Origin of the sequence: Nonomuraea sp. NPDC049624 (genome assembly GCF_040675255.1) — a bacterium.
Taxonomy (GTDB): domain Bacteria; phylum Actinomycetota; class Actinomycetes; order Streptosporangiales; family Streptosporangiaceae; genus Nonomuraea.
Genome location: NZ_JBFAOR010000022.1, coordinates 1 through 54,754, shown reverse-complemented (window position 1 = coordinate 54,754; position 54,754 = coordinate 1). Strand labels below are relative to the sequence as shown.

The following is a 54,754-nucleotide window of genomic DNA, read 5'->3' as shown; positions in this document are numbered from 1 at the left end:
CCTGGACGGCGGCGCCGTCGTTGCTGACGCGTAACGTCAGCGTGGCCGGGCCGTAGCCGATGTGGATCTCGACCCGGCCGGGGTCGGCGTGCTTGAGCACGTTCGTCAGCGACTCCTGGACGATGCGGTAGGCGCACAGGTCGAGGCCGGACGGCAGCGGCCGGGCCCGGCCCTCGACGACGAGCTCGGTGGCGACGCCCGCCCCGCGCATGCGCTCGACCAGGGGGTCGAGGGCCAGCAGGCCCGGCGCGGTGGCGTAGAGGCCCTCGTCGTCGTCGTGGGCCTCGATGCGCAGGATCGACAGCAGCCGGCGCATCTCGGCCAGCGCCTCGTGGCTGGTGTCGGCGATGACGCCCAGCGTGGCGTGGGCGGTGGCCGGGTCGCTCAGCGCCACGTAGCGCCCCAGCCCGGCCTGTACGGAGATGACCGACATGTGGTGGGCGACGACGTCGTGCAACTCGCGGGCGATGCGCACCCGTTCGCGAGTGACCGCCCGCCGGGCGGCGGCGTCCTGCTCGGCGCGCAGCTGCGCGGCGAGGTCGGCGAGCTGCGCGGTGCGCTCCGACAGCAGCCGCACGCTGGTGCCCGCGCCCACCCCGCAGGCCGCCACGATGCACGACTGCGCGGCGGCCGACCACAGCGCGACGCCGGGCTGCTGCGCCGAGGCGTAGGTCCACTCGACGACGATCAGCACCGAACCGGCCGCGCACCACGCCCACGACCGGTGCGCGGCGACGGAGTAGAGCGCCACCAGCGGCCCGATGCTGTTCAGCCCGAGGTGGTAGCCCAGCACGTGGTAGACCAGCGAGGCGCCCACCGACACCAGCAGCACCGCCACCGGGGTCACCCTGCGCAGCGCCAGCGGCGCGTTGACCAGCACGGTCAGGGCCACCGACAGGGCGTCGCCCGGCCGCCCCCGGCCCGGCTCGAACATCTCCCACAGCCAGGTGCCGACGACGAGCGTCAGGGCCACGGCGCCGTCGAGCAGCAGCGGGTGGACCGCGAACACCCGCCGGACGATGGACGGGGCGGTGAAGGGCACCCGTCACGCTAACCCCGGCGCCACCTCCGGCGCATCAAACCGGGGGTGGACATCGACTGCCGCGGAAGTTGCAGAGCGCCCGCGTCCCGCCCGGGACGGATTTCCGCATCACCCTCACGAGTGACGAGACCGGGCCGGGCGGCGGCCACGATGGAACGATGTCGCGAACCTCTCGTCACGAGGAGACAGCCGATGGGGAACGGTGCGGAGGGCTCGGACAGCACCACGGCCCGGACGGCGGGACCGGTGAGGCGGGCAGCCGGGAGGACAGCAGTCGGGTGGACGGCGGCCGGGAGGAGGGCGGCCGGGAGGAGGGCGGCCGGGTGGAGGGCGTGCGGTTCCGGGTGCTCGGGCCGTTCGAGATCCTCGGCGCCCGCGGCCCGATCAGCCTCGGAGGGCCGCGGCAGCGCGCCCTGCTCGCCCGGCTGGTGGCCGCCGCCGGGACGGTCGTCTCCACCGACACGCTGATCGAGGACCTGTACCGGGGCAGGCCGCCGGCGTCCGCGGTGGGCTCCGTCCACGTCTACGTGTCGAACCTGCGCCGGGTGCTGGAGCCGTCCCGCGCGCCGCGCACGCCGCCCCGGCTGCTGATGGCCCGCCGGCCCGGCTATCTCCTGGCCACCACGGACGTCGACGCGCTGCGCTTCGGCAAGCTGGTCACCGACGCCGAGCTGCGCCCGCCCGCAGAGGCGCTGCCCCTGCTGGAGGAGGCGCTCGGGCTCTGGCGCGGCGTCCCCTACGGCGAGTTCGCCGACGAGTTGTGGGCCGCCGCGGAGGTGAACCGCCTGGGCGAGCTGCGCATGAACGCCATCGAGTCCCGCGCCCAGGCGCTGCTGGACGCCGGCCGCCCGCAGCCGGTCATCCACGAGCTGGAGTCCGAGACGGCCGAGCACCCGCTGCGCGAGCGGCTGTGGTGGTTGCGCGCCCTGGCCCTCTACCGGTCCGGGCGGCAGGCCGACGCGCTGGCCACGTTACGCAGGGCGCGGCAGGTCATCGCCGATCAGCTCGGCCTCGATCCCGGGCCCGAGCTGCGGGAACTGGAGAAGGACATCCTCCGGCAGGCGCGGTCGATCACCCCGCCGCCCGAGCCGGGCCCCGTGCGGCTGTCCCTCGTCCGTCCGGAGGCCGTCACGGAGGCCGTTCCGGAGGCCGTTCCGGACGTCGTTCCGGACGCCGTGGCGAGCGGCGGTGCGGCCGCGTCCGGGCGGGCCGGTCAGGCCCGGCGCGGGGCGCGGGGACGGCTGATCGGCCGCGAGCGGGGGCTGGCGGAGCTGACGGCGCTGCCCGGCGCGACGCACCACAACGGCGTCGTGGTCGCCGCGGTCAGCGGCGAGCCCGGCATCGGCAAGACCCGGCTGCTGCAGGCGTTCCGCGACGAGTGCGTGGACCTGGGACATCTGGTGCTGTGGGGCCGCTGCCGCGGAGGGGAGGGCGTGCCGCCGCTGTGGCCGTGGCTCCAGGTGCTGCGCGCGCTGGCCGGGACCGTGCCGCCCGCGGAGCGCCAGGCGCTGAGCGGGCTGCTGGACGACGACTGGCCCACCGGCGCGCCGGCGTCGCCGCACCGCAACAGGGCCGTCGCCCGGTGGCTCGCCGAGGCCGCGCGCGCCCACCCCCTGGTGATCATCCTGGACGACCTGCACTGGGCGGACTCCGCCACGCTCGAACTGCTCAGGGACGTCGCCGTGCTGTCCGAGGCGTACCCGGGCGAGCGCCCGCTGCTGCTGGTCACCGCCTTCCGCGACGCGGTGCACCACGACCGGACGCTCACCCCCGCCGCGTCCTTCAACCTCTCGGTGGACGAGGTCCTGTACCAGCTCGCCCGCTACGACCTCGTACGCGTCCGGCTGAGCGGCCTCGACGCCGCCGACGTCGGGACGCTCGCCCGGGAGATGGGCGTCCCGGTGGACGGCTCCACGGCCGACCTGCTGACCCGGCGTACCGGCGGCAACCCGTTCTTCGTCCGCGAGAGCGTCCGGCTGATGGCCCAGGGCCAGGGCCTGGAGGTGGTGCCCGACGCGGTGTCCGACCTGATCCGCCGGCGGCTGGCCCTGCTCGGGCCGCGGGCGACGGAGATACTCCAGCCGGCCGCCCTGATCGGCCGCAGCTTCGATCCCGGCCTGGTCGTCGAGGTGTTCCGGGCCTGCGCGTCGTGGCCGGAGCAGACCTACGAGCTGCTCGACCGGGCCGCCCAGGCCGGGCTGGTCACCAGCGGCGACGGGGTCATGACGTTCGTCCACGACCTGGTCAGGGAGACGCTGATCGCCGGCGTCCCGCCGCTGCGCAGAGGCGTGCTGCACCGGGAGGTGATGCGGGCCCTGTCGGCCAGGCCCAGCACCGACGTGACCGTCATCGCCCACCACGCCGTGCAGGCCGGGCCGCTGGCCTACCGGGAGACGGCGCACTGGGCCCGCGCGGCGGCCGGGCAGGCGAGCCGGCGCATGGCGCACGAGGAGGCCGCCGCCTGGTGGGGACGGGCCGTCGCCGCTCACGGCGCCTGCGACGGCGACCCCGCCCAGCACGTGGAACTCCTGCTGCACCAGGTGCGCGCCCTGCTGGACGCCGGAGACGCGATGGGCGCGCGCGACCTGCGGGCCCGGGCCCTGCGCGTGGCCCAGCGCGCCGAAGCGGACCCCGCCCTGATCACCCGCGCGCTCACCGCACTCGACGCGCCGGCCATCTGGACGCTGCGCAACCCGTACGAACCGGTGGAACTGCGGCTGGTCGAGCAGTTCGAGGCCACGCTGAGCGCGCTGCCCGAGGCCGACGGCGTCGAGCGCACGTTGCTGCTCGGCGGCCTGGCGCAGGAACTGTACAACGGCAGCGACGACGACCTGCGATGCCTGTCCCTGTCGGCCGAGGCCGTCGCGATGGCCCGCCGGATCGGGGACCCGCACCTGCTCATGCGGGCGCTGAACGCCCGCGCGTTGTCCGTGCCGCAGGCGACCCACATCGCCGAGCTCATGGAGATCGCCGAGGAGCTGCACGACCTGGCCGCGCGGACCAGGACGCCGGGCTTCGAGCTGCTCGCCCACATGATGGACACCCACTACCGGCTGGAGATGCACGACCTGGCCGGCGCCGACCTGGCGGCCGCCCGCTGCGAGGCGCTGCTCGACGACCTGCAGCTGCCGTGGCCGCGGTTCCAGCACACCATGTGGCGGGCCAACCGGCTCACCCTGGCCGGCCGGTTCGCCGCGGCCGACGCGCTGTACGGCGAGGCCGAACGGCAGGCCAAGCGGATCGGCATGTGGTACGCGGGCGCCGTCGCGGTGAACGGCCGCCTCATGCTGTCCTACCAGCGCGGCGCCATGGCCGAGGCCGGCCCGCTCATCGACCTGATCAGCGGCATCCACCCCACCGTGGAACACGACGCCCGGGTGCTGGAGCTGTGCGCCCAGGGGCGCCGGAGCCAGGCCGTGGCCCTGGCCGGGCAGGGGTGGCCCGCCCCGCCGATGGACTGGTCGTGGCTGACCATGACCTGCCTGCAGGGCGCGGCCCAGGCCGCCGCCGGCGACGTCGCGGCCTGCCGGACGACGTACGAGAAGCTGCTGCCCTACGCCGGGCGGATCTCCGGGGGGTCGGCGGTGGCCTGCATCGGGCCGGTCGACCACTTCCTGGCCGTGCTGGAGTCCGCGCTGGAATCCGGGCTGGAGTCCGGCGCCGACGCCGCCGGGGCCTGACCGGCCACCGGCCTACCGGGTCCGCCGTGCCAGCGGCCGACCAGGTCGGCGTACAGGGGCGACCGGTCGATCAGCTCCCGGTGGGTGCCGGTGAGCACGGTGGTCCCGTCCATCAGGAGGACCTGGCGCGCCCTGGCGGCCGAGCTGATGCGGTGGGCGATCACGACCAGGGTGCCGGGACGGGCCGCCAGCGCCGACTCCGCGCGCAGCTCGGCGGCCGGATCGAGGTGGCAGCCCGCCTCGTCCAGGATCAGGACGTCGGCGGGGGAGGCGTGCACGCGGGCCAGCGCGACGAGCTGCCGCTCCCCGGCCGACAGCGCGGACGGCTCGTCGATCTCCCCGCCGATGCCGCCCAGCCGCTCGACGAGCGGTCCGGCGCCGACGGCGGCGACGGACGCGCGCAGACGCTCGTCGTCCGGGCTCTGGCCGAGCGGCCACAGGTACGCCAGGTTCTCCCGGACCGTCCCGGCGAAGACGTACGCCTCCTGCGGCACCAGCGCGATCCGGCTCCGCACCGACGCGCCGGGGATCGAGGCCAGCGGCCGCCCGCCGAGCCGCACCCGGCCGCCCGTGGGCCGCAGCAGCCCGGTCATCAGCAGGGCCAGCGTGGACTTGCCGACGCCGCTGGGCCCGACCACCGCGAGATGCCCGCCTTCGCCGATCGTCAGGTCCAGGTCCCGCACGACCGGCGTGGCCCGCGCGGCATAGGCGAACGTCAGGCGTTCGGCCCGCAGCTCGTGACCGGCCGGGCCGGCGGCCACCGGGGTGCCCGCCTCCTCCGGGGCCGCCTCGTCCGGGCCGGGGGCGGCGATCGTCTCGGCGATCCTCCGGGTGGTTGCCGCGAGCCCGACCCCCCACCCGCCGAGGGTGTCGAGGATCGTGCGCAGCGCCGGCTCCAGCCCGGTGAACAGGTACGTCACCGCCCCCACCACCTCTCCCGCGCTCAGCCGGCCGCTCTCGATCAGGGGGCGGGACAGCAGGAGCAGGCCGACCAGCGGCGCGTGCGCGCCGAGCAGGACGGCGACCCGCCGGCCCGTGCCCGCCCAGGCGAGCGCGCGGGCCGCCGCGGCCTGCGCGGACACCAGGGCCCGCAACGTGTCCGCGGCCTGGACCCGCGCCCCGCAGGCGGCGACGTCGCGCAGCCCCGCCACGATGGGCGTGGCCTGCGCGGTCAGCCGCTCCTCGGCGAGCACGAGCGCACGCTGCCGGGCCGTCAGCGCCGGCATCAGCCTGGCGAACGCGGCCAGCGTCAGCACCAGCGGCCCGGCGGCGACGGCGGCGGCCACCGGCGACAGCACGAGCAGCCCCACCAGCGCGGCGATCACCGACATCCCCAGCTCACGGCTGGTGCGCAGCATCGTGGACACCAGCTTGCGCATGGTCTCGACCTGCCCGGTGAGGCGGTTGAGCGCGGCGGCGTCCGGCGCCTGGCCGCCGTCGGCCGCGCGGCGGACGGTCGCCCCGGCCACGGCGCGGACCAGCTCGTCGCGCATGGGCTCGACCACCGCGGCGAGATGCGGGAACATCAGCCGGGTCGCGACCGACCTGACGACCATCGTCGCCCCGAGCAGGCCCAGCCAGGCCATGCCGACGCCCGGCCGGCCGGCCAGGAACCCGCGGTCCACCGCCGTGGCGACGAGCAGCCCGGCCAGCAGCGCGGGCGCGGCCTCGACCAGCGACCACGCCAGGGCCAGCACCAGCGGGCGCCGCCGGGCGCGCAGCAGGCCCGCCAGGAACCGCCACGGCCGGACGGCCTGCCGCCGGTCCGCGGCGGCCCCGGTCACCGTGCGGACGTCCATGTGTCCTCCTCGTCCCGCTGCGGGGTGCCGGCCTGCTCGGCGGACGCGAACAGGGCGCGGTACGCCGCGTCCCGCCACAGCTCCTGGTGGGTGCCGCGCCCGCGCACCCGGCCGGCGTCCAGCCAGACGACCAGGTCGGCCAGGGCGGCGGTGGCCGGGCGGTGCGCGACGACCAGGCGGGTGCGCCCCCGCATGCCCTCGGCCAGGGCGCGGCTCACCCGGGCCTCGGTCGCCGTGTCCAGGCTGGAGGTGGCGTCGTCGAGGACGGTCACCCGGGCCTGCCGCAGGAACGCCCGCGCCAGCCCCAGGCGCTGCACCTCGCCGCCGGACAGCGGCGCGTCCGCCGCCGGGGTGGCGTACCCGGAGGGGAGGCGGCGGATCACGTCGTCCACGGCCGCCGCTGTCGCGGCGGCGCGCACCGCCTCGGGGGTGCACGCCGGAGCGCCGTAGGAGATCATCCCGGCGATGTCGCCGCCGAGCAGCATCGGGCGTTCGAACGCGTACGCCACGGCATCGCGCAGCGCCCCGGGATCGACGTCGCGCAGGGGCACGCCGTCGAGGAGGACCTGGCCGCCGTCCGGGTCCGCCAACCGGCCGGCCAGCAGCGCGAGGGTCGACTTGCCCGCGCCCGAGCCGCCGACGACGGCGGTCATCGCCCCGGCCGGTATCTCCAGGTCGACGTCGTCGAGCAGCGAAGTCCCCCCGCGCCGCACCGTCACGCCCCGGAACGAGAGCGTCCCCGGGCCGGGAGGCAGTGGCCGCGTGCCGGCGGCCGGGACGGGCAGGGCCAGCACGTCGTGCACGCGGACCGCCGCCGACCGGCCGAAGGCCATGCCCAGCAGCGGGTCGATCTGCTCGACGAACACCAGGCCCAGGGCGGTGTAGCCGGCCGTGGCCAGGAGCGCGCCCGCCGGCAGCCGTCCCTGCGCGACGCCGAGCCCGGCCACGGCCAGTACGAGGACCTCCACGAGCGGCAGGATCAGGGTGATCCGCCACACGCTCTGCGCCTGCGCCCGCCACAGGGCGTGCCCGGCGGCGCTCAGCTCGGGCAGCGGCCGCAGCACGCGGGCGATCTCCCGGTCGGCGGTGCCCGCGGCCCGGACCGTCCTGATGCCGGCCAGGGTCTCGGTGAGGCGCGCGGCCAGGCGGCCCTGGGCCCGCTGGTAGTCGCCGTACAGGCCGGAGACCCGGGCGACGAACACCCGCATGACGACGAGCGCCACCGGGACGCCGCTCAGGAAGGCGACGCCCACCCGCCAGTCGATCACGAAGAGCGCGACGACGCCGCCCGCCGACAGGACGAGCCCGGACACGATCTGCAGCAGCGTCGCGGGCACGTAACCGGTGGTCGCGGTGTTGCCCACCAGGCGGTTGACGAGCTCCCCGGCGGGAAAGGCCGCCGCGCCCGCCGCGTCGGTCCGCAGCACGCGGTCGATCGCGCGCAGGCGCAGCATCCTGGTGGCGGAGGCGACGGACGTGATCCCCGCGACCCCCGAGACGACGTCGGCGAGCGCGGCGGCCAGGAGGAGCACCGCCAGCTCGGCGTAGACGGCGGTGGAGCCCGTTCCGGAGAGGACCGCGTTCACCGCCGCGCCCACCGCCGAGGGCAGGCCGAGGGAGACGGCGATCGAGGCCGCCGCGGCGGCGGCAGTCCCCGCCAGCGGCGCCCACGTCGCGCGGGCCGTCCAGGCGATGAGCCGGTCGCCGTGCCGGTGCCCGACGTTCAACATGAGAGGTCCCTTCACTCCATCGGCTCGATGGTGTGGGTCGTGTGTCGGCGCGGTGCCGGCCCCGGGAGCCGGCACCGCTGGGGGACGGGTCCTAACGCAAGGTCAGGAACCGGGAGGTCACCTGGTGACGTAGCAGCTGTTGCCCTCGTTCTCGCAGGTGAAGCTGGAGACCTGGCAGGCGGCCAGGCCGGCCTCCTCGCGGGCGGGGAGCATGTCCAGCGCGGTGATGTCGAGTTCCATCGGTTTCTCCTTCTTGTCGGTGCGGAGCCCGCGGGTGCGGGCCTTGCCACCGGTCCGGCGCCGGGTGAGGACGCCGGCCGGCGGGATCATGGGCGCCGCGGGCAGCGGCGGCGGAGGAAGGCGACCAGGCGGTCGAGCACGAGGGGGCCGTCCGGTCCGGTCAGCGGGTCGTGCCCGGCGCCGGGCACCTCGACGTAGGTGAGCTCGGGCCCGCCGGGACCGGCCCGCGCCAGCCGGTCCCGCAGCCGCCGGGAGTGGCCGACGGGGATGGTCGCGTCCCGCTCGCCGTGGACGACCAGCAGCGGGCCGCGCAGCCGGTCGGCCAGCCGGATCAGATCGCGCGGCCCGAGGTCGTCCTCGATCTCCGCGCAGCCGCCGAGCCGGTCGAGCATGTTGCGCACCAACGGCGGCCCGTCGGCGTGCAGCTCCCGCCCGGACAGGAACGGCGCGACGACGGCGGCGCCGGACCACAGGCCCGGTTCCGCGGCGGAGGCGAGCAGGGCGAGGTGGGCGCCGTAGCTCACGCCGTACAACAGGGGCGGGGCGGCGCCGGTCGCGCGGGCGGCCGTCAGGGTGCGGCCGAGGTGGAGGACGTCGGCCAGATCCGGTCCGCCCCAGGCGCCGCGGATCGCGTCGCGGTGGGCGGGCCCGTACCCGGTGCTGCCGCGCTGGTTGGGCGCGACCACGGCGACGCCTTCGTCGGCCAGCCGCTGGAACAGCGGGTCGTAGCCGAGCCGCCAGGCCGACTCGGGGCCTCCGTGCAGGGCCAGCACGACGCGCCCGGCGGCGACGGGGTCGCCGTAGACGACAGCTTCGACGGGTCCGGCCGGGCCGTCGAAGCAGCGCGCGGCGGCGTAGGTCCGCCCGGTCCCGCCGTCCGGTCCCGGGACCGTCACCACGTGCGGCGGCAGGCCGGGAGCGGAATGCACCAGCCGCAGCCTGCCCGCGCTCCAGGCGGCCATCGGCAGGATCGTGCCGCTCGCCGGCCCCGCCTCCAGGAAACCGTCCTCGGCCAGGTCGTACAGCACGGCGCGGCAGCGCACGCCCGCCGCGACCGCCAGTGCCAGGCGCCGGCCGGCCGGGTCGAGGGCGAGCGGGGTGACCACGCCCTCGACGGCGTTCAGCTGCTCGGGGAAGACGGTGGGCGCGTCCGCGTCGCGCGGGCGGATCCCCAGGCGGTGGCCGTCCGGGGTCTCGCGGGCGGTCAGCAGGACGCCTGCCTCAGGGGCGGCGAGCAGCAGGCGCTCGCGCCGGTCCAGGCCGGGGAGCGGGGACACGGCGCCGTCGGACAGGTCCAGCACCACCGTGCGCGTCCGGGAGCCGGCCGGCACGGCCAGGGCCAGCAGGCTCCCGGACGGGTCGAGCCAGACGCCCCCGGCCAGCGGCCCCGGCACATGGGCCACGAGCTCGGGCGGCTCGGGCCGGCCGGACAGCCGCCACACGGCCGTGCCGCCCGCCGGGGTCGTGCGGAAGGCCAGCGCCGCGGTTCCCGCGCCGCGGCCCGCCACCAGCCGCAGCCCGCCACCCGTGACGGCGGCCAGGTCGTGCGCCGACCAGCCCGTGCCGTCCCGGTCCGGGACGACGAGGAGCAGCCGGTGCGTCCCCCCGCTTCCGGCCCGGCTCAGCAGGACGGCGCCGTCGTCCGTCGGGACCGCGGTGCTCGCGGGACTCTCGCCGTCCCAGGAACGCAGGACGCGGGACCGGGGACGCGCGCCGGTCAGGTCCCACAACTCCGGGGCCAGGGGACGGCGGCCCTCGGCGGTCAGGCACACGGCGTACCGCCCCAGGCCGGAGAACCGGAAGCCCAGCCGGAGCATCGTCCCGCTCACGATCCCGCCGATGCCGATGCCGATGCCGATGCCGATGCCGGTGCCGGTGCCGGTGCCGGGACGCGCGCCGGGACGTCGGCCGTCCACGGACGCGGGCCGCCGTGACGCAGCCGCAGCAGGAAGTCCAGGACGCCCGCCAGCCCGGTGTTCCAGCCGAAGCTCACCGTGTCGCCGTTCTCGTCCGGCACCACCAGCAGCCCGTCCCGCAGCACCGCCCGCGCCTCCAGGCAGGCGGCCAGCTCCGCGGCCTGGGCGCGGTAGTCCGCCTCGCCCAGCAGGCCGGCCATGTCCAGCAGGAACTGCCCGTCACCGGCCAGCCCGTGGCAGGCGGCGGTCCCCGAGGACAGCCGCGAGCCGCGGACGGCGACGGCGGCGGCCTTCGCCGCGTCCAGGAAGTCCGGCTCGCCGGTGACGGAGTGGAGCCGGACGAGGAAGCTGCCGACCCCGGAGGAGCCGCTGCACCAGTGCGTCATCCGGACGCCGCCGCCGGGGAACTCCGGCCACCAGGCCGCCGCGCCGGTGCGCTGGGCGGCGGCCAGCAGCGTCCGCCCGGCGAGCAGGGCCGTCTCCAGGTACTCGTCGCCCCCCGGGGTGGCGGCTGAGAGCAGGAAGGTCCCGATCCCCGCCACGCCGTGGGCGAAGCCGTAGTGCACGGCGCCGGCCAGCGCCGACGGGAAACGTTCCGGGATGGGCCACAACACGGTGCCGGGGGTGCGCTCGGCGCCGGCCACCAGGGCGTCCGCGCACCGTGCCGCGCGCTCCCGGAGGCGTTCGTCGCCGGTGGCCCGCCAGAGGTGCAGCAACGCCAGGCCCGTGCCGGCCACGCCGTGGCAGACGTCCGGGTTCGGCCACGACGTCGGCAGGGTCAGCGCGAGGTCGATGCCCGCCGTGCGCAGCGCGTCGTCGCCGAGGGCGCGGCCGGCCTCGTGCAGCGCCCAGGCGATGCCGGCCCGGCCGAAGTGGAGTCCGGGCGAGGGCCTGGGCTCGCTGCCCAGCCGCCGGACCGTCCAGGCGGCGGCGTGGCGCAGCGCGGCGGCGATGCCGTCCCGCCCGGCCTCGCCGCTGCCCAGGACCGAGGAGTCCAGGCCCGTCGTGTCCAGGGCCGGAGAGTGCAGGACCGACGCGAGCAGGGTGAGCACCCCGGCCGAGCCGTACTGCACGGCACAGGGGTCGGCGGTCTCGCCGAACCCGGAGACGGGCCACAGGCGCCGGGCGCCGGGATCGCGCTCCATCCGCCGGAGCGTGTGCACGATCCCGTCGCGGAGCAGTCGGTCCTGCCCGGCGACAGACAGACGGCGGGCGGCGCCCGCGGCCGCCGTGCCCCGGCTCGCGGCCGTCGCGGGCGGGGGTGAGGCGTGCAGGTCGGAGCCGGGCAGCGGCTCCAGGTCGTCGAGGAAGGCGCCGACGCGCCGCAGGTCCCAGCGCCGGGCCGGGTCCTCGCGCATCAGGCCGAGGAGCATCGGCCACAGCGCCCGGGCCACGGCGTCGCCCTCGGTCGCCACCTCGACCAGCCCGCGCACCCGGGTGTCCCACGAGCGGCCCGCGGGCGGGTCGTCGGAGCCCAGCAGCGGCCGGCACCCCGTGGCCAGGTGCAGCACCGTCGCGCCCAGGGCGTACAGGTCCGCCTCGGGCCCCGCGGCCGGCCCGTACATCGGCCCGCGCACCTGCTCGGGCGGCGCGTAACCGGCGGTGTAGGCCTTGGTGACGGGCGTGCCGGGGAGAGCGGCCATCTCCAGGTCGACCAGCCGGCAGGAGCCGTCCGGGCCGGCGATGACGTTGTTCGGCGTCAGGTCCCGCAGCACGAAGCCCCGCTCGTGCACGGCGGCGACCAGCCCGGTCAGCGCGCGCACCGCGGTCAGCGCCACGCGCGGCCAGCCGTCCGGGTCGGCGGCCCTGGCCTGCTCCGCCCAGGTGGTCAGTACGGTCCCGTCGAGGTGTTCCTGCGCGAGGAACAGGTTGTCCCCCTGCGTGAACAGGCCGACCTTGCGGCTCGTGACGCCGAGCGGCCCGAACACGTCCAGCATGTCGGCCTCGTGGCGGAGCCGGTCGCGTTCGTCCTGGCCCTGCAAGGTGGCGCTGATGTGCGGACGGGCCTGCTTGATCACGACCTGGGCGCCGGAGAGCCGGTCCTCCGCCAGGAACACCCCGCCCTTGGCGCCGTGGCGGATGGCCTGACGCACCACGAACCGTCCGGCCAGCTCGACGGCCTCCGGCGCGCCGGTCCGCGCCGGGGCCCGACCGGACTCGAACGGGCAGTCGGCCCACTCTGGCGGCGAGTACCAGGCGTTGCGCCGGTCCACCAGGCAGGCGCCGTCGGGGGCGGTCAGCGGCGAGCTGTAGACGCCGTCGTTGTCGAGCACGCTGCGCGCGGAGAACACGCCGTAGCGGTAGTGGACCAGGCTGCCCGGCCGGTAGGCCCGGTCGGACAGGACGGGCGGGCCCGGCAGGCCGTACGTGGCCCGGTGCAGGTCCTCGGCGATGGCCGTCGCCGCCTCGTCGTCCGGGGGATAGACGGTGATGAACTTGCCGGCCGATCCCCGGTGGACGTTCCTGGACAGCAGGCCGGTCAGGTCGGCGAACGTGGCCGCGAACTTGAACGGGCACCGATGCCGTACCAGCACCTCGGCCGCCCGTGCCAGCACGACGGGGGCCGACAGCGGCGTCGCCGACACGTGCAGCTTCCATCCCTGGTCCCGCGTCCCGGCCTCCCGGGGAGCCACGTACGTCCATGGAGGGCGGTGGCGGACGTCCCACCCGTCCCCGGCGGACCGTCGCAGGGCGGCCCGCACGAGGTCCTCCAGCACGTGGAGATCCGCGCTCATTTGCTCGTCCGTGCCTGCGGTGCTCATGCTCACGCCACAACCTCACGCCTGATCGGATTCGGGACGTTCCCGTCGGCCGCCGGGGCCCGCCGGTGAACGGCGAACGGCTGCACGGCGGCGGCCGAGCGGGCCGCCGCCGTCGGGTCGATCAGTAGAAAAGGCTGAGCGCGAAGCGCGAACCGGACACCTCGCACCGGAAATCCTGGACGATGCCCCCGCTGGTGACGGCGCTGAAACCGGCTCGCACGCACTGGTCGCGGTACTGGTAGTAGCCCGCCAGGTGCCACGACCCGGACACGGCGGACGCGGACACAGTGGACGCGGACACGGCGGACGCAGGCATGGCCGAGCCGGTGACGGCGCCGAGAGCGAGCCCACCCGCGACGAGGGCGGCCGCGGTCAGACGTCGAGTGCTCATGTTTCCTCTTCTCCTCAGGGAACGGCGTTCTGCCGTCAAGATCTGCCAGGAGACTTGGGAAACACTTGTGGGCCGCCCTTAAGGCTGTGGCGGCGTCCTTAATGCGGCCTTCAGGGCGTGCTGCGTCCGGTGCGCAGGCCATCGAGGATGAGCGCGAGGTAGCGGCGCCACGGTTGCGCGGCGCCGGAGGACGGCAGGTCCATCACCGAGTCGATCATCGAGACGATGGGCGCGATGTCGTCCACCGTGATGTCGGCGCGCAGTGTGCCCTGTTCCCTGGCGCGGGTGATGAGGCGGCCGCAGGACTCGGCGATGCCCTCGCGGGCGCGCTCGATCGACTCGCTCTCGCCCGCGCCGCGCCGCATGAGCTCGCGCAGCCCGCGGTCGGTCGCGGCCTGTTCCAGGGCGTGTTCGATGAAGGCCCGCAGGGCCTGGTAGGCGTCTTGGGCCGCCTGCGCGGCCTGTGCGGCGGCGCGGATCTCGTCGAGCTTGCCGGCGTAGACGGCCTCGGCCAGGGCCTCCTTGTTGGGGAACCGGCGGTAGACGGTGCCGACGCCGAGCCCCGCGTGGTGGGCGACGTCGTTGAGCGTGGCCTGCAGCCCGCGCGCCGCGAACACCTCCCGCGCCGCCGCCAGGGTGCGCTGCCGGTTGTGCTCGGCGTCGCGGCGCAGCGCCGGTGTCTCTTCGCTCATGGCATCCCGTCCGTCGGCTAACTGGATACATCATATCCGCTTCGTGTTAGGGTCCATGACGTAAGCGGATATGCCATATCCACTTCGGTGGATGTGCCGACGAGAGCGGGTGAACATGCAGACCGTGATCATCACTGGCGGCACCGACGGGCTCGGCAAGGGGCTGGCCCTCCACTACCTCCGGCAGGGCGCTCACGTGGTCGCCATCGGCAGCACCGCCGGAAAGGGGGAGGCCCTGCTCGCGGAGGCGGAGGCGCTGGCCGGGGCGGGCCACGTTCGTGCGCGCCGACCTCACCTCGCTGGCCGCCTGCCGGGGCGTCGTCGATCGCCTCGCCGCGGACCACCCGGTCGTGGACAAGCTGATCCTCTGCGCCCAGCGCTACCGGCTCCTCGGCGGCCGCGCGACCACCGGCGAGGGCTTCGAGCACAGCTTCGCGCTGGCCTACCTCAGCCGTTTCGTGCTCAGCCACGGCCTGCACGACGTGCTGCGGGCCGCGCGGCGTCCGGTCGTCATGAACGTGGGCACGCCCGGCGTCCCGCTGGGCCGCATCCATTGGGACGACCTGCAGCTGACCAGGGGGGCCAGACCAAGTACGAGAGAAAGGGGCAGTGCCCCCTCCCACCTCGGAGAAGTTGCTGATCAGTGAGTACGGCGACGCGGTGCCAGGGCCTCGGTGACCTTGGCGATGGCTTCAGCGCCGGGTTTGACGTAGCGCATGGCGGTGCGGGGGTTCTTGTGCCGGGTCTTGCCCATGATGAGCTGCAGCGGGATCTCGGCGTCGCCGAGGTGGGTGGCGGCGGAGTGGCGCAGTTGGTGCAGGTCGAGGCCGGCGTACTTCTCTAGCAGGACGCGGGCGCGGTCGTAGCCGAGGCGGGCGCGGCCGGTGTGCGGGCAGATGTCGGCGGCTGCAGGGCGGCGGGCCGGGACGGGGCGACGTTCGGACAGGAACAGCGGGCCGTGGGTGCGAGTGCTGCCGTCCGGGAGCCGGAGCAGGCGGGGCAGCAGGTGGGCGGTGCCGCGCTCCCAGTACACCCACTCGATCGCGCCGCCCTTGGACCGGACCGGCGCCCGCCGATGCTCCACGTCGAGGTCCTCGACGTTCAGCGCCAGGATCTCCGCCGCTCTGGCAGCTGTTTCGTAGAGCATGCGCCACAGCGTTCGCTCCCGAAGCGGGATGTCCCGGCGGGACAGCAGCCGGTGGATGGTGGTCTTGGCGACGGCGCGGGTCTCATCCGCGGTTTCCTTGCGGCGTTCGGCGTCGGCCGGCACTGACGGGGCGGCCCAGTGCTTCTTGGCCTGACACCAGGTCAGCCAGGAGGTGACGGCGGCGCGGTTGCGGTTCCAGGTCGCCGGCGCGCGTCCGCCCCACAGCTCGACGAGCGCCTGGCCGACTTCGGCGTCGGTAACGTCGGCGAGCGGCCGGTCGCGGCCGAGCAGGGCGATGGTGCGGTCGATGGCCGAGGCGTAGGCGCGGTGGGTGTTGGGGTTGGCGGTACGCGCCGTGGCGAGGAAGGCGTCGGCGGCCGCGGCGAGGCTGACGCCCTCACCGCGCAGGGCGGTGACCTTCGTCGCCGCGCTCATGCCGACCGCCGTACAACCGCTGCGGCGATGTACCGGATAACGTGCCGGAGTCGCGCACCGCCCCGGCGGAGGGTTGTCCGGGTCACCGCGCCGCTGTGATCGCTCAGGTACGTGATAATAGACAATTATCACGTACATGAGCGATCTGGACTGGATAGCGACGTTCGGTGTGCCCGTGCTGCTGGCTACGTTCCTGCTCTGGCTGTGCCGGCTCGTTTGCTGTCTCGGATGACCGGGGCGCTTTCGATGTGCCGAACTCCCGGCAGGCTGCCGATGCCGCCCTCGAGGTAGCCGTAGAGCGCATCGGCGTCGCGGCAGGCGACGAACATCAGCAGGTTGGTCGGGCCGGTGGTGGCGGCGGCAAAAGCGACCTCAGGATGCGTGGCCACCGCCTGGGCCGTGCGGCGCAGGGCGGAGGGCTCGACGGTCAGCCAGAGGATGGCGACCATCTCGAAGCCCAGGAGCAGAGGGTCGATGTCCACGTCGAAGAACAGCACGCCGCAGTCGCGCAGGTGGCCCAGCCTGCGCTGAGCTGTTGCCGGAGACCATCCGGTGGCACGGGCGAGCTCCGGATATCCGGCGCGACCGTCCCGAGCCAGGACCCCCAGCAGATGCTCATCGCCTTCGTCCAAGACGACCCGCTCCTGCTGAGCCCCTGGTGCGTGCTGCGGGGCGAGCGTGGCGATCTGCTCGCACGTGAGCGAGTCGGCTCTGCCGTGCCAGCCGGTGGGGCCGCCAGCGAAGACCCGCAGCAGGCAGTGCGCCGTCACCCCGACCACCCGCGGTGTGCGGGGCAACTGGCCCAGCAGCAGCGCATCGCGCTCACGGAAGCTGCGTGCCCGCACCACGCAGACGATCTGGGTGCCGCCGGAGGTGAGGCTGACCCAGGAGGTGTCCGCTCGGCGGGCCAGCGCCTCGGCGATGGGGACGGCCGCGTCAGGTACGACCTGGATTCGGACGAACCACTCCGCCCAGCCCAGCCGTCGCGCCTGGACCTGACCGATCACCTTCAGCAGCCCTGCGGAGCGGAGCCTGTGGTAGCGGCGTGCCACTGTCTGGTCGGACACCTTCAACACCGACGCGATACGGCTGAAGGGGGCGCGGCCGTCCACGTGCAGGGCGTGGACGATGGCGCGATCGAGCTTGTCCAGGACAGGGGCGATCACCGTGGTCAGGTCAGCGTGATGTGCTCGACGTGAGGGAAGGCGGGCCAGCCGGGCGAGCCGTCGTGGACGAAAGCCGTCCAGGCGTCTTGCACCTGCGCCACGAGCTGCTCAAGCTGCGCAGGTTCAGCGCCGGCCAGGATCGGGGAGGCATGCCAGGCGGGCAGATTGCCGAAGACGAACGGCAGTTCGATGCAGTGGCAGGCACCGAACGGGCTGCCTGGCGGTGACCAGTCGAACTGGTAGAGGTGGGCCGAGCGGGCTCGCCCGGCCAGGCGCAGGCTGCCGTCGCGGAACAGCCGCGCGGTGAGCTCGGCCTCAGCTTGAGGGAAGAAGGCCCGAGCCTCGTCCTGGGTGGTGCCGATCAGCATGGGCACCCCCTCCTGGGGACCGGCGAGCAGGTCGGCCGGCACGCCGTCGGCGGCGATCAGTTGGAAGGGCGGCGTCACCCCCGTGGGCTGCGCGATGCGGCGGGCGATCTGCTCCTGGCCGGCGAGCAGGTCGGCGAGCGGTAGGGTGCGCAACCGTTCGGCGTCACCCGGGCGCAGATTGAGGACGTCCAGGAAAATCTGCCCGATCTTGGCGGCCTCGCCGATGCTGTACGGCCGTACGCCGGCCGGTGTGCTTTGCAGGATGACTTGCCGGAACAGGTCACGGCCCGCGGAATGACCGGGCAGGGCCAGCGCGGACAGCGCTCCGGCGGACTGGCCGGCCAGCGTGATGCGAGCCGGGTCACCGCCGAACGCCGAAATGTTCTCCCTCACCCAGCGCAGGGCGGCGATCTGGTCGAGCAGCCCGAGGTTGGCCGGGGCGAACTGCGGCGTCAGGTACAGGTAGCCCAGGACTCCCAGCCGGTAGTTGACGGTGACGACCACCATCCGGCCGCGTTCGGCCAGCAGCGCGCCGTCGTACCAGGCTTGGGCGCCGGAACCGGTCAGGAAGCCGCCACCGTGCAGCCACACCAGGACCGGCAACCCTCTGCCGCCCGGTGCCCACGCATTGAGTGACAGGCAGTCCTCACCCTGGTGAAGATCGCTGCCGGGGCCGAGGGCGCCTTCGAGCCGGGATGTGCGCGGCTGCGGGGCCGCCAGGCCCGGTTGGACGGCATCCAGCACGCCGTTCCACCGCGTCGGCCGCGGCGCGGCGAACCGCTCGGCGCGAGCATAGGGAATGCCGAGGAAAGCGGTGACCGCGCCGCCCGCGGGGACGCCGCGCAGCGTCCCGGCGGGTGCGTGGATCAGGTCACTCACCGGTCACATCTCCAGGAAGGCAAGCGCGGCGCCGCGGGCCTGGGCGGCACCGACGAAGAACCCGCCGGGCATGTCCCTTGTGGTGAACCCGTTGCCCTCCACCAGGTCGCGGGCCGCCCGCACGTCACGTACCGACACGGCTTGCCCGGCCATGTACGGCAATGCGGGCACCGGCTCGCCGGGCATCATCGCGCGGAAGGCGGACACCGCGACGACCTCCACCCGGCCCAGCGGCAGCGGCAGCACGTGCACTGGTCCCTCGGTCACCGGTTCGGTGTCCAGGATGAGGGCGTAGCGGGCGACGGTGGACTCCAGGTCGGCCTCGTCCACCACGAGCAGCACGCTGTACAGGCCGGTGGCGCCGTTAGCGTGCTCCAGGTAGCGCGGCTGGTGGATCAGTTCAGGGGTCAGGTGGTACGCGGCGTGGATCAGCCCTTCGGGTGTGAGCGCCCGGTCGAGGTGGACCGCCTGAAAGCGGGCGCTCTCCACACCGTCAGGGGTGTCCACATCCCGCTGCAGCGGCAGCACACCGGAGGAGGACAAGCCGACCGCTCGCAGGCGCTTTTCGGCGGTTTCGATGTCCGTGCAGCCGAAGGAGTACCCGTGCAGGCCCTCGTACTGGGCGATGAGCGGGCGGATGTGCCAGGGGTCGACCGAGCCGTCCCCGTACAGGCCGAGCAATTCCAGGTAGGTGCGGCCGAACAGGGCGCACCGGTTGCCGGCACCCATCGGCCTTCGCTCGCCGCCGGGGCGGTCGGAGCCCATGTGCATGGACAGCGGGCTGAGCGTGAAGCCCAGCGCCTCGTAGGCCGCCGCGGTGGCGTCCATGTCGGTGGTGTAAAGGACGGAGTGGTCGATCCGGTCGATGTCACGAGCAATCATGGGCGACAGGCTGCCGCCCCGGCGGCCACCGACTCCAGCCAACGGGGTGGGATCGACGTCTTTCGACATTCAAGGTCCTATCGTGATGGAATCCCACGCGCCAGCGCCAACCGCCGCTTCACGGGAGCAGCCTCGGATTCAGCGACATCACTGCGGACGATCAGCAATCCGCCCAGTGGCATTTGAGTGTGGCCGACTCGGCCGGCACCTGTGGGACCGGTGAGCTGGCCGGGCGATCAGGCGGCCAGGTCGACGTTTGTGAAGTCGACCTCCTTCAGCAGTGGGTCGAACGGGTCGGGTCGGCGGTGCAGGTCATCGGTGGCGTAGGCGCCGAAGCGGCTGATGTGGGAGCGCAGGTAAGGCGCGATCTGGCCGAGCTGGTCGGCGGTGATCTGCCGGCCTTCGGCGACCGGCCGGTCCTTCTTGAAGAACCGGTACACCAGCAGCTCGTGCGCGTCGCCGTGGAAGGCGGCGACCTCCTCGATGTCCGCCAACTGGGCGGCGAACCCACCAGCCTGCTCCACTGCCGTCCGCGCTGCCTGCACGCTGTGGGTCTGGACCACGAGAGCCGACAGCATCTCGCCGAGCGCCTGGACCTGCCCAGCGTTACCGGCGCACGAGGTCACCGCCTCGACGGCCCGCGCCACCGCCTCGCGTGCGGCGGCCGAGGTCTCGCTGCCGGGGTCGAGACGTTCCAGCACCTGACGGTAGGTGCCAATCAGCCGCTCGCTGGTCGCGCGCTGCCGGGCGCGGATCTCCTCCAGCTCCGCCTTGGCCCGTTTGACATGGGAGGCCATCCGCTTGCACAACATCTCGGCCAGGTCGTCGCGGGCCCGCATCCGAGCGGTGTGCGTCAGGCACGCCAGCAACGCCACCTGCTTGACCGGGTCGTAGCGCGACAAGGTGTCGGCGTCCTGCGCGTCGGCCTCACCCGCGAAGTCGGCGATCTTCGACGGCGCGATGCCCTCCAGCCAGGCGTCGGTGTCGCCGAGCGCGTCCACCTGATCCAACCATCTCACCTGGTCACGAAATCGTGACCAGGTGGCCCGCTGGGCGGGCTTCTTGAGCCGGTTGAACGTCGATTTGCCGTCCGGTCCGACGACGAGCAGACCCTCCATCCGGGCCCGGCCGGCCTCGCCTATCCGCTGCAGGATCGTGGCGAAGATGGTGGCGTTCACCTCGGCGCGGATGCTGGTGGCCAGGTCCTCCAGCGTCGTGTACCCAAGCAGCTCCAGCCGGAGCCGGAGCAACTCCTCGATCGCCACGTTGATCAGGTCCGCCGGGTTGTTCTTGGCCTGGGCCGCCTTCCGGATCGCCATCGCGGCGATCGCCCGGGCCCGGCCCGCGTCGTACTTCACGCCCTGACGCTGGCGCACCAGCTTGCGATGCGCCTTCGCACTACGAGAGGAGCCGTGATCCGGCCAGACGTCCTCGGCCAGCTCCAGACAGCGCCGAACGTTGTCGATCACCACCTCGGGGATCTCGTCCGTGGACGGGAAACGCGCCATCTTCTGGAAGCACTTCAACGCCAGCACCAGCGCGAAGCACGACTCCGGGCTGCCGGTGCGTTTTTCGGCCCAGTCCATCTCTTCCGGCGAAGGCGTGAAGAACACGTGCAGCAACCGCGCCGACGTCAGCCGCTTGAACTGCGGATAGGCGGTCCGCTCGATCCACGTCATCCCAAGGCCGTCCCTCGCCTCGATCCCGGCGTCCAGACGCCGAAACCGTAGCGGCGATCAACCATGCCGAACGGTCTTGTTCACCAAACCGCAACCAAACCCACGCGGAGGGTCACATCAGCGGACGATTAAACCTTCTGGCCAGCGGCTCAGCGACTCACTGCCCCTTTCACTCGTACTTGGTCTGCCCCCCACCAGGGCCTACAGCGGCGTCAAGGCCACCCTGCAGTCCTTCCGGGCCAACGACCTCCTCGGGGTCGCCTTCGGCGTCGTGCACGCCGGCAGCGGCGTCTCCTACGTCGGCTACAACCCCGGCGTGGTCTCCACCGGCATGCCGGCGAGCCTGCCGCAACCGCTGCGTGCGGCGACCCGGGCGTTGTTCACCGTGCTCGCCACGTCGGTGCCGAAGGCGACCGGGCCCATGACCGCGCTCCTGGACGACCCGCCGGCCGAGCCCTTCACCGCCCACTGGGGCAAACGCCGGCTGCCGCTGGACGGCCGCGCCTTCGACCGGGACAACGCCCTGCGCCTCCATGAGCTCACGCAGGAACTGATCGCGCGCTGACCCCGGCGCCCCGACCCCAAGGAGACAGGCACAGATGACATTAAACAACCTGACCGGCAAAACCGCCCTGATCACCGGCAGCACCGGGGGCATCGGCATGGAGACCGCGCGCGGCCTGGCCGGAGGGCCTCACCGGCGCCTACTTCGACGACCGGTGCCGCCGTAAGCCGCTGCCGGCCGGCGCGCTCGACGAACGCAACCAGAACGCGATGCGGGAGCTCTGCGTCCGGCTGAGCGTCGGCATCCTCAACGAATCTACAATGTAAAGGCGGGCTTCGAGTTCATGAATTTGTCCCGTCCATCGACAACCAAGCACCGACGAACGCGGCCAGAAGGCCGGTAAGGCGTCCTTCCCAAGTCGGAGATCGCCGGTGGGGAATCAGGGTTTCCGTAGGGGATTTCTCCGACGCCGTACCGCCCTCTCGTGCCGGATCTTGATACGGCGGAGGCCGAGAGCCGGGCTCCGTTGATCAGGAGGGGCAACGTGAGAGGAAGACGGACCAGCGCGGCCGTCGTGGCGTGCTTGACCGTGTCGTTGACGGCGGCGCCTGCCGTGGCCGCACCCGCGCCGGCGGACGCGAGTCCGCGTGTGCAGGCGATGCTGGACAAGATCGTCGCAGGCGGTGCGGTCGCCGCGATTGCCGAGGTTCGCGACGGGGACAGGACCTGGCGGGCCGCCGCCGGCAGGGCGAGGCTGAAGAACGCCCGGCCGGCCCCGGTGGACGGGCGTTTCCGGGCCGGGAGCGTGACCAAGTCGTTCACGGCGACCGTGGTGCTCCAACTGGTGGGAGAGGGAAGGCTGCGCCTGTCCGACAGTGTGGAGCAGTGGCTGCCGGGGCTCGTGGACGGGGGCGCCGACATCACGATCAGGCACCTTCTCCAGCACACCAGCGGCCTTCCCGAGTACTCGACGGGCATGATGGACGAGGCGGGCATCCCCAAGGAGCGCTACCGCACCTGGTCGGCCCGCGAACTGGTGGAAAGGGCGGAGAAGCTCCCACGCGACTTCCCGCCGGGGTCCGGGTACGGGTACTCCAACACCAACTACATCGTGCTCGGCATGCTGATCGAGAGGGTCACCGGCAGGCCGTACGCGACGGAGGTCGGGGAGCGGATCCTGCGGCCGCTCGGCCTGCGGCACACCCGCCTGCCGGGAGCCTCGCCGGAGGTGCACGGCCCGCACGCCCACGCCTATGTGCCGGTCACCAGGGGTGGCCGGGTGGTCCCCGTTGACGTCACTCGGTTCAATCCCACGATGGCCGGTGCGGCGGGCGAGATCGTCTCCACCACCGCGGACGTCAACCGGTTCTACCGTGCCCTGTTCCAGGGCAGGCTGCTCCCCCCTGGTCTGCTGAAGGAGATGAAGGATCCCGGCACGACCGGGGGGTATGGGCTGGGGCTGGAGCTGGCGCCTCTTCCCTGTGGCGCCGCGTTCGGTCACGGCGGCGGTGCCCCGGGCTACCTGACGGTGGCGTTCAGCTCGGCCGACGGTTCGCGGCAGGTCACGTTGTCGATCACGCCGTTCTCCGGCGACCCTCATCAGGCGGCCATGACCGTGCTGACCTCTGCGTTGTGCCCTTAGGGCTCGGAGGTGCGGCGTTGTGCGCCGAGGACGGAGTCGAGCAGGCCGGGGAAGAGGGTGTCGAGGTCCTCGCGGCGCAGCCGGACGAGCCGGGATCGGCCCTGCACCGTCGTCCAGGTCACGCCGGCCTCGCGCAGCACCCGGTAGTGGTGCGAGAGCGTGGTCTGGTGCACGTCGATGTCGGCGCCGATGGCGTTGCAGTGGTCCTCGCCCATCCGGTCGAGCCGCTGGACGAGGTCGAGGCGCACGGGGTCGGCCAGGGCGCGCAGCACCTCCACCAGCCGGATGGCGTCGGTGGCCGGTTGTGACACCTCACGCATGGTCGCTCCCTGTGTTCCGCACGCCTGTCACGCTACCAATTGATGGATATATGGACAAGCATCCATGTATTGCCTAGGGTTCCCCCTCGATACGTCCGAGGCCCCTATGGAAAGGTGGCACCGTCCGGTGTTGCGACGGCTTCTCCCTCTGGCCCTGGCGACCTTCGCCGTGGGCACCGACAGCTACGTCATCGCGGGGCTGCTCCCGGCCATCGCCGCCGACCTGCGGGTCTCCACGCCCGCCGCCGGGCAGTTGGTGACGGTGTTCGCCCTGGTGATGGCCCTGTCGGCGCCGATCATGGGCGCGCTCACCGGTGGGCTGGACAGGCGGACGGCGCTGCTGGTCGCGTTGGGCGTCTTCGTGGCCGGCAACGCCGTCACCGCCCTGGGAACCGGTTACGAGGTGGTGATGATCGCCCGCGTCGTCACCGCGGTGGGCGCCGGGATGATCAACTCCGCGGCCTCCAGCGCCGCGGGGGCGATCGCGCCTGCGGAACGTCGGGGCAGGGCTCTGGCGTTCGTGCTGGGCGGGCTGACGGCGGCGACGGCGTTGGGTCTTCCGCTCGGCACGCTGATCGGCCGTGCCGACTGGCACGTCACCCTGTGGGCGGTCGCCGGGGTCGGCCTGGTCGCGGCCCTCGGGATCGCCGCCGGGCTGCCCAGGGTGCGGCTTCCCGCCGCCTCGCTGGGGGAGCGGCTGCGTCCGCTGAAGGAGGGCCGGGTGGTGGCGCTGCTGGCCGTCACCACGCTGGTCTTCCTCGGCGCCTACACCCTCTACACCTACGTCGGGCCGGCCCTGCGGGAGGCGACGGGCGGCTCCGGGCCGCTGTTCGCCGCCGTGCTGACGGCCTGGGGGGTCGGCGTCCTGACGGGGAACATCGTCGCCGGACGGCTGGTCGACCGGTACGACCCCGCGCACGTGCTGACCTGGCCCCTCGCCGTCGCCGTCGTCATGCTGGCCCTCACGCCGGTGGCGACCGCCGCGTTGGTGCCGACCCTGGCATGGGCGGCGGTCTGGGGTGTGGCCCTGGGCGTCGTCGTCGTGCCCCAGCAGCATCGGCTGATCGCGCTCGGCCCGGCCACGGCGCCGGTCCTGCTCGGCCTCAACTCCTCGGCCGTCTACCTCGGAATGGCTCTCGGCGGCGGTCTGGGCGGGCTGGCCCAGGAGTGGTTCGCCGTCGTGCCCGCCGTGTTGGGGCTGCCGGCCGCCGGCGTCACGGCTGTGGCGCTGCTCTGCCATCTGACGACCGCCCGCCGTCGTGCGCCCGCCGTGCCTCGGCCGTCCTGAGCACGGGGTCCCTCCCCTGAGAGCCGGACGGCGATCGTGGCAGACGGCCCGGCCTCACCCCTCGATGCGTCCCAGCCAGGCGTCCTGGGCGTCGGCCAGCTTCTCTGCCAGCGGTAGCGGGACGAAGCGGCAGGCGAACTCCATGCCGGCGTCCGCGCCGTCGCCATGGACCCGGTGGCGCCAGGCGTCGGCGCTGTCGGGGGCGGCGGTGAGGTGGAAGAACGTCGTGCGCCGGGGCCGGCCGTTGTCCTCACGGGGTGTGTGGTCGACCGCGACGGGCCCGACGAGGGTGACCTCGGTCAGGCCGGTCTCCTCCGCGAGCTCCCGCAGGACGGCCTGTTCCAGGCTCTCGTCCGGCAGCACTCCGCCCGCCGGCACCTGGGTGCCGGCTTCGGGCGCGTCGACGTGATCGAAGACGAGGAGTTCCGGGGTGGTGCGGTGGCGGATGACGTAGGCGGCGACGCGGATTCTCGGCTCGGGCATCCGTTCATGATCGCAGGCGCCGAGCCGAGAGACGCGTGCGGCTAGGAGACGTACAGCAGCCAGTAGGGGGGCTTGGCGTAGATGCTGCTCAGGCGGCAGGTGGCGGTTCTGCCAGCGGCGGTGTACGCAGCCGCCGCACGGGCGCAGGCGTCCGACGTCGGGTAGACGCCGTACAGGACGGGGGTGGCGGAGGTCTGCGCCGTGGCGGCCTGGGCCGCGGCCGGGAAGGCGAGGGTGGCCAGGACAAGTCCGACACCGGCCGCGGCGCGGCGGAATGTGTTCGTGTTGATAACCATGGGCGGAACGGTAGAAGTCGTCCGCTTCCGCGGTCGTCAAAGCGATCCTTGATTCCCCGTCCCCCTCGGGGATGATTTCCGCGGCCGGGACGTCGTCCTCCCGGAAGGCGGGAGTGTGGTCGAATCGCTCCCATGACGATCGAGTACCTCCCCGTCTCCGGTGACGGCCGCCTGTGGGCCGAGCAGGCCGGCGACGGACCTCCCGTGGTCCTGCTGCACGGCTCCGTGCACGACAGCCGCCTGTGGGACGGCGTCTTCCCCGAACTAGCCCGCCACCGCACCGTGATCCGGTACGACGCGCGGGGCCTGGGCCGTTCGACGCCGCCGACCGCGCCGTTCCGCTACGAGGACGACCTGCTCGCGGTCCTCGACCACTTCGGCGTCGAGCGTGCCGCGCTGGTGGGGCTGAGCATGGGCGGCGAGGTCGCGCTCGACTTCACCTTGGAGCACCCGGCGCGGGTGCGCTCCTTGACCCTGGTCGCGGCGTCGGCCGGTGGCCACGACTGGCCGCGCTCTGCCGAGCTGGACGCCTACGCGGCGGCCGACCGCGGGGACGACCCCGGCCGCCTGGCCGAGACGGAGCTCACGCTCTGGGCCTCGCTGGGCGAGCGGGCGCCGGGTTACGCGGCGATCCGGGACATGGTCACCGAGAACGCAAGGCTGCGGGTGGCCGCCGAGAAGGGCCATGCCCTGTTCGCGGAGGTGGGGGCCGTCGAACTCCTCGACCGGGTCGCGGTGCCCACGACCGTGGTGGTCGGCGACCACGACCAGCCGGAGATCGGCGTGATCGCCCGCCGGCTGGCCGCGGGCATCGCCGGCGCGCGCCTGGAGACCGTGGCCGCGGCCGACCACTACCTGCCGTTGCGCGCGCCGGAACGGCTCCTGGAGATCCTCCTCGCCGGCTGACCGGCGCCGAGACGGCGGTCCGGCCCGCAGAGGGCGGCCCGGTCGTCGGGCATAGGGTGATCGGCATGGCATTGCGGCTGGTTCAGGTGAACTTCAAGGCCCGGGACGACGCGGCGCTCGGCCGGTTCTGGGCGGACGCGCTCGGCTGGGGTGTCTCCAGCGAGGGCCCCGGCGTGACCAACGTCGAGCCCGTGGGATTTGCCTGGCCCGATCCCAGCGCCGTCTGCGTCGACGTCGTCACCGTTCCCGACCCCGAGACGGTGAGGTACCGCGTGCACCTCGAACTCGCCACCACCTCCGAGGCCCATCAGGCGGAGCTGGTCGCCCGGCTGGAGGGGCTCGGCGCGAAGCCCGCCGACGTGGGGCAGGGTGACGTCCCGTGGGTCGTGATGGCCGATCCGGAGGGCAACGAGTTCTGCGTCCTCGGCGCCCCGCGCTGACCCTCCGTGCTCAGCGGGTCACTGGGGTCTCCCGTCCCATCCGCGAGAGCTTGTCGGGATTGCGCACGTGGTAGGCGCCGGTGACGTAACCGTTCTCCACGCGCACCGCCACCACGCCGTCGATCTCGCCGTCGATCCGCACGAGCAGCCCCGGCCCGCCGTTGACCTGCACCAGCTCGACCGATCTGTCCGCGTCGTGCCTCCACCAGCCGGTGGCCAGCAGGCGGGCCACGTTGTCGATGCCCACCACGGGCCGCGGCAGGGCGTGCCGGAGGCCGCCGCCGTCGCTCAGGGCGACGACGTCCGGCGCGAGGACGTCGAGCAGGCTCTGCAGCTCGCCGGTCTCGACCGCCCGCTGGAAGGCCTGGAGCGCGGCCCGCGTCTCGGCCGGTGAGGTGTTGCCGCGCGGCCGGCGGGCGGCGACGTGCGCCCGCGCCCGGTAGGCGATCTGGCGGACCGCTGCCGGGCTCCTGCCGACGGCTTCGGCGATCTCGTCGTAGTCCAGCTCGAACACCTCGCGCAGCACGAACACCGCCCGCTCGGTCGGCTGCAGCGTCTCCAGCACCAGCAGCATCGCCAGGGAGACGCTCTCGGCGAGCTCGACGTCCTCGGCCACGTCGGGCGCGGTCAGCAGCGGCTCGGGCAGCCACGGCCCGACGTAGGACTCCTTGCGCCGGCCGAGTGCGCGCAGCCGGTCGAGCGCCTGCCGGGTGACGATCCGGACCAGGTAGGCGCGCTGCTCCCGCACGCCGGAGAGGTCGACGTCCGCCCAGCGCAGCCAGGTCTCCTGCAGGACGTCCTCGGCGTCGGCGGCCGAGCCGAGCATCTCGTAGGCGACGGTGAACAGCAGGTTGCGGTGGGCGACGAACACCTGGGTGGCGGAGCCGGGCGGCCCGGCGTGTTCGTCGTGATCGGTCATGTCCCGCTCCTGCCTGTCCGTTCTCCGCACTGCCACACGCACAGGACGCCGTCCGGCGCCGCCGCGTAACACCTGCGGTCAGTGGGCTACGTCACAGGACCGCCGGTGTTACGGGGGCCGGGGCGGCGGCGTCTGGTGGTCGTCAGGACGCCGCGCGGACGATCCGTGCGGCGCGAGGACGAGTCCAGAGTGAGAAGGGAAGTCTTCCTCATGTCCACCTCCACGACGACCGGCCGCCGGTCGCGTATGCCCAATCCCCTCCCTTTCCTCCCCGAGATGGCGGTGGTCGGCGAGGGGCTGCACAAGGCCCTGCGGAACGGGGTGATCCCCCCGGTGACCATCGGCCTGCTGCAGCTGCGCGCCGGGCAGCTGCTCGGCAGCACGTACTTCACCGTCAGGGAGACCGCCGGCCTGCGCGGGCTGGGCGAGCCGGAGGAGCGCATCACCGCCGTGGCCACCTGGCGGGACGCCACCTGTTTCACCGAGGCCGAGCGCGTCGCGCTGGAGCTGGTGGAGGCGGCCCTCATCGCCAAGCCGATCCCCGGCATGCCTCCCGGCCGGAACTCCAGCGAGTGAGAAAGGCGCCTGACATGAGCATCACCACGTTCGCGGTGGCCGGGGCGACCGGCCGGCTGGGCCGCCACGTCGTCGACGTGCTGACCGAGAGGGGGCACCGGGTCGTGCCGATGTCCCGCGCCACCGGCGTGGACGTCGTCACCGGTCAGGGCCTGGCCGAGGCGCTGACCGGGGCGCAGGTCGTCATCGACGTCGCCTCCTGGCACTCCTCCGACCAGGAGGCGGCGACGGAGTTCTTCCGTGCCTCGGCCCGCAACCTGCACGAGTACGGCCGCCGGGCCGGGGTCGCGCGGATCGCCGTGGCGTCCGTCATCGGGGCCGACAGGGCCACCGCCGGTTTCCTGGCCGCCAAGAAGGTGCACGAGGAGCTGCTGCCGGCCGGGCCGCTTCCCGTGCGCGTCCTGCGGGCGGCGCAGTTCCACGAGTTCGTGGGCCAGTTGCTGGACTGGCAGCCCGGTGACGTCGCCTACGTCCCGGAGCTGCCCACCCAGCTCGTGGCCTGCCGGGTCGTGGCCGAGGAGCTGGCCGACCTGGCCACCGCCGACGCCGTGGCGGGCACGCCGATCCCCGAGATCGCCGGCCCGCGCAGGGAGACGCTGGCGGAGGCGGCCCGGCTCCTGGGCGCCCGCCGGGGTGTCAAGGTCGTGGGCGTGGACGGCGCGGGCATGCCCGATGCCGCCCTGGCCGCCGCCGGTGCGTTCCTGCCCGGCCCGCACGCCAGGCTCGCCGGCCCGACCTTCCGGGAATGGCTCGACGCCCAGCCCTGATCCGGCTCCGCCCTTGTCCTCGGTGGGCCGCCGGGGACAAGGGTTTGCCCGTGCGGGCGTCCCCGGCGAAGGGCGGCCGCCCGCCGTCTGGACGATCTTCGAAAATTGTCCGTGCCCTGCGCCATGATGGCACCGCTCGTCTCCGCATGAGGGATCTTGAAGGAGCTGTCATGACCGCACAGGAAACGCCCGACTGGTCCGATCTGGGGTGGGACGGCTGGAGGAACCTGCCGCTGGTCCGCGCCAAGCTGGCCGCGGGCGCCGACCCCGACGAGGGCGCGTACTTCTTCGAGCGCCCCCTGCACGTCGCGGCCGAGCGCGGTTCGCCGGAGGTGGTCGCCGAGCTGGCCGGCCGGGTCGCCGACGTCGACGCCGAGTGCGAGGGCCGCACCGCGCTCTGGGAGGCGGTCTTCCGCGACCAGCCGGACAACGCCCGTGCGCTGGTCGCCGCCGGAGCCGACCCGTGGCGGCCGATGATGGGCGGCTGGTCGCCCGGCCGGCTGAGCCTGGCCGGGCCGACGCCCGGCCTGTTCTTCCCGTTCCCGCCCGGCCACGCCCGGCTCACCGAGGCCGAGACGGCGGCCGTGGCGGAGGCCGCGCGCCTGGTCGGCGTCTTGGACGGCCTCGACGGCGACGGCTTCAGCCTGACGTGCGTGCGCGGTGTCGGCGCGGCGGAGGCGGCGCGCCTGCTGGCCGCCGAACCCGCCACGGAGGAGGAGCTCGAAGAGGTCGAGGACGATCCGTCCGACGACGACGCGCTGCGGTTCGTCGGCGTCACCGACGTGCCCGGCGGGTGCGTCGTCTTCCAGGAGTGGGGGTACATGGCCGCCACGCCCGGCGTCATGAAGGCGCTGTCGGCGGGCACGGTCGCCTACGGCATGTACGCCAATCCCAAGAGCGGCAACCAGGGCAGCGTCTACCGCGACGGCGAGGTCGCGGAATGGGACACCCATCCGGGCGGCGGCGACGCCTCCCCGGAGGACTCGCCGGAGGAGATCCTGCGCAAGTACCTGTACGACGGGTGCGCCGAGGCGTACTGCTTCGCCGGCGCGGGGCTGCGCCCGGCCGACGCCCGCTCGCTCACGGAACCGGACATCTACCTGCGGCTGCCCGACGGCGACTACTGGGACTGAGCGTTCTCCTGCCGGGCGCCGGTGCCAGGGTTCTGCCAGCCGGGTGACAGCCCCGGCGGCCAGGCTGCTGTCTCCACCAACGTGAAGGCAGGGCTTGATGGGCGGCGAGAAGTCGATGCGGTGGCAGAGCGCGGACGTGACCTCGAAGGACGGCACGACGATCGCCGTGCTCAGTGCGGGCCGGGGGCCGGGGCTGCTGGTGATCCCCGGGAACAACCGGCGCGCCCACCACTACGGGGCGCTGGCACGGGCACTGTCCGGCGCGCACACCGTGCACGTGATCGAGCGGCGCGGACGCGGCGGCAGCGGCCCGCAGGGCCCGGCGTACGGCGTGGACACCGAGGTCGACGACGCGCTGGCCGTCATGGACCGCACGGGCGCGCGCCTGGTCTTCGGGCACAGCTACGGCGGTCTCGTCGCCCTGCACCTCGGGTTGCGGCGCAGGGTGGCCGCGCTCATGGTCTACGAACCGGGCGTGAGCATCGACGGCTCCTTCCCCGCCCGGTGGCTGCCGGCGTTCGAGCGGCTGCTGGCGGCGGGCAGGCACACCGCGGCGATGGCGGCCTTCCTCAAGGCCACCCGCCTGGTCCCGGTGGGCGACGCGCCGGCTCCGGTGTTCCATGCGCTGGCGTTCCTGATGCTGCGCGGGGCGGAGGGGCGCGACATGCGGGAGATGATGGCGACCACCCCCGCCGAGATCGGCGAGATCGTCCGCCTGGACTCCGACGGCGCCAGATACTCCGGCGTCGGCTCCCCGGCGCTGCTGCTCGGCGGCGACCGGTCCCCCGGCTACCTCACCGGTGTGCCGGCTCGCCTGGCCCGCCTCATGCCCGACGCCCGGCACGAGATCATCGCCGGGCTCGACCACAACGCCCCCGACCTCAACGCCCCCGACGTCATCGCCGAACGGATCCGGGCCTTCACGCGGTCGCGGGGTCACGGGTTCCGGGGGGACGATTTCGCTGAGCGGCGCCCCTGAGCCATGGCATTGCGACAACTGAATCTTGCCGGTCACCGGGAATGCGGTTTCGGTGTGGCGTCGATGAGTGATTCGTGGCAAGTGTAAACATCGTACCGGTCTAGATGCCCTGATCGGCGTGCGAAAAGGCCGCATTCCGGTTCAAGGGTTCGGATGGCGACTACGGGCTGCATTCCGAAAGGAACGGTACATGTTCTCACCCAAAATACGAGCAAATGCCCTCAGCAACCCCACCCGGCCGACGGCACCTCGTCTTGGGCGGACCATGACACGAGCGGCCGTGCGCGGCTCGCTCTCGACGGCCCTCGTCCTGGCCATGACCCCCGCCATGAGCCCGGCCGCGTACGCGGACGGCGACGGGCGGTGCGACCCGCACACCTTCTTCAAAATCCGTTCGCTCTCGCCGAGAAACTTCTTCATTCCCCGCACCCGCTACATTGACGGCCCCGGCGGAACCATCACGGTGACGGTGACCCGCGAATACGAGGTGAGGGCGTTCCGGGAGACGGAGAACGAGCAGCAACTCGTGATCACGACCGGAGATCTGGTGCGCAACCTGCGCAAGATGGGCGTTCCGCATCTCGAAGAGCGGCATATGGTCTTCACCGGCCATGAATACAGCCGGACCATCACTAAAGGGATGTACGGCAATATGTGGTATCGCGTTTTCGGCTACCGCATCGGCTGGTCGGCCTGGTCGGTCCTCGGCACCTGCAAGCAGGTCGAGGTCGGCTCGGGGATAGCCAACGTGCCGGCCAGGGTGGAGGGCTGGCGGTACTGGGAGACCAGGCACCCCAAGTTCAGGGGCCGCATCCTGTCCATCGACGGCGGGAATCCCGACGACGACAAGCGGTCGGGGCCGGCCAGGCGGCAGTGGCAGGGGCCGTCGCTGGCGCCCCTGGCCAGGCCGTCGTTGCCGCGGGAGACCCCCTCGACCGAGCGGACCGAGCGGACCAGGCAGCGCAGACGCTGAGCCCCGGTTCACCGGCCCCCGAGCTCAGGCCTCCAGCGTCGCCTCGGGGACCGGTCGGCGGCGCGGGGCGGCGAGGTCGTGGGCGGAGCGGGCCAGCCAGATCATCATCAGGACGTTGGAGACCACGCCGAGAGCCTCGACCGCGCTTTCCTCGCCGGTGAACGGCAACGTCGCCAGCACCAGGACCAGCGGCGTCACCAGGGCGGCGACGCCGTACGCGACGGTCGCCGTCGCCCAGCGGTCGTCGGAGCCCTGGGCCCGCAGGACCAGCGCCGTCCAGACCAGACCGGCCAGGCCGCAGACCAGCTCCAGCCCCTCCGGGACGGGCCGGCCGAGCAGGTCCAGCACGCCGATGACGGTGTATCCGCCGTACCCCAGCAGCCCGGCGCCGCGCATGTACGGCCGGCCGCGGCCCAGCACCCGCATGAACAGCACCACGAGCACGCACATCACCGCGGAGTCGATCACCGTCGTGTCGGCCCAGATCGACGCGGTGAGGTGCAGCACGAACAGCGAGGCCGCCGCGGCGTACAGCGCCAGGCGCAACCGCAGGAGGTCGGCGTCCTGCGGTGGTGGCGGCCCCGCCGACGGCCCGCGCAGGATCTGCCAGATCCCCCAGGACCACGACAGCCCGGCCAGGACCAGGAGGAACAGGTTCGGCCCGGTGGCCGTGACGCCTTCGGTCACGGCCGAGAACAGGGTCAGCCCCCACAACGGGCCGAGCTCACCGGAGACCAGGGCGACGACGGCGGTGACTGTCACCGCGGCACCGTACAGAACGGTGAGAACCAGGGCGGGCACGGCCGAACGGTGACGACGTAACACAGGGGGCTTCCTGCCGGAGGAGGGGACGAATGCCTCACTCTACAATCGATCATGAGAAGTGACGCCAGACGGCGGGCACGCCGCGCGTCACGATCCCCCCACTGACGAAAGGCGCGAACGTGATGTCCGCCCCCACCACCGGTGACGACTGGGAGTCGTCGCTGTGGCAGGCCTTCGGCGTCCTGCTGGACCACCCGCTGTCCGGCTTCGACGCCGAGGCCGAGTACGCGGCCTGCTACAGCGGCAACTGGCTCGCCGAGACGGGGTTCAACACGGATCCGGCGTGGCTGGAGCCGGCCGCTCTGGCCGGCCGCGCGACGATCTCCAACGAGAACCTGCTGCTGCTCGACGAGGTCGGCTACCCCGAACTGCGGTTCGACCCGAGCCGGTCGCTGTTCGAGATCGACGCCGCGGCGCCGTTCCCGGCCGGCTTCCGGGACGAGCTGGTGGCCGTCAAGCCCGCCGGTTCCGACCGCTGGCCCCAGGTCGGCGGCACCGAACTGGCGCGCCTGACGGCCCGTCACGGGGTCGGCCTGCCGGCGGGGTCCTGGTCCGTGACGAGCGCCGCCATCGCTTCGGACGGCACGCTCCTGGACGCCCTCCGGGTCGCCACCGGCATGGGTGACGGCTTCGACAGCCTGGTGCCCTACGAAGGGGACGACGACCCGGAGACGGCGGCGGCCGTCGCGGCCGTGGAGCACGCCGGGGTCCGGGCGCACCTGCGCGCGTTCTGCGACCCCCGCTCCGACGAGCTGGCCCTGTGCCGTGAGGACATGCGCAGGGCCAGGAACGAGGGCGGCGCGCTGGTGGCCCGGTGGGAGGGCGCCGTGGACCAGTACGAGATCACCGTACGACGAGTCGGCCGCTGACCGACCACCCACCACCCGGTGTCCCCGCCCGGCCGTGGCCGGCCCGCGGGGACCGGCCCCCGCGGGCCGGCCGGTCGGGCCCGGCCGGCGGTGTGGGTCAGCAGCCCGGCCCGGCATCCTGATGGTCGTGGTCCTGCCGCGCTGCTGGGGCTGGGGAAGCCGAAGCGCGGCCCGGGGTGCGGGCCGAGGTGTCCGGGCAGGAGGCCGCTGACCTGCTGTACGGCCTGCTCGGCCCCGAGCTGTGCCTGCTGGTCGTGCACGCCCGCGGCTGGCGGCGCGAGCGCTGGGAGCAATGGGCCTTCCGCACCCTGCGCGCCCAGCTCTGCTCCGGCTAGAGCCGCCGGGAGCCGCGGCGGGAGGCGACGAGGGCCGCCGACGTGGCCATGACCACGCAGAGGGGCGTGTAGAGGAACAGGTTGAGCCAGTAGAACGGGGTCGCGGTGTCCGCGCCGACGCCGGCGATCCACACCAGCCCGGCCGCCGCACGCACGAGGGTCCCGGCGGCGACGGCGGCCGTGACCAGACGGGCGGGCAGGCCGCCGCGGCCGCGCGAGCGGGCGAGCACCGCAACCGCCCCGGTGCCGAGCACGACGACGAGCGGCACCAGCACGCGCGGGGTGAACGGCACCTCGAAGTTCAGCACCGCCAGCGAGAGGGATCTGACGTCGTGGGCGGGCCAGGTGCGGCCGGTCAGCCAGTACAGGTGCGCGGCGGCGTCGGTGAGCAGGACGGAGGCGGTCAGGGCGCCGAGGCGTGAGATGTTCATGTCCGGCAGGAGTCGGCGAAATCCGTAATGGTTCCATGGAACCTTTCGCGCCCCTCCCGCCTCTGGATGGACATGAGCTGGCCTGTTGCCGATCTGGACCCCGTACGCCGCCTGCGCGCGCTGGCCGCGGCCATTCCCGGGGCGTCCGTCGCCGAGCGCGTCATTCCCGCACCCTTCGCGGCGGTCTGGGCCGTGGTGAGCGATCTGGAGAGGGAGTTCGGCACGTTCGAACCCGACATGCGGCATCTCACCGTCGAGTCCGCTGGCCCGGACGAGGGCCGCCTGGTGGCCAGGGCCCGCAGCCGGTACGGCATGCGCGCCCGGTTCGACGTCGACCTGCGGCCGGGCTGGTGCTGGATGCAGAGCCGGTTCCTGCTCGTCGGCCTGGCCGCGACCGCCGTGCCGGAGGGGACGCTGGTCGCGCAGACGGGCGGGGTGCGCGTCCCGGGCCGCGCGGCGCTGGTGCCCTGGGGCGTGCGGGTGGCGGGGGAGAAGGCACTGGCCAGACTCGCCTCCCGGGTCACGGCCGACAACGCAGCCGACGACGCGGGCCGGGACGCGGCCCGGGACGCCGGCGGGGACGCGGGCCGGGACGCTGGGGGCGCGTCATGACAGCCGCCCGGGTGCTCGCCGCCCAGCGGGGCGACACGATGGCCATGAACGACCTGCTCGCCGAGCTGACGCCGTACCTGGGCCGGATCTGCGGGCCCATCGCGTTGGACAGCGGGCCGGACGCCGTGCAGGAGGCGCTGATCGCGATCTTCCGGCATCTGCGCGACCTGCGCGAACCAGAGGCGCTGCTCGGCTGGGCGCGGGCGATAGCCGTGCGCGAGGCGGTCCGGATCGCCCGGCGTGACGGCCGTTCCAGCCCGGCCGAACTGGCCGGCGTGCCCTCGCCGCACGACGTCGAGCGGGCCGTGGACATCCGGGACGTGCTGGAGCGCCTGTCGCCGGAGCATCGGGCGGTGCTGGTGCTGCGCGACCTGGAAGGGGTGCCGGAGGACGTCGCGGCGCGGATGTTGCGGGTCCCGCCGGGCACGGTCAAGTCCCGGCTGCACCGGGCCCGGGCCAGCTTCCGCCGGGCCTGGCAGGGCTGAGAGTCGTCCGGCGGGGCTGTGAACTGTCCGGCAGGGGCTGAGAACCGTCCGCCGAGGCTGTGAACCGTCCGGCAGGGCTGAGAGCAGCCGTCCGGCGGCGGGACGTCGGTGGAATGCCGGTACGAATGGTGCCAAACAACCCTCTAAGGTCTCAACCGTGAAAAAGATCTACCATGCGGCGCACATCTACATGATCGTCGGCGTCGTCAGCGGCCTCTACTATCGCGAGATCACCAAGCTCAACGACTTCACCGGCGACACCCAGCTCGGCGTGGTGCACACCCACCTGCTCGCTCTCGGCATGCTGTTCTTCCTGATCGTGCTGGTGCTGGAGAAGGTGTTCACGTTGAGCGCCGGCGGCAAGCTGTTCACCTGGTTCTTCTGGGTCTACAACGGCGGGCTGGCGCTGACGGTGACGATGATGATCGTGCACGGCACCCAGACGGTGCTCGGCGCCGAGACCAGCCCGGCGATCACCGGGCTCGCCGGGCTGGGGCACATCGTGCTGACGGTCGGGCTGATCCTGTTCTTCGTCAACCTCGGCAAGCGCATCCCCGCCAAGACCTGACCGGAGTCGCGTCCAGCAGGCCCGGCCGGGCCTGCTCGCGGATCTCCACCCGGATCTCCACCGTTCGTAGGTGCGACTCCACCCTGCCCTCTTCCTACCGTCGAGCCATGGAGAAGCTGCTCTGGGTCTTCCAGCGAATCCTGGACTCGAATGGGGGCAAGATGAACGGCAAGGTCATCATCAGTCTGGCAGTCGCCGCCGTCGTGGTGGTCGTGGGGTTCATCGTCTTCCGGCTGCTGATGGTGGAGATGGTGGTCAATCTGAGCAGGGGGTCGCACTAGGTGTGGGAGAACGTCCGCCGGCTGCTGTCGGCGGACGATCCTGAGACGGGGCGGCTGATCCGCTACGTGATCACGCTGCTGCTCGTCCTGACCCTGGCCACGGCGACGCCCGCCACCAAGTCCGTCCTGGTGTGGACGGCGCTGGGCGGGTCGCTCGCCTGCTGGCTGGGGTTCGTCGTGCTCGACCGGCGCGCCCACCGGATGGCCCTGACCCTGCTGGCCGCCGGGACGGTCCTGGCGGCGGTGACCGTCGGGCCCGGCGACACCGAAGGGGTGATCTTCCTCTTCGCCGAGCTGATGCTGTTCGCGGCGCACCTGACGCCGCCCGTCTGGGTGATCCTCGGCGTCGCGGCGGTGGACCTGGCGCTCATGGCCGGCGGCATGGCGCTGCTCGGGCGGACCCCCGCCTCGACGGCGGCGCTGGCCGCCGTGCTGGTGAGCGCGCTGATGTTCGCGCTGCACCGGCGCCAGTACCGGCAGGGCAGCCTCGACCGGGCCAGGGCGGTCGCGCTCGACGAGCGCGCCAGGATCGCCCGCGAACTGCACGACGTGCTGGCCCACTCCCTCGGCGCGCTCCGCGTCCAGCTGGAGGTGGCCGACGTGCTGCTCACCGACAAGGGCGACGTGCAGGGCGCCGCGGAGCGGGTCAGGCGCTCGCTGCGGCTGGCCACCGACGGCCTGATCGAGGCCCGCGCGGCCGTGGCCGCCCTCCGCGAGGACGTCCCGCCGCTGCCCGAGGCCCTGTCGACGCTGGCCGACGCGCACCGCCGCGACCACGGCGCCGAACTCGCGATGCGCACCGCCGGCGTCTCCCGCCCGGTCGCCCCCGCGGTCGAGGTGGGCTTGCTGCGTACGGCACGCGAAGCGCTCACCAACGCCGCCAGGCACGCCCCGGGCGCCCCGGTCTCGCTGACCCTCGCCTACACCGCCACCATGGTCACCCTGACCGTCCGCAACCCGCTCGGCGCGCCGCAGGCGGGCCCGCCAGGGCACGGCCTGACGGGCATGCGGGAGCGGCTGGCCCTGATCGGCGGGACCCTCGACGCGGGCCCGGACGGCGACGACTGGCTGGTGCGAGCGGAGGTGCCCGGATGAGGGTGGTGGTGGTCGACGACCAGCAGATCATGCGCGAGGGCCTGGTGGCGCTCATCTCGCTGATGGACGGCGCCGAGGTGGTGGGCGAGGCCGCCAACGGCGAGGAGGCGCTGCCCCTGGTCGCGGCCGAACGCCCGGACGTCGTGCTGATGGACCTGCGCATGCCGGTCATGGACGGCGTGGAGGCGACCCGGCGCATCACCCGCGACCACCCGGACGTCGCCGTGCTGGTGCTCACCACCTACGACGACGACCGATCGATCACCTCGGCGCTGCTGGCGGGGGCCCGCGGCTACCTCACCAAGGACGCGGGCCGGGCCGAGATCGCCGCGGCGCTGCGCTCGGCCGCCTCGGGCCAGTCGACGTTCGCCGAGCCGGTCTCCAGGCGGCTGGTCCAGGCGCTGGCGCGGCAGGGGCCCGAGCCGGTCACGCACCTGCCGGACGGGCTCACGGCCAGGGAGGTGGAGGTGCTGCGGCTGATCGCCAGGGGGCTGAACAACGGCGAGATCGCGGCCACCCTGGTCATCGCCGAGACGACGGTGAAGACGCACATCAACAACGCCTTCGCCAAGATCGGCGTCCGCAACAGGACAGAGGCGGCGAACTACGTCCGCGACCGCCTCTGAGGAGGTCCCGGACGCCGGCGGTCAGGCCGGGCAGTCGCGGGGGTCCACGCCCGTCCGCGCCCCGGCGACGGCGATGCGGGCAGGGCTGTCCGGCAACGCGGCGGCCGTGCACACGATCTGCTGCACGGCCAGGGAGGACAGGTCACCGCCCGGAGCCGACGGGGTCAGCACCATGCGGCCGCGCGCCTTGACGGTCACCACGAACGGCTCGGCTTCCGGCGGCACCTCGGTGCTGAGCCCGAACGCCCGCTCCTCCGCCGTGGGCCCGGCCGCCAGCAGCGCGAGCCGCTCGGTCCGGAACAGCGGACGGGCGCTCGGCCGGGTCACGGCGCTGAGCCGCCCGTCCTTCACCAGGTAGAGCACGATCGTCGTGGTCAGTGCGACGGACCCCCTCGGCGGCTCGCCGGCGGAGATGGCGTCGCTGGGACGCACGCCGCAGCCCGCGACCAGCGCCACCAGACAGGCGGCGAGCGCGCGGCGGGGGAGTGCGGCCCTCATTCGGCTGCCCCGTCCTGCTCGGGGGCCCTGCGTGGCAGGCGCAGCGTGAAGAGGGCGCCGCCGTCCGGGGCGTTGACGACGGTGAGGTCGCCCCGGTGCAGGCGCGCGTTTTCCAGCGCGATGGCCAGGCCCAGGCCGCTGCCCTCGGATCTGGCCCGGGCCGCGCTGGCCTTGTAGAACCGGTCGAACGCGTGCGGCAGCACCGCCTCGTCCAGGCCCGGCCCGTGGTCGCGGACCTCGACGGTGATCCAGTGCGGGTCGGCGGACAACCGCACCGACACCGGCGGCTCGCCGTGCCGCAGGGCGTTGCCGACCAGGTTGGCGAGGATGACGTCCACGCGGCGCGGGTCCAGCCTCGCCGTCAGCGAGGAGGGCAGCTCGGTGCGCACCGCGTCCGTCCAGCCCCGGACGCGCAGGGTCGCGGGCACCAGCTCGGCCACGTCCACCTCGTTCAGCGACAGCGCCGCGACGCCGGAGTCGAACCTGCTGATCTCGATGAGGTCGTTCACCAGCGCGGTGAGGTTGAGCGTCTCCTGGCTGACCAGCTTGGCCGCCCGGCCGGCGGGCTCGGGCAGCTCGGCCGCCTCGTCGTCGAGGACCTCGGCGACGGCGGCGAGCGCGGCCAGGGGGGTGCGCAGCTCGTGCGAGACGTCGGCCACGAACCGGCGGGCGTCGGCCTCCATCTCACGCAGCTGCATGACGTGCCGTTCCAGCTCCGCGGCGGTGTCGTTGAAGGTCCGCGCCACGTCGGCCAGCTCGTCGGAGCCGCGCACCTCGACCCTGGTCCGCAGCTCGCCCTGGCCCAGCAGGCGGGCCGCCCGGCCGAGCTCGCGCACCGGTCGCAGCACGCTGCGGGTCGCCAGCAACGCCACGATGACCGCGAACGCCATGGCCGCCCCGCCGCTCAGCCAGGCGCGGGTGGCGAGCCAGTCGATGCTGTCCTGTTCGGGCAGCAGGCTGCGGGTGGTGTAGACCTCGATGCCGGACACCCGCCACCGGTCACCCTCGGCGATCAGCAACGGCGCGCCGATGATCAGGAAGGGCCTGCCCCGCCGCACGACCCGTTGCCAGGCCATCTCGCCTTCGGCCACCTTCCGCCGCAGGCTCACGGACAGGGTCTGCGGCCTGAGGTCCTCGGGCTCCAGGGACGGCTCGTTCCCCTCGCCCCTCCCGCCGCCCGGCGGCTGGTTGCCCATCAGGCCCGGCGGCGGCCCGGACGGCGGGCCCGCCTGGGCGTACAGCTCGCGGTAGACGGCGATCGCGTAGTTGTTCCGTTCGGCCATGGTGGCGGCGATCCTGCCGAGCTCCGTCCGGTCCGGAGCCGGGGTGCGCAACGGGAAGAGCGCCTCCATGCGTGCCCTCGTCGCCTGCAGCGCGGCATCCTGGGCCCGCTGCAGGATGTCGGTGCGGGCCTGGACGTAGAGCGCGCCGGTCACCGCCGCCGTGGTGACCACGCACAGCAGCGCGAACGCGAACAACAGCCGGGCGCGCAGCCCCAGGTTCGGCCCGGACGTCACCGCCGGGCTCACACCGGCCCGAACCGGTAACCGAACCCCCGCACCGTCTGCACGTAGACGGGGGAGGCCGAGTCGTCCTCGATCTTGGCGCGCAGCCGCTGCACGCAGGCGTCCACCAGCCGCGAGTCGCCGAAGTACCCGTGCTCCCACACCGAGTCCAGCAGTTGCTGGCGGCTGTGCACCCGGCCCGGCGTGCCGGAGAGCTCCAGCAGCAGGCGCAGCTCGGCCGGGGTGAGCCCGATCGGGGTGCCGCGCTTGGTGACCACCAGCCCGGCCCGATCGATGGTCAGCTCACCGTGCCGCTCCAGTTCCGCCTGGTCGCGGCCGATCCGCCGGAGCACGGCGCGGATGCGCGCTTCGAGCACCCTGGGCTGCACCGGTTTGACCACGTAGTCGTCGGCGCCCGCCTCCAGCCCCGCCACCACGTCGATGTCGTCGCCGCGGGCGGTCAGCATGATGATCGGCACCTCGCCGATGGCCCGGATGCGGCGGCAGACCTCGAACCCGTTCATGCCGGGCAACATCAGATCGAGCACGACGACGTCGGGACGGTCGGCGCGCAGCCGCTCCAGCCCCTCCTCACCGGACTCCACGGCGCCCACCCGATGCCCGTGGCGGGTCAGGGCCAGTTCAAGGCCCTCCCGCACGGCCGGGTCATCCTCGATCAACAACACTCGCGACACGCCGCCGAGTACCACAGCACGCTCCGTAAGCTCGCTCGCCGGTCAACTCCGTCCACTGTGGGCCGGTCATGTCCCCGTCTGGTCAGCGCCCTGTCATCGTTGTGTCACGGTGGTGCCGGGCGTGGTGGCCGTCGACAAACGGTGACATTCGGCAGACGACCCACTCACATTCGGCGCCAATCGTAGTTCGTCATGAACGAACCACGCACCATCCCAGCTCGGCCCCGAGATCGGCTGTTCGCCGTGGTGACGCTGGTGCTCGCGGTGCTCCTGCTGCCGGCGGCGCTCGTCCGCCGCCCCGGCCGGGCCCGCGAGCTGGCCTGCCAGTGGGCGTTACGGATGCGGTTCCCCGCCGAGGACCTCACCGGGCTCACCGACGGCGCCCTGGCGGCGTTCACCGCGGCACGCACCGAGGCGCTCTGGCGTCACGGCCAGCTCCTCGGCCTGACTTCCGGATACCGGGATCCACTCGTGCAGCTCCGGATGTTCGACGAGGAGGTGCGCCGCACCGGCTCCCCGGCCCTGGCGCGCATGCTGGTCCTGCCGCCGACGGAGTCCAACCACGTCAGGGGCATCGCCCTGGACGTGCGTCCGCACGAGGGCGCGCGCTGGCTGGAGGAGCACGGCGCCCGCTACGACCTCTACCGCATGTTCGACAACGAGTGGTGGCACTTCGAGCACCACCCGGAGTACGGCGGCACACCCCCGCGCCGACGGCCCCACCCCGGGGTGGGTCACGCAACGGAGAACTGGCACCAGATGTGATCTACAATGTAAAGGCGCTGGGCAGGTTCACAAACAAAAACCCTTCAAAGGCACGGGCTTCGCCCGTACTCATCGACGAAAACGCCGCGTGATTCGCCCGGAAGACGGCCGCGGCCCGCTTGTTCGTGCTCTGCGCATCAGGCGCTACGGGTGGTCGGCGGCCTCGTTGCGTTCGGGCACGCTTCGTTCGGCGATGTAGGCGGTGTTCTGGCGCAGCACCGTCCGCATCGCGCGGTAGGTGATGCCCTGGACGTCGGCGACGACGTCGTCCGGGAGGTTCACCGGGCGGACGGCCGTGGCGCTGATTCCCTTGCGGATCATCGCCGCCGAACGTCTCGGCCAGATGAGCGGGCCCAATGGGGGGCCAGCAGCGCCCGAAGAATGAACGGCTGCCGGAGGAGCGCGTCCGGGCTCGCGCCGCTGCTGATCAATGAGAGCGAGGCGACGAGGTCGGGGCGTTGCTCGGCGAGGGCGGTGGCGACGTAGCCGCCGCTGGAGTGGCCGGCCACGGCGACGTGACGCAGCCCATGGTTGTCGAGCAGGGCGGCCATCTGGTCCGCCTGGGCGGGCACGTCGTACGACGGCGGGGGCGGGGACTGGCCGCAGCCTGGCAGGTCGACCCGGATGACGTGATGGTGGCGGGCGAGCGCCGGGACCACTGGGGCCCAGAAGCCGCCGGAGGCCCCTGATCCGTGGATGAGCAGCAATGGCGGCGCCTGTCGTGGGCCGTCGTGGACCACGTGTATGCGTTGCGGATGCTCTGTGTCGTTTTCGCTCATGGGGAGACTGTGCAGGGGCGGCCAGCCGGCGGTCTTGGACGAATGTTCCCGTGGTTGGCGCCTGTGGTTCGGTCTGTTCGTGGGGGTGGAAGGGTTTGGGGGTCATTTGGGACGTCCGCATACGATGTCCAGATCATGGTCTTTATCCGAGTTCTGGGCGCTCTCGCGGCCGAGGTCGATGGCGAGGCGGTGCCGCTGGGCGGGCCGCGGCAGCGGGGTGTGCTGGCGTTGCTGGTGGCGGCGCGGGGGCGGGTCGTGCCGGTCGACCGGATGATCGAGGATCTGTGGCGTGGGGAGCCGCCTGCTCGGGCGTTGTTGTCGTTGCAGGCGTACGTGTCCAATTTGCGGCGGTTGCTGGAGCCGGGGCGTCCGCCGCGCACGCCGGCTCGGTTGCTGGTGAGCGCGGCGCCGGGGTATGCGTTGCGGTTGCCGTCGGGGGCGGTGGACGCGTGGCGGTTCGAGGAGTTGCTGGGCCGGGCGCGTGCGGACGTCGATGGGCGTGTCGCGCGGGCTCTGCTCGGTGAGGCGCTGGGGTTGTGGCAGGGGCCGGCGTTCGCCGAGGTCGCGGACGAGCCGTGGGCCGCGGCCGAGACGGCGCGGTTGGACGAGCTGCGTTCGGTGGCTGCCGAGCTGCATGTGGCGGCGGGGCTGCGTGTCGGTGATCCCGCTGTGGTGGTTGCCGAGGCCGAGCGGCTCACCCGCGAGGAGCCTCTTCGTGAGGAGGGGTGGCGGTTGCACGCCTTGGCGTTGTGGAGCAGTGGCCGTCAGGCGGATGCGCTGGCGACGCTGCGTCGTGCGCGTGGTGTTCTCGCCGAGGAGCTGGGGCTTGATCCCGGTCCTGAGCTGGTGGAGCTGGAGGAGGCGATTCTCGCTCGGCGGATGGATGTCCTGCGCGCGGCTGTGCCTGTGCCGGCCGTCCCGCCTGTATCGCCTGTGGCGGCCGTCCCGTTGCCGCGGGTGGCTGCTGCCGGGGGGACGGATCCGGTCGTCGGGGCGTCGGGTGTCGGGGCGTCGGGTGTCGGAGCGTCGTTCGTCGGACGTGAGGCGCAGCTGTCGGCGCTGCTCGCGGCCGCCGCCGAGGCCGCGGCCGACGGCGCCCGTGTCGCTCTTGTCACCGGCGAGGCGGGGCTCGGCAAGTCGACGTTGCTGGATCATTTCGGCAGGCGGCTCGAGCGTGAGGGGTGGCTGGTGGCCGTCGGCCGTTGCTCCGAGGTCGACGGTGCGCCGCCGGCGTGGGCCTGGACGGAGGTGCTGGGGGCCGCCGCCGCGTCGGCGTCTCCGGGTGAGTTCGCGCGCGATCTGGCGCCGTTGCTGGCCGATGCCGGGCCGGGGGACGCCGACGCCACTGCTGGGCGGTTCCGGCTGCGGCGGGCCGTGTGGGAGTGGCTTGCGGTGGTCGCGGCGGAGCGTCCGGTCGCCGTCGTTTTGGATGATCTGCATTGGGCGGATGCCGCCACGCTGGAGCTGCTCGGCGGTTGTCTGGGGCTGCGGGCGCCGATTCTGGTGGTGGGGGCGTACCGTGCGGACGAGGGCGGGCGTCTCGGTGAGACGCTGGCTTCCCTCGCGCGGGCGGCGCCCCTTCGAGTGGCGTTGCCGGGGTTGGACGGGGAGGCCGTGGCGCGGCTGGTGCGGGCTGAGTGCGAGGCCGATGACGAGACCGTCGCGGGGATCGCGGAGCGTACCGGTGGGAACCCGTTCTATGTGCGGGAGAGTGCTCGGCTGCTGAGCGGTGAGGGTGCGCTGGTGGCGTTGTCGGAGGTTCCCGAGGGGGTGCGGGACGTGCTGCGCCGCCGGCTCGCGCGGTTGCCGGAGGGTGGGGTGTCGGTCCTGCGGCTGGCTGCGGTGGCGGGTCGGGAGAGTTCGGTGGACGTCCTGGTCAAGGCTGCTGACACGGACGAGGACGGGGTGTTGGACGCGTTGGAGGCGGGTGTCATCGCCGGGCTTCTCGACGAGCCTGGTCCGGGCGTCGTCCGTTTTGTGCATGCTCTGGTGAGGGACGCGCTGATCGCGGACCTGAGCAGGTTGCGTGCCACCCGGATGCATGGCCGGATCGCCGCCGCGCTTGAGGGGGGCGATGACGTGGCGGCGTTGGCCCATCATTTTGCGCGCGCGGGTTCGCCGAAGGCGGTCGGGTACTGTGTGCGGGCCGCTGAGCTGGCGGAGGCCCGTTTTGCCCATGATGTGGCGGCTGATCTTCTTGCTGACGCGGTCACCCTTTCGGCCGGGCCGGAGGAGCGGGTGGAGCTGCTGGGCAGGTTGCTGCGTGCGCAGATCCGGGCGGGGGCCGTGGCTGCGGCCCGTGAGACGCGGCGGGCCGCCGTGGAGTTCGCGGAGTCGTTGGGGCGTGCGGATCTGATGATCGCGGCGTTCGCGGCGTGGACGGAGCCGACTCCTTGGCAGGCTCGTACGTACGGCACGGTGGATCGTCCTGTCGTGGAGCGTCTGAGTGGTCTGTTGGAGCGTGAGCTGGCTCCTGCGGTGCGGTCGCGGCTGCTGTCGGCGTACGCGCAGGAGCTGGTCGGTGAGGATGATCCGAGCGTTGTGGAGGCGGCTCGGGAGGCGCTCGATCTGGCCACGGAGCCGCGGTTGCGGGCGGCGGCGCTGGAGATTCTGGCCGAGGTCCTGGGTGATGCCGGGTTGTGCCGGGAGTTGGTGGAGATCGGGGTTGAGCATGATCTGCCGGTCTATCGTGTCTCCGGGTTGCTCAATCATGCGGGTGTCGCCGCTGCGGCCAATGATCCTGTGACGATGCGCCGGGTGATCGGGGAGGCTCTGGAGCTTGCGCGTGCGTATCGGATGCGTGAGGCGATCGCCGTCGCGGAGATCACGTTGGCGGGGCTGGCGCTCATCGAGGGCCGGTTCGCCGATGCCGAGGCTCTGTATGTGGAGGCCGGTGAGGGCATGCGGCGTATCGGGTCGGTGCATGCGACGGGTTTTCTCGAGCTGGCTCTGGCGACGATCTGGGTGAACGAGGGCACGCTGGGTGGGCGTCTGGAGGAGGTGCGTGCTGTGCACGCCGTGCTGGGTTCCATGGTGTCGGATCTGCTGGCGCTCGCGCTTCATGCCAATGGGCTGGATGCCGAAGCGCGGGAGGTCCGCACGCCACCTGGGCCGATTCGTCGGGATTTCTTCTTCACGTTCCTCGCCACGTTGCGCGCGATGGCTGTCATGGCCTTGGACGACCGGGACGCCGCCGAGGAGATCTACGAGGTGCTGCTTCCGTACCGCGACGGCCCTCCGGCGGGTGCGGAGAGCTTGTCGATGGCGTTGCGCCCGGTGGCTCACACCTTGGGTGAGCTGGCTGTCTTCCTGGGGCGTGCCGAGGCCGCGGCCCACTTCGCCCTGGCCGCCACCGTCGCCGACCGGTGGGACGCCCCTCACTGGGCCGCCGAGGCCCGGTCGCGTGCGACCGCCTAGCGCGCGCGATCTCGGCGTAGTCGAATCCGAACGAGGAAGCCGAGGGTCGGACCGAGGCGCATGGGGTCCGGCGCGGTTGTGGGCTTGTCTCCGGTGCGGCCCGTCAGACGGTCTCCTTGGCCGGAGGGAGTCGGCTCGGTGAGAATCGATCGTCATGATCCGTGTGCATTTCTCCGACGCCGACCTGCGCAAGATCACCTTCGCCCCGGCTCCCAACGCCCTGTGGGAGACGGTGCTGAGTGTGCGCCTCCTGCTGGGCGCGCCGGCGAGCAGGAGCTGGACGCGCCCCGGAGTGCGCCGGTTGTTCCGGCAGGTGGGCGGGAGTCTGGCCGAGCGGGCGGGGGTGCTGGCGCCCCTGGTTCCGCCGCGGAGTTCGGTGCCGGCGTTCCTGCTCCAGCCGGACGCTGGTGACTTCGCCGCCGGCGTCGAGCTGGCCAGTCAGACGCCGAGTTCCTACCTGGCGGCCGATCTGGGCGCGTTGTCGCCCGCCCAGCGGGCGGGGCGCTGGGCGCGGGAACTGGCCGGCGGCAGCTGCGGGGCGCGCCAGACCCTCGCCGACGACCTGCGTGGCTTCTTCGGCTCGTCGGTGGAGCCCTTGTGGTCGCAGATCCAGACGGAGGCCGGCGCCGACCGTGCGCTGCGCGCGGAGACCCTGCTGCGCGGCGGGGTGGACGCCCTGCTGGCCACGCTGCATCCCGGGTGCCGTTGGCTGCCGCCGACCCTGCACATCCCGGTCGACGGCGATCACGACGTCGCGCTGTGCGGGCGGGGGCTGCTGCTGATCCCGTCCTACTTCGCGCCCCGCCCGATGGTGATGTACCGGCCGGACGCGGCCACGGTGCTGGTGTATCCGATCTGCGTCACGGGACGGTCCGCCGGCGCGGACGAGGTGCTGGTGCCCTTGCTGGGCCGTACCCGTGCGGCGGTGCTGGCCGCGTTGCGCAGCCCGGCCACCACCACGTTCGTGGCCGGACGCGTCGGTGTCTCCCTCGGCTCGGCCAGCCAGCACACCACGGTCCTGCGCAACGCCGGGCTCATCTCGACCGTCCGGACGGGCAGCTCGGTCCTGCACGCCCTGACGCCGCTCGGGCAAGCCCTCCTGAACGGCTCCCCGGACGCCTGGTGACGGCGATGCCGCGGGGCCGGATCGTCGCGGCCCGGTTCGGCGTGCGCTCAGCGTCCGCGGTCATGCCTTCGTTCGAGCAGTCGGTGCTCAGTGCGTCGTCGACGCGGACATCGGTGACGACGCACTGAGCCGTCAGAGCCCGTGGTGCACGCCAGTGCCCTCGCCCCTGGGGTGCGGGCTCTCCTCGGGTTCCCTGCCGGGGCCGTCGCTGCCGACCGTGCGACGCGGCGTGCTCAGCGGTGGTGGCGGCAGGTCGACGGAGCGCCGTTCACGGCGGGCCCGCCGGTCGGGACGGTCTCAGCCGCAGTGCACGTTGTCGAGCTTGACGCTCGTCCACGACGGTGAGATGCCTTCGACGTCGATGCACTGTCCGGCGGCCGAGACGTACACGGGGCCGGCGTAGTACTGGTAGTTTCCGGCGTCGCTGTCCTTGCCGCTGCCGTCGCCCCTGGAGATCACGACGCCCTTCCAGCTCGTGGTGTTGGCGTAGGGGCCGTCGCCGTAGGTGAGTGCGCAGTTCTTGCCGGAGGCGGAGCTGTAGTAGACCTCCAGGATGCCGGTACGGTACCCGTACTTCTCGATGCCGATGTTGTAGACGCCGACCCGGGTGTAGCCGCTGCCGCAGGGCCCGGCCGCGCCGGCCGGGGCGGCGGTCGCCGCCAGCGTGGTGGCGGCGGTCAGGGTCGCGCCGGCCAGGAGGGTCGCCAGCTTGCGTGCTCGCACGAAGATCCTTTCGATTGCCCAATGTTGTGATCTTGACTACCACCGGCTCACTTCTGCCACACGCACTTCGTGATCAATGTGATAGTTCGCACAAATCGTCCCAACGGGATGCCGGACTTAGTAATCGGTACCGTATCGTTTACTAAGTGACTGACACCGTGCTCATCGCGGGCGCCGGCCCCACCGGGCTGGCCCTGGCCGTCCACCTGGCCTTGCACGACATCCCCGTCCGCGTCGTCGACGCCGCCCCCGCCCCCGCCACCACCTCCCGCGCCCTCGGCTTGCAAGCACGCGGCATCGAGGTCCTGGAACGCATCGGCGCGCTCGGCGACCTGCCTCAGCGCTCCCGGTCCTCGCTCAACATGTCCTACAACGAGGGCTCGCGCACCGTGCTGCGCCTCCACGTCGGCCAAGCCGTCGCCGACCAGCCGAAACAGACGCTGCTGATCTCGCAGGCCGAGGTCGAGGGCACGCTGCGGCGACGTCTGGCCGAACTGGGCGGCCAGGTGGAGTGGGACACACGCCTGGTCGCGGCCCGGCAGGACGACACCGGCGTCACCGCCACCGTCGCGACGGCCGACGGCTGCCCGCCGTGCAGCGCCGGCTGTGGCTGGCCGCCTCCCAGCTCGGCATCAGCTACCGAGGAGGACCGCTGGCCCCGGCCGAGCACCGGTGGAGGCCCGGGCTGCGTCCCGGCGACCGGATGCCCGACCTGACCTGCCGGCGGCCGGACGGCGTCCGCACCACCCTGCACGCCGCCGTCCGCGGACGCTGGGTCGTGCTCGCCGCCGATCAGCTCGTCGCCGCCCGCCACGCCGAGGCCGCCGCGGCGCGACTGGGCGCCGACCTGGTCGGCGCGCTCACGCCGGTGGAGCCCACCTCGTCCGACGTGACGCTGATCCGCCCCGACGGGCACATCGGTTGGCGTGGCCGTCCGGCACCCGACAGACTGACCACATGGCTGAACCAGGTGCTGTGGCCGGCGTAGAACGCCACGGCCGTCCCCGCGACCCGGAGAACGACGCCGCCATCCTGGAGGCGGCGCTGGATCTGTTGATCGAACGCGGCGCCGCGGGCACCAGCATGGAAGCGGTCGCCCAGCGCGCCGGCGTGGCGAAGCTGACCGTCTACCGGCGCTGGCGGGCCAAGGAGGACCTGTTGATGGCCGCCCTGGAGCACGCCCGCGCTCCCGACATCGACGCCGCCCCGGCCGGGCAGTCGATCGACGAACTGGTCCGCTCCGCCGCCGAGCTGCTCAGCCGGCCCCGCTTCCGGGCGCTGATGGCCCGCGTCATCGGCGCCTCGGTCGACTACCCGAAGCTGGTGGCCGCCTACACCGAGCGTTACCTGCGGCCACGGCTCAACGCCGTGGCGCAGGTCGCGCAGCGGGCCGTCGAGGCCGGTCACCTTCCGGCGGGCACCGACCCCGGCGTCGTCCAGGACATCCTGGCCGGCTCGATCGGGTCCGTCCTGCTCCTGCAGGCCGACGACGTGACCGCCGCACAGATCGAGCACCGGTTGCGAGCGCTGCTGCGCCACATCGGCTACCGGCCCTGACGGCGCCCGGTCGCCGTCCCGTCCATGCCCGCCGGTACGTTCCGCCGGGGCAGGGAGGGAATCTTCAGCCGGGCAGATCGTCGCGGCCCACGAGCCCGTTCTCGTAGGCGTGGATCACCGCGTGCACCCGGTCGCGCAGGCCCAGCTTCTGCAGGACGGCCCGCACGTGCGACTTCACCGTGTTCTCGCTCAGCACCAGCTCCGCGCGGATCTCGGCGTTGGACCTGCCGCGGGCCAGCAGGCCGAAGATCTCGACCTCGCGCGGGGTGAGGCCGTCCAGGGCCGCCGTGCGGCGCATCGGCGTCTGCCGCAGGAGGTCGAGGATCGTCGCGGCCACCCCCGGGGCCAGCGCCGCCGTGCCGGACGCGACGTCGCACACCGCCTGGGCCAGGGCGGCGGGCCGCACGTCCTTGGTCAGGTAGCCGCTGGCGCCGGCCCGGACGGCCGCCACGACCAGTTCGTCGTCGTCGAACGTCGTCAGCATGAGCACCCGGGTCGCCGGAGCGATCCGGACGATCTCCGCCGTGGCGGCCACGCCGTCCAGGCGCGGCATGCGGATGTCCATCAGCACCACGTCCAGGCGGTGCCGCCGGACGACCTCGACCGCCTGGCCGCCGTCGGCGACGTCGTGGGTGACCTCGATGCGTTCGTCGGCCGACAGGACCGTGCGCAGCGAGGCCCGCAGCAGCTCCTGATCGTCGACGAGCATGACCTGGATCGCGTTCATGCCCCCTCCTTCGTGGGCAGCCGCGCCCGCAGCACCCATCCGTCGTCCCCGTCGTCGATCGACAGGGTGCCGCCCGCGGTGCGCACCCGTTCCTCGATCCCCAGCAGGCCGGTCCCCTGGCCGGCGGCGCGGTGCGGCGCGCCGCCGCCGTCGTCGCGGACCTCCACCACCAGCTCGGCCGGGCTCCAGCGCAGGCTGACGCTCACCGCGACCGGCGGCTGGAGGTGGCGCAGCGCGTTGGTGACGCCCTCCTGCACGGTCCGGACCGCGGCGACCTCGGCGCTGAGGCTCAGCGGCCGTCGCTCACCCGCCTCCGCCAGCGTCACCGCGTGCAGCGGGCTGGCCGCCGAGGCCACCAGGTCGGGCAGCACGTCGAGCGAGATCGGGACGTGGCCGGGCCGGGATCCGGCGCGCGGCGCGGCGGACGGGCCCAAGGTGGCCAGCATCGCGCGCAGCCCCTGGTGGGCGTCCCGGCCGGTCTCGGCGATGCCGGCGAGTTCGCGCCGGGTCGCCGCGTCGGCCGTCGTCACCGCCGCGGCCTCGATCCGCGCGACCATGACGGTGACCGTGTGGGCGATCACGTCGTGCAGGTCGCGGCGGATGCCGGCCCGTTCGCCGGCGACCGCCGCGGCCAGCCGTCCGGCCTCGGCCCGCCGGGCGGCCTGCTGCCTGCGCCGTACCAGCAGGGCCGCGAGCCACACACCGCCGACCACCAGCATCAGCAGCCCGCCCTCGACCAGGCGGGCCCACACCGGGTCGGCGGGCAGCCGGGCCCACCCCACCAGCTCGGTCAGCACGATCCCGAGCGCCGCGACCGCCAACGCCGGCACCGAGGACCTGACCGGGACCAGGCCGGTCAGCCGCCACAAGGCGAAGGGGAAGCACGCCGCCGAGGGCAGCATGCTCAGCGACCATCCCGGGAAGGGCGTCAGCACCAGGACGAGCATGGCCGCCGCGCCGATCGCGTACCCCGCCCACGGCCGCCGGCCGGCCACCGCCGCTCCGGCATGGAGCAGGACGGCGGCGCCCGCCGCCGCCAGGACCTGCCACCAGGCCGCGCCCAGCTGCCGCGAGCCCACCAGGACGATCACCGTCAGGAGGGCCGGGACCGCGTGCGCCGCCACCGTCGTGGCCGGCCGGGCGCGGCGGCGCTGGGGGGCTGTCACGGTCGGTCGTCGCCTTCCGGTGGGCTCGTGGTGGGGGAGCCGTGCCCGGCTCGACCTGCCACAGGATAGCCAGCGGCCGAGGGGGCCGGGTGACGCGCGCCGGCGTCGAAGGACGGATGACGAGTCTGGACATTCGGCAGATACGCGCGAGCACGCATGGATAGGCTGCCACGACTTGATCAGGACGGGTCTGGAAGGCCCACGACGAGTCCCTCGACGTGCCCGTGGCGGTGAAGGAGGTCTGGCTGCCGTCGGCCACCTCCGAGGAGGAGCACGCGCAGCGGCTGCGCCGCGCCGAACGTGAGGCGCGCAGCGCCGCCCGGCTGCGGTCGCATCCGCACATCGTCACCGTCCACGACGTGGTGATCGAGGACCAGGCGCCGTGGATCGTCATGGAACTGGTCGACGGCGGCACCCTCGCCGAGCTGATCGCCCGGGACGGCCCCCTGCCGCCCGGAGCCGTCACGTCGGCCGCCAGGGGGCTGCCGACAGCGGCGGCGCCGGCGACCTGTACTCGCTCGGGGGTGACGCTGTACCAGGCGTTGGAGGGCGTGTCCCCGCTCCACCGGGACACCCCGACGGAGAGACCGAGATCTCCGACGCGTGCTTCTTCAACGATCTCGGCCCGTCGCAGTCCTCGGGCTGACCCGGGCGCCGGAAGGAGCTGCCTGCCGGCGCCCGGTCAGTCGCGCGGCGACGTTCAGGAGCGCCTGCGGTAGACGGCCACGGCCCAGCGGACCGGGCGGTTGGCGTCCTGACCCCAGATGCCCGCCCGGACGGTGACGGTGACCCGCCTGCCCTCCGGCACGGCCAGCTCGGTCATCGCCATCGGATACGGGCCGCTCCTCCACTGGCCGCAGGTGACCGTCGCCTCCTCGCCGCCCTCGACCCGGTACGTGAACCACATCCGCCTGGCCAGGTCACCGGCGCACAGCGCCTCAAGGCCCATCCTGCCGCCCTCGCCCCGGACCGTGACCGTGGCCGTCCCGTCCTGCGGCCAGAGCCGGTCCCGCGTCGCGCCGGCCAGCTCCCAGCCCGCCGGCCGCTTGGGGAAGGCTCTGAGCGGCCCGGGGTCGACCGGCCGCGCGGGAGGCGTCCATTCGTAGACGGCCAGGCTCCAGACCGCCTTGACGGGCTCCGGGGTCACGCACGGCGCCCCCTTCTCCTGGCGCGTGCACCCCCCGCCCCTGGTGGTCGTGTCGAACGTCACCGTGACCTGGCCGGCCCCCGCGGGCACCGGCAACGGGACCAGCTCCATGCCCTTCAGGCAGGGGGAGAAGGGCGGGGAGGCGCCGGCGGCGCGGCCCGCCACGGTGATCCGCGGCGCCGTGGCGCCGAACGAGCCGTCGCACAGCGCGGCCACGTCCAGCGGCCTGCCGGTGACCGGGATCGTGACCGACGTCCTCCGCGCGCCGTCCGTCCTGAGCGTCGCCGTCGCCAGCCGCCGGTAGCCGGTGCCGTCGTGGGCGGTGAACCGTTGCGGCAGCTCCCGGGCGGGGGCGGAGGCCGAGGTCGCGGGCTCGTGCCGCGTCACGGCGCTTTCGGGCAGCAGGGAGAGCACGGCCGCGCCCGCGGCCACCGTCGCCGCCACCGTCGCGGCGGCGGAGGTCAGGACCCTGCGCCGCCAGGTACGCCGCACGCGGCGGCGGACGAGCTCGTGGCGGTCCGGGACCGCGGGCGCGGGGCCCTCGGCCCGCTCCCGCAACATCTCACGCAGGTCCTGCACGCTCATCGGTACTCCTTCACGATCGACTCGTCCACGCGCAGCTTGGCCAGCGCCTTGGCGGTCTGGCTCTTAACCGTGCCGTCATGGCAGCCGAGGATCCTGGCCACCTCCTGCACCGACAGGTCCTCGTAGAACCGCAGCACGATCACCGCGCGCTGCTTGGCGGGCAGCCTTCCCACCGCCTCCCACAGCTCCTCGCGCCCGGACCGCTCGGCGTCGGGCACGCCCGGGTCGGGCAGCGTGCCGCTCGGCACCTCGCCGCGCCATCGGCGCCGCCACCACGAGGTGCAGGTCGTCACGAGCGCCCGCCGCACGTACGCCTCGGGCTCCTCGATGCGGGGCCAGGCGAACCACGCCTTGGCCAGGCACTCCTGGAGCAGGTCCTCGGCCGTTCCCCAGTCGCGGGTCAGCAGGTACGCCGTCCGCAGTAACCGGTCGGACCGTGAGGCCACGAAGTCGTCGAAGAGCTTCCTGTCTGGCACACACGTACTGACGCGGTGCCGGCGTGGTCAGGTTGCCTCGCCGCGCCGGCCACACCGATCCCGCCTTCTCCTATGATCATCGGGTGCCCTTGCCGAGGATCGCGCCGACGCTGCTCGTGCTCACCCTGACGGCCGGATGCGGCGGGCAGGACGCGACGGCGGCCCGGACGCCCGCCGAGGCGGTGGCCCAGCAGGCGAAGGACGGGGCCGGGGTCAAGGTCACCAAGGTCGTCCGGCTGACCTACGGCCACACGCCCCGGGCGGCGGGAGACCTGCTCGTGTCGGTCGACATCGGCGAGTACGACGAGAGCCGGACCACCGGAATCCTGCGCCTCGGCACGGCCGCCTCCGACCTGACCACGACCTTCCGCCGGACCAACATTCCCGAAGACCTGAAGCACCTCATCCCGGACGACCTGTCCGGCATGACGACCAGGGCGATCTCCGTCGGCGGCTCCGGCACCTACGAGCAGCGAGCCGACCGCAGGGACGTTCCCGCCGGCAAGAGCTGGCTGCACCACGGTAGCCCCGACTGCGGGATGGCGGCGCGCATGGCCGGGGTACTCGGCGCACGGACGGTCCTGTCACCCGAGGTGCTGAACAAGCTCGCGGCGCCTGCGCCCTCCTCCGGCGGGGTCATCGACGGGGTCGCCACCGTCGTCCATGCCGGAAGCGCCGCGCAGACCGAGTTCAGCATCCCGGCCCCGGGCGACGACCCCGCCATGGCGGCAGTGCTGCGGGAGCAGTACGGCTCGGCACGGGTCTCGTGGCAGTTGTGGGTCGGGCCGGACGGGCTTCCCCGCCGGGTCCGTCTCGTCGCGCCCAACCCCTTGGCCGAGGAGGGCGTGCCCAGGAACAGCGTGACCGAGATCGACTTCACCGACTGGGGCAACGACGTGTCCGTCGAGCCGCCGCCGAAGGACCAGGTCCACGAGAGCGGAAGCTGTCTGGCCCCCGAACCGTACTGAACACCCGGACCGTACCGAACAGCCGGCCCGTGCCGCATGCATCCTGGGCGTGACGTTTCCGTCCGGTGCCGGTTAGACGGGGATCACGGGTGCGCCGACGCACGTTCCGGTCCCGCCCAACTGTGGTGACGCCGCCGCCCTGATCGGGCGTCGCCGAGCCGGTCGCCGCAGGCTGATTCGCCCTTCAGTGGGTCCGGAATGCCGGACTTTCCCTGCCCGATTGTCCGGCATGACGGCCGATTCTGGCACGTGGATGGGTGTGACCAGCGGTAACAGAAATGTCGGTATGCCTACCGATGAACATACGTATTTTCGCGCAGTCAACCAACGCTTAGCGTCTGGCGGCAACAAGGCGAAACGGTTCGCTTGCTGTATCCGTCACCCTTTATCACCCCCCACATCCCCTCACGCCCCGCGACCCAGGACACCCCTGACCGCTCGGCGGCCCGCGCGCGCCC

General features: G+C 73.2%; 54 protein-coding genes and 4 pseudogenes (1 of these 58 cut by a window edge). 29 read left to right on the top strand and 29 right to left on the bottom strand.

The features are described from left to right. Positions 1–1,042: the 5' portion of a histidine kinase gene (locus AB0J76_RS47475; protein WP_364393987.1), read on the bottom strand. 161 nt of this gene lie to the left of the window's left edge; the window shows 1,042 of its 1,203 coding nt (coding positions 1–1,042); its start codon is at positions 1,040–1,042; its stop codon lies off the left edge, out of view. Positions 1,043–1,200: 158 nt separating this feature from the next. Here AB0J76_RS47475 and AB0J76_RS47470 point away from each other — a divergent pair. Continuing rightward, positions 1,201–2,754, top strand: a pseudogene (locus tag AB0J76_RS47470) (BTAD domain-containing putative transcriptional regulator); the annotation flags it as partial. 1,841 nt (positions 2,755–4,595) lie between these two features. On the opposite strand, the gene AB0J76_RS47465 reads toward AB0J76_RS47470, so the two are convergent. The 7 genes from AB0J76_RS47465 to AB0J76_RS47435 all read right to left on the bottom strand — a co-directional run bounded on the left by AB0J76_RS47465 (position 4,596) and on the right by AB0J76_RS47435 (position 14,252). Continuing rightward, complete coding sequence (locus AB0J76_RS47465; protein WP_364393984.1) at positions 4,596–6,521, bottom strand: ABC transporter ATP-binding protein; 1,926 nt, start codon at positions 6,519–6,521, stop codon at positions 4,596–4,598. Next, a complete protein-coding gene (locus tag AB0J76_RS47460) occupies positions 6,503–8,251 on the bottom strand; it encodes an ABC transporter ATP-binding protein (RefSeq protein ID WP_364393981.1) in 1,749 nt (582 codons plus the stop codon). The genes AB0J76_RS47465 and AB0J76_RS47460 overlap by 19 nt, the downstream gene beginning before the upstream one ends. A 117-nt stretch (positions 8,252–8,368) precedes the next feature. Further along, the gene (locus AB0J76_RS47455) at positions 8,369–8,491 is read right to left on the bottom strand and encodes an ALQxL family class IV lanthipeptide (protein ID WP_352329554.1); all 123 of its coding nucleotides are present in this window, start codon (positions 8,489–8,491) and stop codon (positions 8,369–8,371) included. An 86-nt stretch (positions 8,492–8,577) separates the two neighbouring features. Then, positions 8,578–10,407 carry an alpha/beta fold hydrolase gene (locus AB0J76_RS47450; protein ID WP_352329556.1) on the bottom strand — a complete coding sequence of 610 codons (1,830 nt, stop codon included), beginning with the start codon at positions 10,405–10,407 and terminating at the stop codon, positions 8,578–8,580. Next, positions 10,317–13,142 (bottom strand): class IV lanthionine synthetase LanL, encoded by a 2,826-nt coding sequence (gene lanL, locus AB0J76_RS47445; protein WP_352329558.1) that lies wholly within the window; start codon positions 13,140–13,142, stop codon positions 10,317–10,319. Before lanL ends, AB0J76_RS47450 begins: the two co-directional genes overlap by 91 nt. Before the next feature lie 148 nt (positions 13,143–13,290). Continuing rightward, on the bottom strand, positions 13,291–13,560 hold the full coding sequence (locus AB0J76_RS47440; protein WP_352329277.1) for a hypothetical protein: 270 nt from the start codon (positions 13,558–13,560) through the stop codon (positions 13,291–13,293). Between the two features lie 110 nt (positions 13,561–13,670). Beyond that, positions 13,671–14,252: a helix-turn-helix domain-containing protein gene (locus AB0J76_RS47435; protein ID WP_352329279.1), complete on the bottom strand. Its 582-nt coding sequence runs from the start codon at positions 14,250–14,252 to the stop codon at positions 13,671–13,673. A gap of 70 nt (positions 14,253–14,322) precedes the next feature. Between AB0J76_RS47435 and AB0J76_RS47430 the strand changes: the two are divergent. After that, positions 14,323–14,499: pseudogene (locus tag AB0J76_RS47430) on the top strand (SDR family NAD(P)-dependent oxidoreductase); the annotation flags it as partial. 31 nt (positions 14,500–14,530) lie between these two features. Next, positions 14,531–14,899, top strand: coding sequence for a hypothetical protein (locus AB0J76_RS47425; protein ID WP_352329291.1), 369 nt, complete (start codon positions 14,531–14,533; stop codon positions 14,897–14,899). On the opposite strand, the gene AB0J76_RS47420 is transcribed toward AB0J76_RS47425, so the two are convergent. The 5 genes from AB0J76_RS47420 to AB0J76_RS47400 all read right to left on the bottom strand — a co-directional run bounded on the left by AB0J76_RS47420 (position 14,893) and on the right by AB0J76_RS47400 (position 20,808). Then, a complete protein-coding gene (locus tag AB0J76_RS47420) occupies positions 14,893–15,834 on the bottom strand; it encodes a site-specific integrase (protein WP_352329281.1) in 942 nt (313 codons plus the stop codon). The genes AB0J76_RS47425 and AB0J76_RS47420 overlap by 7 nt on opposite strands. 185 nt (positions 15,835–16,019) lie before the next feature. Next, entirely contained in the window at positions 16,020–17,000 is a 981-nt protein-coding gene (locus AB0J76_RS47415) for an Lrp/AsnC family transcriptional regulator (RefSeq protein WP_352329283.1), read from the bottom strand. 5 nt (positions 17,001–17,005) lie between these two features. Further along, on the bottom strand, positions 17,006–18,247 hold the full coding sequence (locus AB0J76_RS47410) for a carboxylesterase family protein (RefSeq protein WP_352329285.1): 1,242 nt from the start codon (positions 18,245–18,247) through the stop codon (positions 17,006–17,008). A gap of 3 nt (positions 18,248–18,250) precedes the next feature. Beyond that, the gene (locus tag AB0J76_RS47405; protein WP_352329287.1) at positions 18,251–19,129 is read right to left on the bottom strand and encodes a VOC family protein; all 879 of its coding nucleotides are present in this window, start codon (positions 19,127–19,129) and stop codon (positions 18,251–18,253) included. Positions 19,130–19,365: 236 nt separating this feature from the next. Further along, positions 19,366–20,808 carry a DUF4158 domain-containing protein gene (locus AB0J76_RS47400; protein WP_364393972.1) on the bottom strand — a complete coding sequence of 481 codons (1,443 nt, stop codon included), beginning with the start codon at positions 20,806–20,808 and terminating at the stop codon, positions 19,366–19,368. A 271-nt stretch (positions 20,809–21,079) separates the two neighbouring features. Here AB0J76_RS47400 and AB0J76_RS47395 point away from each other — a divergent pair, with 271 nt between their 5' ends. Continuing rightward, on the top strand, positions 21,080–21,373 hold the full coding sequence (locus AB0J76_RS47395; RefSeq protein ID WP_352331358.1) for a hypothetical protein: 294 nt from the start codon (positions 21,080–21,082) through the stop codon (positions 21,371–21,373). 598 nt (positions 21,374–21,971) lie between these two features. Continuing rightward, a complete protein-coding gene (locus AB0J76_RS47390; RefSeq protein ID WP_364393969.1) occupies positions 21,972–22,955 on the top strand; it encodes a serine hydrolase domain-containing protein in 984 nt (327 codons plus the stop codon). Here the strand turns inward: AB0J76_RS47390 and AB0J76_RS47385 are convergent. Beyond that, positions 22,952–23,275, bottom strand: coding sequence for a helix-turn-helix transcriptional regulator (locus AB0J76_RS47385; protein WP_352331263.1), 324 nt, complete (start codon positions 23,273–23,275; stop codon positions 22,952–22,954). The two genes, AB0J76_RS47390 and AB0J76_RS47385, sit on opposite strands and share 4 nt — an antisense overlap. 130 nt (positions 23,276–23,405) lie before the next feature. On the opposite strand from AB0J76_RS47385, the gene AB0J76_RS47380 reads away from it, so the two are divergent. Further along, positions 23,406–24,563, top strand: coding sequence for an MFS transporter (locus AB0J76_RS47380; RefSeq protein ID WP_364393965.1), 1,158 nt, complete (start codon positions 23,406–23,408; stop codon positions 24,561–24,563). Between the two features lie 54 nt (positions 24,564–24,617). Here the strand turns inward: AB0J76_RS47380 and AB0J76_RS47375 are convergent, their stop codons facing one another. Next, positions 24,618–25,046, bottom strand: coding sequence for an NUDIX domain-containing protein (locus AB0J76_RS47375; protein WP_352328024.1), 429 nt, complete (start codon positions 25,044–25,046; stop codon positions 24,618–24,620). 41 nt (positions 25,047–25,087) lie between these two features. Next, entirely contained in the window at positions 25,088–25,342 is a 255-nt protein-coding gene (locus AB0J76_RS47370) for a hypothetical protein (RefSeq protein ID WP_352328025.1), read from the bottom strand. 132 nt (positions 25,343–25,474) lie between these two features. Between AB0J76_RS47370 and AB0J76_RS47365 the strand changes: the two genes are divergently transcribed. Both AB0J76_RS47365 and AB0J76_RS47360 read left to right on the top strand, forming a co-directional pair. After that, the gene (locus AB0J76_RS47365; RefSeq protein ID WP_352328026.1) at positions 25,475–26,248 is read left to right on the top strand and encodes an alpha/beta fold hydrolase; all 774 of its coding nucleotides are present in this window, start codon (positions 25,475–25,477) and stop codon (positions 26,246–26,248) included. 65 nt (positions 26,249–26,313) lie between these two features. Next, positions 26,314–26,673, top strand: a pseudogene (locus AB0J76_RS47360) (VOC family protein); the annotation flags it as partial. Positions 26,674–26,698: 25 nt separating this feature from the next. On the opposite strand, the gene AB0J76_RS47355 reads toward AB0J76_RS47360, so the two are convergent. Continuing rightward, the gene (locus AB0J76_RS47355; RefSeq protein WP_352328027.1) at positions 26,699–27,607 is read right to left on the bottom strand and encodes an RNA polymerase sigma-70 factor; all 909 of its coding nucleotides are present in this window, start codon (positions 27,605–27,607) and stop codon (positions 26,699–26,701) included. A gap of 276 nt (positions 27,608–27,883) precedes the next feature. Here AB0J76_RS47355 and AB0J76_RS47350 point away from each other — a divergent pair, with 276 nt between their 5' ends. The 5 genes from AB0J76_RS47350 (at position 27,884) to AB0J76_RS47330 (ending at position 32,035) form a co-directional block, all read left to right on the top strand. Further along, positions 27,884–28,183, top strand: a complete 300-nt coding sequence (locus AB0J76_RS47350; RefSeq protein WP_352328028.1) for a carboxymuconolactone decarboxylase family protein — start codon at positions 27,884–27,886, stop codon at positions 28,181–28,183. A 14-nt stretch (positions 28,184–28,197) separates the two neighbouring features. Next, positions 28,198–28,950: an NAD(P)H-binding protein gene (locus AB0J76_RS47345; protein WP_352328029.1), complete on the top strand. Its 753-nt coding sequence runs from the start codon at positions 28,198–28,200 to the stop codon at positions 28,948–28,950. A 170-nt stretch (positions 28,951–29,120) separates the two neighbouring features. Next, positions 29,121–30,083, top strand: a complete 963-nt coding sequence (locus AB0J76_RS47340) for a DUF6461 domain-containing protein (RefSeq protein ID WP_352328030.1) — start codon at positions 29,121–29,123, stop codon at positions 30,081–30,083. A gap of 97 nt (positions 30,084–30,180) precedes the next feature. Further along, positions 30,181–31,062 carry an alpha/beta hydrolase gene (locus AB0J76_RS47335; RefSeq protein WP_352328031.1) on the top strand — a complete coding sequence of 294 codons (882 nt, stop codon included), beginning with the start codon at positions 30,181–30,183 and terminating at the stop codon, positions 31,060–31,062. Positions 31,063–31,378: 316 nt separating this feature from the next. Next, positions 31,379–32,035, top strand: coding sequence for a hypothetical protein (locus AB0J76_RS47330; protein WP_364393956.1), 657 nt, complete (start codon positions 31,379–31,381; stop codon positions 32,033–32,035). A gap of 24 nt (positions 32,036–32,059) precedes the next feature. On the opposite strand, the gene AB0J76_RS47325 is transcribed toward AB0J76_RS47330, so the two are convergent. Then, positions 32,060–32,797, bottom strand: a complete 738-nt coding sequence (locus AB0J76_RS47325) for a hypothetical protein (protein WP_352328033.1) — start codon at positions 32,795–32,797, stop codon at positions 32,060–32,062. 185 nt (positions 32,798–32,982) lie between these two features. On the opposite strand from AB0J76_RS47325, the gene AB0J76_RS47320 reads away from it, so the two are divergent. Then, positions 32,983–33,729 carry a hypothetical protein gene (locus AB0J76_RS47320; RefSeq protein WP_364393953.1) on the top strand — a complete coding sequence of 249 codons (747 nt, stop codon included), beginning with the start codon at positions 32,983–32,985 and terminating at the stop codon, positions 33,727–33,729. Positions 33,730–33,917: 188 nt separating this feature from the next. After that, the gene (locus AB0J76_RS47315; protein ID WP_352329751.1) at positions 33,918–34,064 is read left to right on the top strand and encodes a hypothetical protein; all 147 of its coding nucleotides are present in this window, start codon (positions 33,918–33,920) and stop codon (positions 34,062–34,064) included. Here the strand turns inward: AB0J76_RS47315 and AB0J76_RS47310 are convergent. Beyond that, entirely contained in the window at positions 34,061–34,495 is a 435-nt protein-coding gene (locus tag AB0J76_RS47310) for a DUF3995 domain-containing protein (RefSeq protein WP_352329749.1), read from the bottom strand. The genes AB0J76_RS47315 and AB0J76_RS47310 overlap by 4 nt on opposite strands. Before the next feature lie 72 nt (positions 34,496–34,567). On the opposite strand from AB0J76_RS47310, the gene AB0J76_RS47305 reads away from it, so the two are divergent. From AB0J76_RS47305 to AB0J76_RS47280, 6 genes are all read left to right on the top strand, one after another. Next, the gene (locus AB0J76_RS47305; RefSeq protein ID WP_352329747.1) at positions 34,568–35,107 is read left to right on the top strand and encodes a hypothetical protein; all 540 of its coding nucleotides are present in this window, start codon (positions 34,568–34,570) and stop codon (positions 35,105–35,107) included. After that, positions 35,104–35,592 carry a sigma-70 family RNA polymerase sigma factor gene (locus tag AB0J76_RS47300; RefSeq protein WP_352329745.1) on the top strand — a complete coding sequence of 163 codons (489 nt, stop codon included), beginning with the start codon at positions 35,104–35,106 and terminating at the stop codon, positions 35,590–35,592. The genes AB0J76_RS47305 and AB0J76_RS47300 overlap by 4 nt, the downstream gene beginning before the upstream one ends. Before the next feature lie 157 nt (positions 35,593–35,749). Further along, a complete protein-coding gene (locus AB0J76_RS47295; RefSeq protein WP_352329743.1) occupies positions 35,750–36,160 on the top strand; it encodes a DUF2871 domain-containing protein in 411 nt (136 codons plus the stop codon). A gap of 107 nt (positions 36,161–36,267) precedes the next feature. Continuing rightward, positions 36,268–36,441 (top strand): hypothetical protein, encoded by a 174-nt coding sequence (locus tag AB0J76_RS47290; RefSeq protein WP_352329741.1) that lies wholly within the window; start codon positions 36,268–36,270, stop codon positions 36,439–36,441. Beyond that, complete coding sequence (locus tag AB0J76_RS47285) at positions 36,442–37,536, top strand: histidine kinase (RefSeq protein WP_352329739.1); 1,095 nt, start codon at positions 36,442–36,444, stop codon at positions 37,534–37,536. It abuts the gene before it with no gap. After that, positions 37,533–38,162 carry a response regulator transcription factor gene (locus tag AB0J76_RS47280; protein ID WP_352329737.1) on the top strand — a complete coding sequence of 210 codons (630 nt, stop codon included), beginning with the start codon at positions 37,533–37,535 and terminating at the stop codon, positions 38,160–38,162. The genes AB0J76_RS47285 and AB0J76_RS47280 overlap by 4 nt, the downstream gene beginning before the upstream one ends. 21 nt (positions 38,163–38,183) lie before the next feature. Here the strand turns inward: AB0J76_RS47280 and AB0J76_RS47275 are convergent, their stop codons facing one another. Genes AB0J76_RS47275 through AB0J76_RS47265 form a run of 3 tightly spaced genes read right to left on the bottom strand, consistent with a single transcriptional unit; the run spans position 38,184 to position 40,860 of the window. Next, positions 38,184–38,660: a hypothetical protein gene (locus AB0J76_RS47275; protein WP_352329735.1), complete on the bottom strand. Its 477-nt coding sequence runs from the start codon at positions 38,658–38,660 to the stop codon at positions 38,184–38,186. Further along, complete coding sequence (locus AB0J76_RS47270; protein ID WP_364393944.1) at positions 38,657–40,177, bottom strand: HAMP domain-containing sensor histidine kinase; 1,521 nt, start codon at positions 40,175–40,177, stop codon at positions 38,657–38,659. Before AB0J76_RS47270 ends, AB0J76_RS47275 begins: the two co-directional genes overlap by 4 nt. Before the next feature lie 8 nt (positions 40,178–40,185). Then, the gene (locus AB0J76_RS47265; protein WP_352323310.1) at positions 40,186–40,860 is read right to left on the bottom strand and encodes a response regulator transcription factor; all 675 of its coding nucleotides are present in this window, start codon (positions 40,858–40,860) and stop codon (positions 40,186–40,188) included. Between the two features lie 192 nt (positions 40,861–41,052). Between AB0J76_RS47265 and vanY-N the strand changes: the two genes are divergently transcribed. Further along, on the top strand, positions 41,053–41,625 hold the full coding sequence (gene vanY-N / locus AB0J76_RS47260) for a D,D-peptidase/D,D-carboxypeptidase VanY-N (RefSeq protein ID WP_352323309.1): 573 nt from the start codon (positions 41,053–41,055) through the stop codon (positions 41,623–41,625). 144 nt (positions 41,626–41,769) lie between these two features. Here vanY-N and AB0J76_RS47255 read toward each other — a convergent pair whose 3' ends face one another. Next, a complete protein-coding gene (locus AB0J76_RS47255; protein ID WP_352323308.1) occupies positions 41,770–41,946 on the bottom strand; it encodes a hypothetical protein in 177 nt (58 codons plus the stop codon). After that, a complete protein-coding gene (locus AB0J76_RS47250; protein WP_352323307.1) occupies positions 41,943–42,404 on the bottom strand; it encodes an alpha/beta hydrolase in 462 nt (153 codons plus the stop codon). The genes AB0J76_RS47255 and AB0J76_RS47250 overlap by 4 nt, the downstream gene beginning before the upstream one ends. Before the next feature lie 135 nt (positions 42,405–42,539). Here AB0J76_RS47250 and AB0J76_RS47245 point away from each other — a divergent pair, with 135 nt between their 5' ends. Both AB0J76_RS47245 and AB0J76_RS47240 read left to right on the top strand, forming a co-directional pair. Then, a complete protein-coding gene (locus AB0J76_RS47245; RefSeq protein ID WP_352323306.1) occupies positions 42,540–45,821 on the top strand; it encodes a BTAD domain-containing putative transcriptional regulator in 3,282 nt (1,093 codons plus the stop codon). Positions 45,822–45,975: 154 nt separating this feature from the next. Next, positions 45,976–46,947 carry a winged helix-turn-helix domain-containing protein gene (locus AB0J76_RS47240; protein WP_352323305.1) on the top strand — a complete coding sequence of 324 codons (972 nt, stop codon included), beginning with the start codon at positions 45,976–45,978 and terminating at the stop codon, positions 46,945–46,947. A 297-nt stretch (positions 46,948–47,244) separates the two neighbouring features. On the opposite strand, the gene AB0J76_RS47235 is transcribed toward AB0J76_RS47240, so the two are convergent. After that, positions 47,245–47,670, bottom strand: a complete 426-nt coding sequence (locus AB0J76_RS47235; protein WP_352323304.1) for a spore-associated protein A — start codon at positions 47,668–47,670, stop codon at positions 47,245–47,247. Between the two features lie 146 nt (positions 47,671–47,816). Between AB0J76_RS47235 and AB0J76_RS47230 the strand changes: the two genes are divergently transcribed. Genes AB0J76_RS47230 through AB0J76_RS47220 form a run of 3 tightly spaced genes read left to right on the top strand, consistent with a single transcriptional unit; the run spans position 47,817 to position 49,227 of the window. Next, complete coding sequence (locus tag AB0J76_RS47230; protein WP_352323303.1) at positions 47,817–48,386, top strand: FAD-dependent monooxygenase; 570 nt, start codon at positions 47,817–47,819, stop codon at positions 48,384–48,386. Beyond that, entirely contained in the window at positions 48,374–48,658 is a 285-nt protein-coding gene (locus tag AB0J76_RS47225; RefSeq protein ID WP_352323302.1) for a hypothetical protein, read from the top strand. The genes AB0J76_RS47230 and AB0J76_RS47225 overlap by 13 nt, the downstream gene beginning before the upstream one ends. Then, on the top strand, positions 48,628–49,227 hold the full coding sequence (locus AB0J76_RS47220; RefSeq protein WP_352323301.1) for a TetR/AcrR family transcriptional regulator: 600 nt from the start codon (positions 48,628–48,630) through the stop codon (positions 49,225–49,227). The genes AB0J76_RS47225 and AB0J76_RS47220 overlap by 31 nt, the downstream gene beginning before the upstream one ends. Positions 49,228–49,291: 64 nt before the next feature. Here the strand turns inward: AB0J76_RS47220 and AB0J76_RS47215 are convergent, their stop codons facing one another. After that, positions 49,292–49,954 (bottom strand): response regulator transcription factor, encoded by a 663-nt coding sequence (locus tag AB0J76_RS47215; protein ID WP_352323300.1) that lies wholly within the window; start codon positions 49,952–49,954, stop codon positions 49,292–49,294. Next, positions 49,951–51,120 carry a histidine kinase gene (locus tag AB0J76_RS47210; protein ID WP_352323299.1) on the bottom strand — a complete coding sequence of 390 codons (1,170 nt, stop codon included), beginning with the start codon at positions 51,118–51,120 and terminating at the stop codon, positions 49,951–49,953. The genes AB0J76_RS47215 and AB0J76_RS47210 overlap by 4 nt, the downstream gene beginning before the upstream one ends. A gap of 194 nt (positions 51,121–51,314) precedes the next feature. Here AB0J76_RS47210 and AB0J76_RS47205 point away from each other — a divergent pair. Then, positions 51,315–51,839, top strand: a pseudogene (locus AB0J76_RS47205) (protein kinase); the annotation flags it as partial. Here the strand turns inward: AB0J76_RS47205 and AB0J76_RS47200 are convergent. Both AB0J76_RS47200 and AB0J76_RS47195 read right to left on the bottom strand, forming a co-directional pair. After that, the gene (locus AB0J76_RS47200) at positions 51,821–52,852 is read right to left on the bottom strand and encodes a hypothetical protein (protein ID WP_352323298.1); all 1,032 of its coding nucleotides are present in this window, start codon (positions 52,850–52,852) and stop codon (positions 51,821–51,823) included. The pseudogene AB0J76_RS47205 and the gene AB0J76_RS47200 overlap by 19 nt on opposite strands. Beyond that, positions 52,849–53,328, bottom strand: a complete 480-nt coding sequence (locus AB0J76_RS47195; protein WP_352323297.1) for a SigE family RNA polymerase sigma factor — start codon at positions 53,326–53,328, stop codon at positions 52,849–52,851. The genes AB0J76_RS47200 and AB0J76_RS47195 overlap by 4 nt, the downstream gene beginning before the upstream one ends. Positions 53,329–53,411: 83 nt before the next feature. Between AB0J76_RS47195 and AB0J76_RS47190 the strand changes: the two genes are divergently transcribed. Then, a complete protein-coding gene (locus AB0J76_RS47190; protein ID WP_352323296.1) occupies positions 53,412–54,296 on the top strand; it encodes a hypothetical protein in 885 nt (294 codons plus the stop codon). Positions 54,297–54,754 lie beyond the last annotated feature (458 nt).

Bases quoted from the DNA above. Each gene is read 5' to 3' on its own strand.
- AB0J76_RS47465 (WP_364393984.1), bottom strand. From the start codon at position 6,521: ATGGACGTCCGCACGGTGACCGGGGCCGCCGCGGACCGGCGGCAGGCC.
- AB0J76_RS47460 (WP_364393981.1), bottom strand. From the start codon at position 8,251: ATGTTGAACGTCGGGCACCGGCACGGCGACCGGCTCATCGCCTGGACG.
- AB0J76_RS47455 (WP_352329554.1), bottom strand. From the start codon at position 8,491: ATGGAACTCGACATCACCGCGCTGGACATGCTCCCCGCCCGCGAGGAG.
- lanL (WP_352329558.1), bottom strand. From the start codon at position 13,142: ATGAGCGCGGATCTCCACGTGCTGGAGGACCTCGTGCGGGCCGCCCTG.
- AB0J76_RS47440 (WP_352329277.1), bottom strand. From the start codon at position 13,560: ATGAGCACTCGACGTCTGACCGCGGCCGCCCTCGTCGCGGGTGGGCTC.
- AB0J76_RS47435 (WP_352329279.1), bottom strand. From the start codon at position 14,252: ATGAGCGAAGAGACACCGGCGCTGCGCCGCGACGCCGAGCACAACCGG.
- AB0J76_RS47420 (WP_352329281.1), bottom strand. From the start codon at position 15,834: ATGAGCGCGGCGACGAAGGTCACCGCCCTGCGCGGTGAGGGCGTCAGC.
- AB0J76_RS47405 (WP_352329287.1), bottom strand. From the start codon at position 19,129: ATGATTGCTCGTGACATCGACCGGATCGACCACTCCGTCCTTTACACC.
- AB0J76_RS47400 (WP_364393972.1), bottom strand. From the start codon at position 20,808: ATGACGTGGATCGAGCGGACCGCCTATCCGCAGTTCAAGCGGCTGACG.
- AB0J76_RS47390 (WP_364393969.1), top strand. From the start codon at position 21,972: ATGCTGGACAAGATCGTCGCAGGCGGTGCGGTCGCCGCGATTGCCGAG.
- AB0J76_RS47385 (WP_352331263.1), bottom strand. From the start codon at position 23,275: ATGCGTGAGGTGTCACAACCGGCCACCGACGCCATCCGGCTGGTGGAG.
- AB0J76_RS47375 (WP_352328024.1), bottom strand. From the start codon at position 25,046: ATGCCCGAGCCGAGAATCCGCGTCGCCGCCTACGTCATCCGCCACCGC.
- AB0J76_RS47370 (WP_352328025.1), bottom strand. From the start codon at position 25,342: ATGGTTATCAACACGAACACATTCCGCCGCGCCGCGGCCGGTGTCGGA.
- AB0J76_RS47365 (WP_352328026.1), top strand. From the start codon at position 25,475: ATGACGATCGAGTACCTCCCCGTCTCCGGTGACGGCCGCCTGTGGGCC.
- AB0J76_RS47355 (WP_352328027.1), bottom strand. From the start codon at position 27,607: ATGACCGATCACGACGAACACGCCGGGCCGCCCGGCTCCGCCACCCAG.
- AB0J76_RS47350 (WP_352328028.1), top strand. From the start codon at position 27,884: ATGGCGGTGGTCGGCGAGGGGCTGCACAAGGCCCTGCGGAACGGGGTG.
- AB0J76_RS47345 (WP_352328029.1), top strand. From the start codon at position 28,198: ATGAGCATCACCACGTTCGCGGTGGCCGGGGCGACCGGCCGGCTGGGC.
- AB0J76_RS47340 (WP_352328030.1), top strand. From the start codon at position 29,121: ATGACCGCACAGGAAACGCCCGACTGGTCCGATCTGGGGTGGGACGGC.
- AB0J76_RS47335 (WP_352328031.1), top strand. From the start codon at position 30,181: ATGGGCGGCGAGAAGTCGATGCGGTGGCAGAGCGCGGACGTGACCTCG.
- AB0J76_RS47330 (WP_364393956.1), top strand. From the start codon at position 31,379: ATGACCCCCGCCATGAGCCCGGCCGCGTACGCGGACGGCGACGGGCGG.
- AB0J76_RS47320 (WP_364393953.1), top strand. From the start codon at position 32,983: ATGTCCGCCCCCACCACCGGTGACGACTGGGAGTCGTCGCTGTGGCAG.
- AB0J76_RS47310 (WP_352329749.1), bottom strand. From the start codon at position 34,495: ATGAACATCTCACGCCTCGGCGCCCTGACCGCCTCCGTCCTGCTCACC.
- AB0J76_RS47305 (WP_352329747.1), top strand. From the start codon at position 34,568: ATGAGCTGGCCTGTTGCCGATCTGGACCCCGTACGCCGCCTGCGCGCG.
- AB0J76_RS47300 (WP_352329745.1), top strand. From the start codon at position 35,104: ATGACAGCCGCCCGGGTGCTCGCCGCCCAGCGGGGCGACACGATGGCC.
- AB0J76_RS47290 (WP_352329741.1), top strand. From the start codon at position 36,268: ATGGAGAAGCTGCTCTGGGTCTTCCAGCGAATCCTGGACTCGAATGGG.
- AB0J76_RS47280 (WP_352329737.1), top strand. From the start codon at position 37,533: ATGAGGGTGGTGGTGGTCGACGACCAGCAGATCATGCGCGAGGGCCTG.
- AB0J76_RS47275 (WP_352329735.1), bottom strand. From the start codon at position 38,660: ATGAGGGCCGCACTCCCCCGCCGCGCGCTCGCCGCCTGTCTGGTGGCG.
- vanY-N (WP_352323309.1), top strand. From the start codon at position 41,053: ATGAACGAACCACGCACCATCCCAGCTCGGCCCCGAGATCGGCTGTTC.
- AB0J76_RS47255 (WP_352323308.1), bottom strand. From the start codon at position 41,946: ATGATCCGCAAGGGAATCAGCGCCACGGCCGTCCGCCCGGTGAACCTC.
- AB0J76_RS47250 (WP_352323307.1), bottom strand. From the start codon at position 42,404: ATGAGCGAAAACGACACAGAGCATCCGCAACGCATACACGTGGTCCAC.
- AB0J76_RS47245 (WP_352323306.1), top strand. From the start codon at position 42,540: ATGGTCTTTATCCGAGTTCTGGGCGCTCTCGCGGCCGAGGTCGATGGC.
- AB0J76_RS47240 (WP_352323305.1), top strand. From the start codon at position 45,976: ATGATCCGTGTGCATTTCTCCGACGCCGACCTGCGCAAGATCACCTTC.
- AB0J76_RS47225 (WP_352323302.1), top strand. From the start codon at position 48,374: ATGCCCGACCTGACCTGCCGGCGGCCGGACGGCGTCCGCACCACCCTG.
- AB0J76_RS47220 (WP_352323301.1), top strand. From the start codon at position 48,628: ATGGCTGAACCAGGTGCTGTGGCCGGCGTAGAACGCCACGGCCGTCCC.
- AB0J76_RS47215 (WP_352323300.1), bottom strand. From the start codon at position 49,954: ATGAACGCGATCCAGGTCATGCTCGTCGACGATCAGGAGCTGCTGCGG.
- AB0J76_RS47200 (WP_352323298.1), bottom strand. From the start codon at position 52,852: ATGAGCGTGCAGGACCTGCGTGAGATGTTGCGGGAGCGGGCCGAGGGC.